General features: G+C 69.5%; 54 protein-coding genes and 2 pseudogenes (1 of these 56 cut by a window edge). 33 read left to right on the plus strand and 23 right to left on the minus strand.

Going from position 1 to position 56,659, the window contains the following annotated elements:
* The first annotated feature begins 1,211 nt into the window (after positions 1-1,211).
* Positions 1,212-1,385 carry a hypothetical protein gene (locus AMK29_RS36760; RefSeq protein WP_198942294.1) on the plus strand — a complete coding sequence of 58 codons (174 nt, stop codon included), beginning with the start codon at positions 1,212-1,214 and terminating at the stop codon, positions 1,383-1,385.
* Between the two features lie 129 nt (positions 1,386-1,514).
* Here AMK29_RS36760 and AMK29_RS36480 read toward each other — a convergent pair whose 3' ends face one another.
* Positions 1,515-1,892 carry a hypothetical protein gene (locus AMK29_RS36480; protein ID WP_073814882.1) on the minus strand — a complete coding sequence of 126 codons (378 nt, stop codon included), beginning with the start codon at positions 1,890-1,892 and terminating at the stop codon, positions 1,515-1,517.
* Positions 1,893-1,934: 42 nt separating this feature from the next.
* Between AMK29_RS36480 and AMK29_RS20310 the strand changes: the two genes are divergently transcribed.
* Complete coding sequence (locus AMK29_RS20310) at positions 1,935-3,497, plus strand: hypothetical protein (RefSeq protein ID WP_143202927.1); 1,563 nt, start codon at positions 1,935-1,937, stop codon at positions 3,495-3,497.
* Between the two features lie 912 nt (positions 3,498-4,409).
* Here AMK29_RS20310 and AMK29_RS20315 read toward each other — a convergent pair.
* Entirely contained in the window at positions 4,410-4,667 is a 258-nt protein-coding gene (locus tag AMK29_RS20315; protein WP_073814888.1) for a hypothetical protein, read from the minus strand.
* Positions 4,668-4,913: 246 nt separating this feature from the next.
* Here AMK29_RS20315 and AMK29_RS35795 point away from each other — a divergent pair, with 246 nt between their 5' ends.
* Together AMK29_RS35795 and AMK29_RS36485 are read left to right on the plus strand one after the other, a co-directional pair.
* Complete coding sequence (locus AMK29_RS35795; RefSeq protein ID WP_073814890.1) at positions 4,914-5,309, plus strand: hypothetical protein; 396 nt, start codon at positions 4,914-4,916, stop codon at positions 5,307-5,309.
* A gap of 19 nt (positions 5,310-5,328) precedes the next feature.
* Positions 5,329-5,691 (plus strand): DUF6233 domain-containing protein, encoded by a 363-nt coding sequence (locus tag AMK29_RS36485; protein WP_073815764.1) that lies wholly within the window; start codon positions 5,329-5,331, stop codon positions 5,689-5,691.
* Between the two features lie 59 nt (positions 5,692-5,750).
* Here the strand turns inward: AMK29_RS36485 and ku are convergent, their stop codons facing one another.
* The 3 genes from ku to AMK29_RS20340 all read right to left on the minus strand — a co-directional run bounded on the left by ku (position 5,751) and on the right by AMK29_RS20340 (position 8,700).
* A complete protein-coding gene (gene ku / locus AMK29_RS20330; protein WP_073814892.1) occupies positions 5,751-6,677 on the minus strand; it encodes a non-homologous end joining protein Ku in 927 nt (308 codons plus the stop codon).
* 723 nt (positions 6,678-7,400) lie between these two features.
* The gene (locus AMK29_RS36490; RefSeq protein ID WP_073814894.1) at positions 7,401-7,796 is read right to left on the minus strand and encodes a hypothetical protein; all 396 of its coding nucleotides are present in this window, start codon (positions 7,794-7,796) and stop codon (positions 7,401-7,403) included.
* Between the two features lie 34 nt (positions 7,797-7,830).
* Positions 7,831-8,700, minus strand: coding sequence for an alpha/beta fold hydrolase (locus tag AMK29_RS20340; RefSeq protein ID WP_073814895.1), 870 nt, complete (start codon positions 8,698-8,700; stop codon positions 7,831-7,833).
* Positions 8,701-8,821: 121 nt separating this feature from the next.
* Here AMK29_RS20340 and AMK29_RS20345 point away from each other — a divergent pair, with 121 nt between their 5' ends.
* Entirely contained in the window at positions 8,822-9,406 is a 585-nt protein-coding gene (locus AMK29_RS20345; protein ID WP_073814897.1) for a TetR/AcrR family transcriptional regulator, read from the plus strand.
* Positions 9,407-9,730: 324 nt separating this feature from the next.
* Positions 9,731-10,180: a hypothetical protein gene (locus AMK29_RS20350; RefSeq protein ID WP_198942295.1), complete on the plus strand. Its 450-nt coding sequence runs from the start codon at positions 9,731-9,733 to the stop codon at positions 10,178-10,180.
* Positions 10,181-10,301: 121 nt separating this feature from the next.
* Here the strand turns inward: AMK29_RS20350 and AMK29_RS20355 are convergent, their stop codons facing one another.
* Positions 10,302-11,000 carry a hypothetical protein gene (locus tag AMK29_RS20355; RefSeq protein ID WP_158071344.1) on the minus strand — a complete coding sequence of 233 codons (699 nt, stop codon included), beginning with the start codon at positions 10,998-11,000 and terminating at the stop codon, positions 10,302-10,304.
* A gap of 317 nt (positions 11,001-11,317) precedes the next feature.
* On the opposite strand from AMK29_RS20355, the gene AMK29_RS20360 reads away from it, so the two are divergent.
* The gene (locus AMK29_RS20360; protein ID WP_241845567.1) at positions 11,318-12,304 is read left to right on the plus strand and encodes an endonuclease/exonuclease/phosphatase family protein; all 987 of its coding nucleotides are present in this window, start codon (positions 11,318-11,320) and stop codon (positions 12,302-12,304) included.
* On the opposite strand, the gene AMK29_RS20365 is transcribed toward AMK29_RS20360, so the two are convergent.
* Positions 12,297-13,367, minus strand: coding sequence for a DUF5954 family protein (locus tag AMK29_RS20365; protein WP_241845568.1), 1,071 nt, complete (start codon positions 13,365-13,367; stop codon positions 12,297-12,299). The two genes, AMK29_RS20360 and AMK29_RS20365, sit on opposite strands and share 8 nt — an antisense overlap.
* 934 nt (positions 13,368-14,301) lie before the next feature.
* Between AMK29_RS20365 and AMK29_RS20375 the strand changes: the two genes are divergently transcribed.
* The 5 genes and pseudogenes from AMK29_RS20375 (at position 14,302) to AMK29_RS20395 (ending at position 21,290) form a co-directional block, all read left to right on the plus strand.
* Positions 14,302-15,510, plus strand: a complete 1,209-nt coding sequence (locus tag AMK29_RS20375; RefSeq protein WP_158071345.1) for a phospholipase D-like domain-containing protein — start codon at positions 14,302-14,304, stop codon at positions 15,508-15,510.
* Between the two features lie 501 nt (positions 15,511-16,011).
* A complete protein-coding gene (locus AMK29_RS36495; protein WP_158071346.1) occupies positions 16,012-16,203 on the plus strand; it encodes a DUF5959 family protein in 192 nt (63 codons plus the stop codon).
* A gap of 28 nt (positions 16,204-16,231) precedes the next feature.
* Positions 16,232-16,462: a hypothetical protein gene (locus AMK29_RS20385; RefSeq protein WP_073814910.1), complete on the plus strand. Its 231-nt coding sequence runs from the start codon at positions 16,232-16,234 to the stop codon at positions 16,460-16,462.
* 382 nt (positions 16,463-16,844) lie between these two features.
* Positions 16,845-20,292: pseudogene (locus tag AMK29_RS20390) on the plus strand (DNA polymerase III subunit alpha).
* Complete coding sequence (locus AMK29_RS20395) at positions 20,289-21,290, plus strand: DNA polymerase Y family protein (RefSeq protein WP_073814913.1); 1,002 nt, start codon at positions 20,289-20,291, stop codon at positions 21,288-21,290. The pseudogene AMK29_RS20390 and the gene AMK29_RS20395 overlap by 4 nt, the downstream one beginning before the upstream one ends.
* A 151-nt stretch (positions 21,291-21,441) precedes the next feature.
* Here the strand turns inward: AMK29_RS20395 and AMK29_RS20400 are convergent, their stop codons facing one another.
* Positions 21,442-22,068 (minus strand): hypothetical protein, encoded by a 627-nt coding sequence (locus AMK29_RS20400; RefSeq protein WP_143202931.1) that lies wholly within the window; start codon positions 22,066-22,068, stop codon positions 21,442-21,444.
* A 287-nt stretch (positions 22,069-22,355) separates the two neighbouring features.
* Here AMK29_RS20400 and AMK29_RS20405 point away from each other — a divergent pair, with 287 nt between their 5' ends.
* Together AMK29_RS20405 and AMK29_RS20410 are read left to right on the plus strand one after the other, a co-directional pair.
* The gene (locus AMK29_RS20405; protein ID WP_073814917.1) at positions 22,356-22,748 is read left to right on the plus strand and encodes a hypothetical protein; all 393 of its coding nucleotides are present in this window, start codon (positions 22,356-22,358) and stop codon (positions 22,746-22,748) included.
* 449 nt (positions 22,749-23,197) lie between these two features.
* Positions 23,198-24,145 carry an FG-GAP repeat domain-containing protein gene (locus AMK29_RS20410; RefSeq protein ID WP_073814919.1) on the plus strand — a complete coding sequence of 316 codons (948 nt, stop codon included), beginning with the start codon at positions 23,198-23,200 and terminating at the stop codon, positions 24,143-24,145.
* Positions 24,146-24,286: 141 nt separating this feature from the next.
* Here AMK29_RS20410 and AMK29_RS36500 read toward each other — a convergent pair whose 3' ends face one another.
* On the minus strand, positions 24,287-24,559 hold the full coding sequence (locus AMK29_RS36500; protein WP_073814922.1) for a hypothetical protein: 273 nt from the start codon (positions 24,557-24,559) through the stop codon (positions 24,287-24,289).
* A gap of 37 nt (positions 24,560-24,596) precedes the next feature.
* A complete protein-coding gene (locus AMK29_RS36505) occupies positions 24,597-25,280 on the minus strand; it encodes a hypothetical protein (protein WP_073814924.1) in 684 nt (227 codons plus the stop codon).
* A 523-nt stretch (positions 25,281-25,803) separates the two neighbouring features.
* On the opposite strand from AMK29_RS36505, the gene AMK29_RS35220 reads away from it, so the two are divergent.
* Positions 25,804-26,678 (plus strand): IS5 family transposase gene (locus AMK29_RS35220; RefSeq protein WP_107422653.1). Its coding sequence is split into 2 segments (ribosomal slippage): positions 25,804-26,392 and positions 26,392-26,678, totalling 876 coding nucleotides; the frame shifts between segments, so codons are not numbered across the junction.
* Between the two features lie 13 nt (positions 26,679-26,691).
* On the opposite strand, the gene AMK29_RS20435 is transcribed toward AMK29_RS35220, so the two are convergent.
* A complete protein-coding gene (locus tag AMK29_RS20435) occupies positions 26,692-27,111 on the minus strand; it encodes a hypothetical protein (RefSeq protein WP_073814927.1) in 420 nt (139 codons plus the stop codon).
* Positions 27,093-27,839: a hypothetical protein gene (locus AMK29_RS20440; protein WP_073814931.1), complete on the minus strand. Its 747-nt coding sequence runs from the start codon at positions 27,837-27,839 to the stop codon at positions 27,093-27,095. Before AMK29_RS20440 ends, AMK29_RS20435 begins: the two co-directional genes overlap by 19 nt.
* Before the next feature lie 336 nt (positions 27,840-28,175).
* On the opposite strand from AMK29_RS20440, the gene AMK29_RS37970 reads away from it, so the two are divergent.
* A protein-coding gene (locus AMK29_RS37970) for an IS630 family transposase (RefSeq protein WP_443334075.1) occupies positions 28,176-29,239 on the plus strand; the annotation gives its coding sequence in 2 pieces (ribosomal slippage) (positions 28,176-28,619 and positions 28,622-29,239; 1,062 coding nt in all).
* Positions 29,240-29,312: 73 nt separating this feature from the next.
* Positions 29,313-29,675: a hypothetical protein gene (locus tag AMK29_RS20455; protein ID WP_073814940.1), complete on the plus strand. Its 363-nt coding sequence runs from the start codon at positions 29,313-29,315 to the stop codon at positions 29,673-29,675.
* 65 nt (positions 29,676-29,740) lie between these two features.
* Here the strand turns inward: AMK29_RS20455 and AMK29_RS20460 are convergent, their stop codons facing one another.
* The 7 genes from AMK29_RS20460 to AMK29_RS20485 form a co-directional block, all read right to left on the minus strand.
* A complete protein-coding gene (locus tag AMK29_RS20460; protein WP_073814943.1) occupies positions 29,741-30,232 on the minus strand; it encodes a hypothetical protein in 492 nt (163 codons plus the stop codon).
* Between the two features lie 9 nt (positions 30,233-30,241).
* Complete coding sequence (locus tag AMK29_RS20465; RefSeq protein ID WP_073814946.1) at positions 30,242-30,571, minus strand: hypothetical protein; 330 nt, start codon at positions 30,569-30,571, stop codon at positions 30,242-30,244.
* A complete protein-coding gene (locus tag AMK29_RS37680; RefSeq protein ID WP_073814949.1) occupies positions 30,526-31,221 on the minus strand; it encodes a hypothetical protein in 696 nt (231 codons plus the stop codon). Before AMK29_RS37680 ends, AMK29_RS20465 begins: the two co-directional genes overlap by 46 nt.
* A 366-nt stretch (positions 31,222-31,587) precedes the next feature.
* The gene (locus tag AMK29_RS20475; RefSeq protein WP_073814951.1) at positions 31,588-32,142 is read right to left on the minus strand and encodes a hypothetical protein; all 555 of its coding nucleotides are present in this window, start codon (positions 32,140-32,142) and stop codon (positions 31,588-31,590) included.
* 244 nt (positions 32,143-32,386) lie between these two features.
* On the minus strand, positions 32,387-32,569 hold the full coding sequence (locus tag AMK29_RS37285; RefSeq protein WP_241845569.1) for a hypothetical protein: 183 nt from the start codon (positions 32,567-32,569) through the stop codon (positions 32,387-32,389).
* Positions 32,570-32,647: 78 nt separating this feature from the next.
* Entirely contained in the window at positions 32,648-32,992 is a 345-nt protein-coding gene (locus AMK29_RS37290; RefSeq protein WP_241845570.1) for a GNAT family N-acetyltransferase, read from the minus strand.
* Positions 32,989-34,179 carry a ThiF family adenylyltransferase gene (locus tag AMK29_RS20485; RefSeq protein WP_241845572.1) on the minus strand — a complete coding sequence of 397 codons (1,191 nt, stop codon included), beginning with the start codon at positions 34,177-34,179 and terminating at the stop codon, positions 32,989-32,991. Before AMK29_RS20485 ends, AMK29_RS37290 begins: the two co-directional genes overlap by 4 nt.
* A gap of 574 nt (positions 34,180-34,753) precedes the next feature.
* Here AMK29_RS20485 and AMK29_RS36225 point away from each other — a divergent pair.
* Positions 34,754-35,008, plus strand: a complete 255-nt coding sequence (locus tag AMK29_RS36225) for a hypothetical protein (protein WP_143202933.1) — start codon at positions 34,754-34,756, stop codon at positions 35,006-35,008.
* A 238-nt stretch (positions 35,009-35,246) separates the two neighbouring features.
* Positions 35,247-36,097 (plus strand): IS5 family transposase gene (locus AMK29_RS20495; protein WP_443334079.1). Its coding sequence is split into 2 segments (ribosomal slippage): positions 35,247-35,567 and positions 35,570-36,097, totalling 849 coding nucleotides; the frame shifts between segments, so codons are not numbered across the junction.
* A 32-nt stretch (positions 36,098-36,129) separates the two neighbouring features.
* On the opposite strand, the gene AMK29_RS20500 is transcribed toward AMK29_RS20495, so the two are convergent.
* Positions 36,130-36,456 carry a hypothetical protein gene (locus tag AMK29_RS20500; protein WP_073815773.1) on the minus strand — a complete coding sequence of 109 codons (327 nt, stop codon included), beginning with the start codon at positions 36,454-36,456 and terminating at the stop codon, positions 36,130-36,132.
* Positions 36,457-36,650: 194 nt separating this feature from the next.
* Here AMK29_RS20500 and AMK29_RS20505 point away from each other — a divergent pair.
* From AMK29_RS20505 to AMK29_RS20520, 3 genes are all read left to right on the plus strand, one after another.
* Positions 36,651-37,468, plus strand: a protein-coding gene (locus AMK29_RS20505; RefSeq protein ID WP_443334076.1) for an IS5 family transposase whose coding sequence is annotated in 2 segments (ribosomal slippage) — positions 36,651-36,980 and positions 36,983-37,468 — 816 coding nt in all. Because the reading frame shifts where the segments join, the coding sequence is not laid out codon by codon here.
* Between the two features lie 494 nt (positions 37,469-37,962).
* Positions 37,963-38,403 (plus strand): GNAT family N-acetyltransferase, encoded by a 441-nt coding sequence (locus AMK29_RS20515; protein WP_073814958.1) that lies wholly within the window; start codon positions 37,963-37,965, stop codon positions 38,401-38,403.
* A gap of 164 nt (positions 38,404-38,567) precedes the next feature.
* Positions 38,568-38,870 carry an SSI family serine proteinase inhibitor gene (locus AMK29_RS20520; RefSeq protein ID WP_198942296.1) on the plus strand — a complete coding sequence of 101 codons (303 nt, stop codon included), beginning with the start codon at positions 38,568-38,570 and terminating at the stop codon, positions 38,868-38,870.
* A gap of 223 nt (positions 38,871-39,093) precedes the next feature.
* Here the strand turns inward: AMK29_RS20520 and AMK29_RS20525 are convergent, their stop codons facing one another.
* Positions 39,094-39,855 (minus strand): metallophosphoesterase family protein, encoded by a 762-nt coding sequence (locus tag AMK29_RS20525; protein WP_073815775.1) that lies wholly within the window; start codon positions 39,853-39,855, stop codon positions 39,094-39,096.
* A 398-nt stretch (positions 39,856-40,253) separates the two neighbouring features.
* On the opposite strand from AMK29_RS20525, the gene AMK29_RS20530 reads away from it, so the two are divergent.
* From AMK29_RS20530 to AMK29_RS20540, 3 genes and pseudogenes are all read left to right on the plus strand, one after another.
* Positions 40,254-40,721, plus strand: a complete 468-nt coding sequence (locus AMK29_RS20530) for an NUDIX domain-containing protein (protein ID WP_241845575.1) — start codon at positions 40,254-40,256, stop codon at positions 40,719-40,721.
* A 776-nt stretch (positions 40,722-41,497) separates the two neighbouring features.
* Positions 41,498-44,899 (plus strand): RHS repeat-associated core domain-containing protein, encoded by a 3,402-nt coding sequence (locus AMK29_RS20535; protein WP_079197014.1) that lies wholly within the window; start codon positions 41,498-41,500, stop codon positions 44,897-44,899.
* A 580-nt stretch (positions 44,900-45,479) separates the two neighbouring features.
* Positions 45,480-45,929 (plus strand): annotated as a pseudogene (locus AMK29_RS20540) (helix-turn-helix domain-containing protein); the annotation flags it as partial.
* A 72-nt stretch (positions 45,930-46,001) separates the two neighbouring features.
* On the opposite strand, the gene AMK29_RS20545 reads toward AMK29_RS20540, so the two are convergent.
* Positions 46,002-47,408 (minus strand): DUF2079 domain-containing protein, encoded by a 1,407-nt coding sequence (locus tag AMK29_RS20545; protein WP_158071347.1) that lies wholly within the window; start codon positions 47,406-47,408, stop codon positions 46,002-46,004.
* A 114-nt stretch (positions 47,409-47,522) separates the two neighbouring features.
* Between AMK29_RS20545 and AMK29_RS20550 the strand changes: the two genes are divergently transcribed.
* Positions 47,523-48,197, plus strand: coding sequence for a response regulator transcription factor (locus AMK29_RS20550; RefSeq protein ID WP_073814966.1), 675 nt, complete (start codon positions 47,523-47,525; stop codon positions 48,195-48,197).
* The gene (locus AMK29_RS20555) at positions 48,190-49,656 is read left to right on the plus strand and encodes a sensor histidine kinase (RefSeq protein WP_073814968.1); all 1,467 of its coding nucleotides are present in this window, start codon (positions 48,190-48,192) and stop codon (positions 49,654-49,656) included. Before AMK29_RS20550 ends, AMK29_RS20555 begins: the two co-directional genes overlap by 8 nt.
* Before the next feature lie 514 nt (positions 49,657-50,170).
* Here AMK29_RS20555 and AMK29_RS20560 read toward each other — a convergent pair.
* Positions 50,171-51,115 (minus strand): helix-turn-helix domain-containing protein, encoded by a 945-nt coding sequence (locus tag AMK29_RS20560; protein ID WP_241845578.1) that lies wholly within the window; start codon positions 51,113-51,115, stop codon positions 50,171-50,173.
* A 307-nt stretch (positions 51,116-51,422) separates the two neighbouring features.
* Between AMK29_RS20560 and AMK29_RS20565 the strand changes: the two genes are divergently transcribed.
* The 6 genes from AMK29_RS20565 to AMK29_RS20590 form a co-directional block, all read left to right on the plus strand.
* Positions 51,423-52,391, plus strand: a complete 969-nt coding sequence (locus tag AMK29_RS20565; RefSeq protein ID WP_073814971.1) for an alpha/beta hydrolase — start codon at positions 51,423-51,425, stop codon at positions 52,389-52,391.
* A 90-nt stretch (positions 52,392-52,481) separates the two neighbouring features.
* Entirely contained in the window at positions 52,482-53,210 is a 729-nt protein-coding gene (locus AMK29_RS20570) for a GPR1/FUN34/YaaH family transporter (protein ID WP_241845580.1), read from the plus strand.
* Positions 53,211-53,292: 82 nt separating this feature from the next.
* The gene (locus AMK29_RS20575; RefSeq protein ID WP_073814974.1) at positions 53,293-55,182 is read left to right on the plus strand and encodes an amidohydrolase; all 1,890 of its coding nucleotides are present in this window, start codon (positions 53,293-53,295) and stop codon (positions 55,180-55,182) included.
* A 78-nt stretch (positions 55,183-55,260) separates the two neighbouring features.
* Complete coding sequence (locus AMK29_RS20580) at positions 55,261-55,935, plus strand: hydrolase (RefSeq protein WP_073814976.1); 675 nt, start codon at positions 55,261-55,263, stop codon at positions 55,933-55,935.
* A gap of 14 nt (positions 55,936-55,949) precedes the next feature.
* Positions 55,950-56,474 carry a DoxX family protein gene (locus AMK29_RS20585; RefSeq protein WP_073815788.1) on the plus strand — a complete coding sequence of 175 codons (525 nt, stop codon included), beginning with the start codon at positions 55,950-55,952 and terminating at the stop codon, positions 56,472-56,474.
* A gap of 58 nt (positions 56,475-56,532) precedes the next feature.
* On the plus strand, positions 56,533-56,659 hold the beginning of the coding sequence (locus AMK29_RS20590) for an alpha/beta fold hydrolase (protein WP_073814978.1). 731 nt of this gene lie beyond the right edge of the window; the window shows 127 of its 858 coding nt (coding positions 1-127); the start codon lies at positions 56,533-56,535; its stop codon lies beyond the right edge, outside the window.

Consider the following 56,659-nt stretch of genomic DNA (forward strand, 5'->3'; position numbering starts at 1 on the left):
CTTCGTCCCTCTTGGGCTTTCGCTGCGCTTCGTCCCTCTTGGGCTTTCGCTGCGCTTCAGCCCTCAAGCAGGTTCACTCCGCTTCCTTGCTTGGGGACCTGTCCGCTGCGCTCCCAGGTCGAGCCCGCTCCGCGGGCTGCTGGCTACGGGGAGGGGGCTCGGGGTTCGCTCCCGACCCTGCCCTTTTTCTCCGGGGCTTGGGTTTTCGCTCGGCCCGGGGTGGCGGGTCCGCTGCCCTCCCTCGCCTTAACGGTCCTTCCGGCTGCGCCTCCAGGACCGTGTGGCCCGCTGCCGCAGGCCCGGCTGGCCGGGGGTGCTACTCCCATGAGCCGGCGTGAATTTCGTGGGCCGCTCTCGCGGTGAAGGTGCTGTCGATGGGGACGCCCCACCGGGTGGCTGCCTGGATAAGAGCTTCTTCCACTTCATGGGAGGGCCGGCCCCAATGTGTCGAGCAGGTCTCCTCCCACACCATCCGGATCTTCATCGCCTGTTCCGCCATGTGCAGGAGGTCTGATGCGGATGCCCTAGGTCTCATGCTGTTCTCCCGACATGCTGGAGCTGGGTGCGCTACGCCAGTTCGAGCATGTCGGGCAAGGGTGGTGAGCGGTAGACGGGGAGAAGTGCCGCTTTGTTCGCCGCGCTCCTGAAGCCTCGCGGCTTGCTCGCTTGCCTTCCCACGTGCATCACAGGGATTCAGCATGTAGGTTTGGCGAAAATGAGGCATACGCTGGGGCGAAAAATGGCGATCGACAAAGATACCCCTGAAGGGCTTACTCGCAGGGCGAAAGGATTTGTCCAGTGTCACGGCCACTGGACCGGCCGTTACGAGGTGGAGCAGTACAGGGCGCGAAGGATTTGTCCAGTGTCACGGCCACTGGACCGGCCGTTACGAGGTGGAGCAGTACAGGGCGCGGTGGATGGACCACGGGATCCCTGCAGCTCAGGTCGACCGGGTGGCCTCCTTCGAGGCGGTCTGGCCCTTCCTCCCTCACCTCGCTATGACGGGGGCCTCGAACGCTCAGCGGGGATGTACCCCAGGGTCCGGATCCTGACTGGTACTTCGGGGCCGGCATGCAGCGTACGGCTCTCCCCTACTCGTTGATGATCGGCCCGAACGGGGAATTCGGTCTTCACTCCGGGAAGTGGGTTCCCCTGCACGCTAGTACCGAGGGCTGGGTGGAAGCCCTGGCCCTGACGGACCACGTCCGCCGGTGGGCTCGCACGACCACAACGCCCTCGCGGACACCTGGTGGCGCGGTACCGACTCACTGATCGCCGTCTACCGCGGCGAAGCCGAAGTCATGGACGCACCCCTATGCCTCACCGCCACGATCTACGCCGGACTCGACGAATGGGGACTCAGAGGCCGCGGCCCCGGGGGCTGAGCTCTCAAATAGCACCCCGTCCGAGCCTCCACCCCAAAAAGGAACCTAGAAATGCAGGGAATCTCACTCAGGGAACACCAGGTCGACCAGAATTCGGCGTTCCATAAATGGGTGGGATTTTCTGCAAGATCATCTGTACCCCCGAGGGGGCGCGGGCCATGGGGGTGTCCGCGACAGGGCCCGGGAAGGCGAGTTGGTGATCGCGGCGCCGATCACGTCGTGGCCGCGCTGGGGCTTGCCGCCGGCCTCCCAGAGGCTGCCCTCCTCGTCGAAGATGTCCAGGTAGGTCTGGAGGCTGGGGGCCTCACCGAAGGCGATCTGCCGCTTCATGAAGGCACAGGCGTTGGGGGTGATCCGTCCTTCGAGGCGGTCCACCTTCTCGCGGACCTCGGCGCACTCGCCGCCCTCGGCGGTCGCGGCGGCGATGGTCGGCGCGCCGATGGTGAGGCCGGCGAGGAGAGTGGCAACCGCGAGCAGTCCGGTGCGTGTATGCCGCCGTATATTCATGTTGTTCCTCGTTCGTGATCGCTTGACTGTTTGATCGCTTCGATGGATCAAGCTTCGTCGGTGGCGCCGGAGAAGACGATTACCTGCCAGGTAATGCCTCCGTTGTGCGACGATCACGACGTGGCCATACCTGCCCCTACACCCTTCGATGCGCCGCGCTCGCCCCTGCGTCCCGCGTCGGCCATGTCCGTCCTGGCGGCGCTGTTGGACCGCTCACTGCATCAGATGACGGAAGCTGCGGCAGACGTCCGCCTCTTCAACCGGGAAGCTATTCGCGCGGCGTCGGATGTGTGGGACAACAATCTGTTTCCGCTGTTTTGGGCCGCAAGCACGTCTAATGCTGCTGAACGCGAGCGGCGGGCGGCGACCGTATTGGAGTGGATGGCCTGTCTCGGCGAGCGGCAGCGCGGATGGATGACCGAGCAGGCCGCGATTGCCGGGTACGACATCGAATCGCTCCTACCACCGGCCAAGCCGCATACGCCAGGTCGCGACTATCGCGGGTACGTCATGGCGCCGCAATGCCGCCTTACGCGCCAGAGCGTGGATGAGCTGGTCCCCGACTACGATCTGACGGTGGCGTCCGTCCGCCACCTGCGGGTAGAGCGTGCGGGTACTCGCCTGACCGCCTTTCTGCAACTAGTCGCTGATCGCAAGTTCGCTGTCGATGAGCCCGCACCGCTCGCCCTGCTGGACGTGTGGCTGGATGACGTCACCGACATCGCCTTCGGCCTTTCGGACACGCGGGGAGTGATCCTGGACGCCGGAGTGCGGGAGATCGGGATTGCCCTGGGCCCGGGCGGCCGACTCCGCGCCGCCGGTGGCGAGTACCGCCTGGACGACCGTTCATGGCACCTGTCGATCGCCGGCCGACGGGCGGACGCGGCCATCCCTCCCCGCACCAGCCAGTCGGGCCGCCCGCAGCGGCCGCCAGGCGGAGACCTGGGCCCCGACGCACACGCTGCCGCCGTTCTTCTGCATCACGTCATGCTGGAACTCCGTTCCGTGCGCTACGCCGCCCGCGCGGATCGCGTCCCCGTACTGAAGCTGTGCCGAGCCTTCTCGGGGGCGGGTGAAGCAATCCTGACCGCCGGGTCGCAACGTGGTACCCGCCGCCGTGAGGCGGCCTTCCAGGAGGTGATCCGAACCTGGGCCGGCCAAGGAGGCCCGGATGTCACCCGCTGGTTTGCCGCCGCCCTCAGAGAACGCGCAGGCCGCCCAGACCTCATCGAGACACCTCGGGCTCCCGAACGAACGCCCCCCTCCCTCGCCGACAGCTCGCCCTCGTCCGGTACACCCTCACAGGCAGCTCTCGTCATGGCCGCCTGGACAGCGCCACACACCGACTACAAGACAGAGCGCCCGGCCGCCGCGCAGCTCCAACTCGCCCTGCCACCGCGCACCCCCGAGAACGCTTCAACGCCCCGGCGACTGCGTACCGTCGGCTGCACCGATCCGAATTCTTTTCATCTCCATACCGACGCGTTCCGGGGACCCGGCCCGTTCGCCCGGACAGGGAAGGCCACTGCCACCTGCAGCCTTGACCTGCACAGGGGTGCCTTGTTCGTCGCGGCCGAGGACGGCTGGAGCGCGTCCGTGAGCTGACCCTCACTTGCCGCCATCTACTGTGCACCGGCCAGGAGAAATGGAAGTGAACTCCGAGGAGGGCCCGTAGGTGTTTGAGCGCGCCTTCGGGCCCTCTTCGCGTTCCGCGCGTACGACGGGAACGCGACGTCCTGCGGCGCCGCTCTCGGGATTCAGCGCCGCCGCCCCGCCCAGAGAGACCCGGACGAGGCAGAAGACCGGGAGACGGCCATGCAGGCGCCCGGGAGTGCATCTGCGCGGCAGGCTCTGGCCCGAGGCGCGCGGCGGGGCGCGTGCGGAGCGCCGGCCCCGCGTGGGGATGCGTTCCTTGGTGGGCTGCGTCGTGTAGGTGAAAGAGCCGTGGGGGCGGTGTCGGGACTCGGCATCGGCAATGGCTGTGGGGGGGAGCATCCACAGCGTGGACCCGGTGGGCGCGGACGCGATCTACCGTGCGTTGGCGGCGTTGGCGGCGTTGGGGGCGGCGCCGGTGCTGGACCCGGAGGTGTGGCCGGGCGGTCCGCGGGACGAGGACCGCGCCCGGCTGCTGGCGTTTCTTGGGGTGGCTGGACGAGGTCGGGCCGGACCGGGAACTCATGCTCGCGCTGCTGGTGCCACGGCTGGAGCGAACGGTGTTCCAGCTCCTCGACCCCGACGACCCGGAGGCCGACAACACGCCATTGACGCAGTTCACGGCCCGGGCGGCGGTGACGACGGCGGCGGCCGCCCTGGGTGTCCACATGCACGGACGGCGCGAGGACACGGACGGGGTCCGCCGGTCTCTGGGCCGCGTGGAGTCCTACCTGATCCAGCTCCTCCAGGCCGTCCCACGACGTCCGCGTCACCATCGGCGACGCAGAACCAGACGAGGACGAGGACGAGGACGACGACGACGAGGGCGAGGACGAGGACGAGGGCTGACCGGAGCGCCGCCAGTCACCAGGTGGGTGGGAAGACGCGATTGTGCCACTCGTGCGGGGGCTCGATGCCGTCCCAGCCGATGACGGCACGGCTGGGCACGATCTCGACCGCGTCGTCGGGTGCGCCGGGGTGGGCGTGGGTGAGGTGCTCGCGTGCGGCGGCGTGCAGCAAGTCCGCGGGGGTGTCCAGGGCGGCGGCCGGGCCGGTGCGCCAGCACAGGGAGCAGCGGGGCTGGACGAACGCGGCGTGGTCGAGAGCGGAGAGGGAAGTCACCTGGGTTCATCAGCTCTGGGCGGGCTCTTGCGGCGTTCTGGGGCGGTGCGCGCCGTGCCTTGGCCCCCCTTGGGCGTGAAGGTGCGGGAGGCCGGGTGACGGCCGTGCGTCGCCCGTCTGGGGGCGAGGGGGGCCGGTGGGCGGAGTGTCGCCGGGGGGGGCTGGTTCCGGGTCGCTGGAGGGTGGTCACGGTCTGTTGCGTGTGGTGGCTGGCTTCCAGAAATCGAACAGAGGTACGTTTCTGAGGTGAGCGACAACGGCACCGCGAAGAAGGACCCCTACGGCTTCCCCGACGACCTGAAAAGCCTCCAGGCCCGGCTCCATCAGGCCCGCGCCGAGTACCAGGCCTTGTGCCGTGCCCTGCCCTGGTCGGTGGAGCCCCTGCCCGGCTGGCCCGGCACCGTGCACCCGCATACCGGCGAGGTGGCCGGCGGGCGTGAGCCGTCCCCCGGCTACACCCCGGAGCAGGCCGCCGAGGAAAAGCGGCTGTGGGACCTCGTGCGGGAGTTGTCGGTCGCGGTCTCCACACACGCGTACTGGAGCAAGCCGGAACGCGGCCCCGAGCTGATCGCGGCCAGGATGGCGCTGAAGAGCCACGAGGACGTCGCGGCCGCCGTCACGGGTGTGGCCGAGGCGGCGTGAGCGGGTGCCTGTCGTGGAGATGCCGATAGCCGACCGGCTGGAGAAGCAGCGGACGCTGCGGGACTGGCTGCGGTGGCAGCTGGACCAGGCCGAGCGGACGATCCGGGAGCTCGAGGCCCAGCAGGAGCAGGAGCGCCGGCGCCGGGAGGTCGCCCGGCGGGAGATGTCCTGGAAGGTGCTGCCCTCCCGCGCGGTCGAGGGTCATCCGGTGCTGCACCGCGGGAACTGCTCGACCGCCAAGAACATGCCATCCCTGCTCAGCAAGGAGGAGGTGCGGATGACGTTCGAGGAGTTCCCCGAGCTGGAGATGTGCGACCTGTGCGCCCCCTGGGGGAGCCTCGGAATCGACAAGCCTCCGGCACATCAAGGGCGGCGGCCCTGACGTGGAAACCATGGTTTCCATTTCAGGGCTGGCCCGCAGAGGCGCTCGGGCGGGAAGCCTTAGGACGCGCGCTTTCGGGTGGTCTTCTTCGCCGTGGTCTTCTTCGCGGCCGTCTTCTTCGCGGGCGTCTTCCTGGCGGGCGTCTTCTTCTTCGGCGTGGGCATCTCGTGCACGGTCGCCTCGCCCGTGGACGTCTCGCCGCGGCGTTCGCGGGCGTCGGCCACCGATGCCTCCAGCGCGGCCATCAGGTCGACCACCTGCCCGGCCGGCGCCGCCTCCTCCTCGACCGGCTTCGGTGCCCGGTGCTCGGCCTTCGCGGCGATCACCTCGTGGAACGCCTCGGTGTAGTGGTCGGTGACGTCCAGCTCGGTGATCGAGCCGACGGTCATCGTGTCCATCAGCGCGAGCGCGCCCTCGATCTCCTCCTCGGTGAGTTCGGTCTCGGGCGGGGTGAGCTCGCCGGAGGAGCGGATCTCGTCGCCCCAGTGCAGCCCGGACAGCAGCAGCGCGTCGCCCATGGGGCGGAGCAGGCCCAGGCGCTCGCGGCCCCGCAACGCGTACTTCGCGACCGCCACCTTCTCGTTGCGCTCCAGCGCCTTCCGCAGCAGGACGTACGGCTTCGCAGCGACCTGACCGTCGGCGGACAGATAGTAGGAGCCGGCGCCGAACTGCACCGGATCGACCGAGGACCGGTCGACGAACGCCACGATCTCGATCGCCTTCGCGGTGGGCAGCGGCATGTCCGCCAGGTCCTGGTCCGTGATCGGGATGACGTGGTCCTTGCTGACCTCGTATCCCTTGCCGATCTCGTCCTCGCGCAGCTCGCGATCGTCGATCGAGCACGTCTTGCGGTACCGGACACGGCCCCCGTCCTCCACGTGGACCTGCCGCAGCGACACGTCATGCCGCTCGACGGCAGCCTCCAACTTGCACGGGACCGTGACCAGCCCGAACGACACCGCTCCGGACCACAGTGGACGGGGCATCCACACTCCTCCAGGACCCCCCTGGACGTGCACCCAGGCTAGGCAGACCCGCCCCGTGATCGCACCCACTCCCCAGCACCAGGGTGCTCACGCGAGAGGGCGAGAGGGGGGCGGCCCGGCGGTACTGCCCCCAGACACTGGGCACCGGGCCTCACCCGCGCACACCATATCGGCACGGGCCAGAGCCGCCCCTACGGCAGCGGCACGGCCGCGGTCCGGGATCGGCCGGACCGTCGCCGAGGCGCCGCCGGGAGGGCCAGGGCTGAAGGGGCGCGGAGGCGGCGGGTTCGGCAGTCCAGTCGCCGGCGGCGGCGCGCTCGGCGGCGGCGCGGGCGCGCGGGTCCCGGGCGGTCGGCGCGGAGGTCTCAGGGCCGGGGCCGAGGTACCGGAGCGCGCGAGCGGGCGGGGTTGATGCGGCGGGGCGCGAGGAGCAGTCCGCTTCCCGGCTTCGGCTCGGGCGTGGTGTGGTCGGGCATGCATTCCTCCTGCTGCTGTGGGGCGGGCCGGTTGCCTGTCTCTGGTGTGCGCGGGACTTGGGGGCGCCCTGCGCGGTTCCGCCCGGGAGGGGCGGACGTGGTGACTGCCCGGCGCGGGGAGATCGCGGGACGGAGACTCGTGTGGGCTGGGCTGGGCTGAGGCGGCGAAGGAGGTACGTCACTCGAGCCGCATATGTGCGTGCAGGCACTGACCAGCAGGGATGGAGGCTTTCGCCGCCCGGGCAGGTCAGGGGTTCGCCTTCCGGATGTCTCTTATGAGGGCTTGCCGTTCACGGCCGGATAGGAGGCGTACCCACACGTATGCCTGCGCGGCATCAATGCCGTCCCACCCCGAGCCCGCCACTTGCACGATGCGGCCGCTGAACTCCTCCGGCTGTACCGCGACCACGGCGGCGTGGACATCGTCGTCGTTCTGGGACGGCGACGGGCTCCTCCCCCGCACCGACACACTGCAGGCGTACGCGAAGCGTTTACGGTCGGCGGCAAGACCGTCGCTGCCGCCCTGATGGTGCTGATCGCTTCCCTCCGCGCCCTGCTGCCGCTCGGCGTCGGCCTCGCCAGCGCCAAGCTGCCGATGCGTGAGGTCCCTGCTCGCCTCGGAGCAAGTCGACCATCGGGCCATCGGCTGATGGCCGACCTGCGCCGCGATGGCGTGTTCAGCGGGTCAGGAAGGCGAGGATTCGCTGGTTGACTTCCTGCGGCTTCTCGGCGAGGAGATGGTGGCCGGCGCCTTCGATCATTGCGGCGTCCGATCCGGGGGGCAGTACGGCGAGAATGTCGGCGAGTGTCGCCTCGTCGACCACGGGGTCCTCGGTTCCGTGGAGGTACAGGGTGGGCTGAGAGGGCAACTTGTCCAGCACGCGGGCCATCTCCCAACGCGGGGTGCCGAAGGTTGCGGCGGGGAAGTTCTGTCGGTAGAGCTCCAGGCCTAGGTGGAGCCTTTCAGGCGTGTTGAGTCCTTCCTTCATGGCCTTGCGGTCCTCGGTGGAGTCGTAGCCGGGGACGTTGCCCGTCCAGTGGTCCCAGAGCCAGTCGAGGTAGGCAAGGTCGTTGGCGGCGACGAGCTGGTCGGCTACGGCCATCTGGAAGAAGTAGAAGTGGACGTACCGCTCGATCCTGTCGGGATCCGCGCTGTTGCGCTCGTAGAACGGCAGGGGCGGGACGTCGTTGACGACCACTTTGGCCCACCGCTCGGGTGCGGCCGCGGCGGCTCCCCAGGTGGTGAAGCCGCCCCAGTCGTGCCCGATCAGGACCGCGTCGGATCCGCCGCCGAGCGCCTCGTGCAGGGCGTTGGCGTCGGCGATCAGGTCGGGAAGGCGCATGCTGCCGTCCGGCGGAATCTGGGAGGGGGCGAAACCCCGCATGGTGGGGACTACGGCGTGGTATCCGGCCTCGGCCAGCGCGGGCATGAGGTACCGGTAGAGCCTGGGTGTGTCGAAGCCGTGCAGCATCAGGGCGAGCGGGCCCTCCCCTGCTTCGACGTAGGCAAGGTCCAGGCCGTTGACGGTGATCCGCTTGTGGTCCATCTCAAACTCCTCGTCTCCAGAACTCACCATAACGAACGTTCTATCTAGTCCCCGGAAGCTAGCACGGTGTTCACGCGGTCCACAAGCTAGAGCGAACGTTTTATCTAGTAGGCTCGGCCACATGGCGACCACACCACAGCTGGGCACCCGGGAGCGCATCGTTCGTGCGGCTTCCCTGCTGATGCAGCGGCAGGGGTATGAGGGGACCGGCATCAAACAGGTCGCCCAGGAGGCCCAGGCCACGCTCGGCTCGGTCTACCACTTCTTCCCCGGCGGCAAGCAGGCCGTGGGCGTGGCCGCAGTCCAGCATGCCGACCAGGAGTTCGCCGACCTGCTGTCGGCGTCACTGTCCGAAGAGGCCGACCCGGCGAAGGCCATCGCCGCCTGCGCCCGCACGCTCGCCCGCCACCTGCGCGACTCCGCATGGGTGGACGGATGCCCGATCAGCGCGACCGCACTGGAAACCACCGGACGAGTCCCCGCTATCGAGCACGCCGTCACTCAAGCCTTCCAGCACTGGCGGGACATCGTGGCAGACACGCTTCGCGGAGCCGGATTCCCGGAGGGCGACGCAAACGACCTGGCCACCACCGTCATCAGCACCCTCGAAGGCGCCGAACTCACCGCACAGGTCTACAAGAGCGAGACGCCTCTGACGGTCGCCGGCGAGCACATGGCCCGGCTCATCAACTCCTACAAGGGGTAGAGCTCCATCCCACTCGTGCGTGTCGTCGGTACACACGCACAAAACCATATGATCACCCGGTTCGCGGCGCCTGTTCAGGGCACTCGGAGGGCCTGCAAAGAGGGCGGGCAAGTGGACGAGTCGGATGTTTCGCAGCGGGGGCCGGTCCGGATGGTAGCGGCGAACGTCGTGAGAGCACCGGCGACGAGTACCGCGCTAGGGAGTCCCACGGGGACGAAGAACGCCCCGGACTACTGAGGTTGAACTCGTGGTGTCGTTGCCTGTCGCGTGAAGGCGGACCGTTCTCGCCGAAGATTGACTGCTGCGGTGCGGTCACAACGAAGCTTGATCGAGATGTCCGGCTGGGAGTCTGGTGCCGTGGAAGACTTCACAGAGCAAGAGCTTCGCCACTCGATTGCTGAAGCCGACTCTCCGGCCTGGCGCGTCAGGGCAGCTGCAGGGCGACGGCTGGCGGCGGCGCCTCGGATCGAGAGCGTCGCCGGTGTCCTGCACCGCCTCCTCCTGGATGCTCAGGACACCGGGGTGACCTCCGAGACTGCTGCTGCTCTGCTGGCTCGGAGGGATCTGGCCGGCCTGCGTGCCGTGCTCGCGGCCCGTGCGGTGGCGTCTGACGAAGGGACGGCTGATCAGCTCGCTGCGGAACTCGACTGTGACCCACGCTGGGCGACCGGAGAGGGCGGCGTCGAGCTGATCACGCAACTGCGAACGTTGACGTCTGATTCAGACCCAGAGGTCCGCAACGAGGCCCTGTTGCGACTTTCGCGCCTGCGCTGATCAGGCGGGTGGCCAGTGGCCCATCTTGGTCGTTCAGTGGGACAGGACCGTCGTGTCGTTGCTCATTTGGGTCGGATGGTCAGGCCTGTCTCTGCGAGGCAGCCGTCTGCTCGGTCTGCGGTCAGTAGCAGGTGACGTACAGGTCGACGCCGTGCGGCGTGCTGTTGCCGGTCGCCTGGACCTGCCAGCCGTCGCGGGCGCCGCTCTCCGCAGCGGTCAGGGGCCTGCTGGTCACCAGAGTGTCGTCGTACCCGGTGACAGCCGCTCCGCCGCCGACGACCTTCTTGTCAGTGGCGCACTGCAAGACGCCGCCGGCGACGTCGTCGGAGGTCGTGTGGGTGTAGCGGGTCGTCGTCAGACCGGCGATGGGATCGGCGCAGATCGCGTAGCCGTCGACCCGCAACTGCTCCGCATGGACGTCGTAGCCGGAGACGATCCACTGGTTGGGACTGGCGCTCCCGGCCGGGCCGGGGTACGACTGGTTCAGGTTCCGGGTTCCGCCGTAGACCGTTCCGCCGCCGCCGAACGCAACCTTGCCGGTGGGGCAGGTGGTGACGAGCGGGGCGTTGCGGTCGATGGTGAAGTGGTACTGCTCGGCCACTTCGTAGCCGGCCGGGGCGTAGATGCACACCGCGTGGACCGTCACGGTCAGCGGCTTCGGCCCGCTGCGGGCCGCCGCGGTCCAGCCGTAGGCCCCCTGCGTGTTCTGGGCGGGCATGCTCTCGACGAGGGCCACCATGTTGGAGTACAGCGGCTGGCCGACCGTCGCATAGGCGCCACCGGAGATGGGGACCTGCCCCGGGGGGCAGCTGACTGTCACCGCCAGGTCGTCGCCCACCGAGGCCTGGCGCCGACCCCACGATGGACCCCCCTCCCAGGCCGGCGCGTCAGCGAGATCATCGAACCCCTCGGCACCTGACCCTCCCCCGACGCCCCGGCCCTCTCCGCCCTCGTCCCCGCCGCCAGCGGTGCCCGCCTTCACATCACCCTGTAGCCGCGCTCGCCGTCCGCGTACGACGGCCACCTCCTTGGACGCACCACACCGGCCGCCTGCCCCCAGCAACCTGGCGCCCGGATGCGACACGTCCGTCGTTAAGATCACCTGCGCATGTACGGACGCATCAGCCTCGGGACGGCATGATGCGCAAGAAGGGGAGGGATCTTATGGCACGGTTCGGTCGAGTTACGAGTGCTCTGGCGGTTGCACTGTGCGCCGCACTGCTTCCTGCGGCGGCGGCGCAGGCAGAAACGACGAGCGCGAAGACCTACAACATCTGGCAGTGGAACGTGGGCGGCAGCACCATCCACGGCGGGAAGTCCGACACAGGCATGGTGGACGGGGCCGTGGCCTCGATCGTGAACCGCAACGCCGATTTCGTAGCCTTCAACGAACTCTGCAAGGGGCAGTGGGACACCCTTGTCACCAAGCTGCGCGCGGCCGGCTGGCCCGCCGATTCCACGAACTTCGCCCGCTTCGAGCCCAGCATCGCTTCCGGCACAGGCGTCTGCGGCGGCGCCGCATTCGGTAACGCGATCTTCAGCAAGCGCCCGCTGGGCACCGCGGACCGGATCGCGCTGCCTGATGACCCCTCTTCGGAGCAGCGCAACATGCTGTGCGCCCCGCTTCGCGATGATTCCACCACCCGGTTCTGCACCACCCACATCGCGGCGATCAACACGGACAAGGGCGTGACCAACGAGCACAAGCTGCAGCAGTTGGCGGCAGTGCAGGTCCAGCTGGACAGCTGGGTCGGACAGGGCCAGACCGTCATGATCGCCGGCGACTTCAACGCTCAGCCCCACTACTCCTCGCTCGACACGTACTACTCGTCCAGCCTGAACGTCGCGAACCTCAACACGTCTAACCGGGGATCGTTCAGGGAGCTGGACGACAACGACAGCAGCAACTGTCTCGGGTACGGGGAGTGGACGGCCGACAATCCCAAAGCGCTGGCCCCGGCCGCGTGCGGCGGAATGCAGAAGATCGATCTGATCTTCGTTTCCGAGGCTTCCCTGGCGGGCCCTGGAAGCTACAGTGCCGACTCGCTGGCGATTGCCGAAAACTGCGACTCTGGTAAGTGCTCGGACCACCGGATCCTCACCGGCACCGTCAATCTCAAGTAGTTGCGAAGCCGTCCGGGCCGTTCAGGAAGTTTCTGGACGGCCCCGACGGACCCGATTGGCGTGCAGCGATGGCGGACGTGGCAGCCAGACTCGCCAGGCCCACCGCGAAGCACGCCCACAGGGAAGACGGCGCACATCCGGGCCTCCAGCCCTGCTGCCTCCCTGCCCCCCTCTCCGGTCTGCCGAGGTCGGAGGCTGTCCGCAGCGGGCTCACCCCTGAGACCGCCCTGACGGTGGGGACGGCGTGGGTGCGGCGGGCTCGGTCCCGCCGAAGCAACAGCCGTGGATGATGGTCCGTGTCAGAGGGCGGGGTCGCTCTCGGCGTTGTTGTAGTGGACGGTGCCGTCCTCGCCGAGGCGCGGGTGAAGGGCTTCAGGGGTGTGCGTGCTGATGTCGGACGGGGGCGTGGGCCTTCGGGTCCGTCGGGGCCCGGGCGCAGCAGGCGGCGGGAGCGTGCGATCCGGTAGAGGGTGCCGGCGGCTTGGACCTGGTTGACGTGGCCGGTGCGTAGTCGGTCTGCGGCGTCGACGGGGAGGGCGAGTTCAGGCGCCGGCCGGTCGGTACGGGCCACCAGGGTGCGTGCGTCGGTGTCCATCGCTGCGTCGTAGGGGATCAGGCCCTTGTGGCGCGGTCTCCACCAGGTCAGTGTGAAGTCGAGTATTTGCCGGGCGTCGTGGCCGCTGGCCAGCAGGCCACTGGCCGGCGTCCACGCCTCATCGGCGCCGGACCATTCAACGACGAGGAACGCGGTGGGCATCAGCAGGACATCGGGGTGGGTCTCCACTGCCCGGGCGGAGTCGGCCAGGACCATGTCGGGGAACCGGGTCCCGGAGTAGGCCAGTGAACGCAGGGACAGCCGCTCGGCGGCCTGGCTCGAGGACAGCGGTGCGCCGGGGTCCAGGAGGAGGCCGTCATCGATCCTCGGGCTGTTCGCGCCGGCGCCGCGGTTCCAGACGGGAGTGAGGGATTCGGGATCGGTGGGCCTGGGCATCTCGACGTCGCCCGCCGGATCGAGGGCCGCGTACTCCTCAGCCCGTACGACCCGGTAGCGGGTGGCGAGCACGGTGAGTTCGTCGACGGGCTCGGTCTCTAACCGGGCGACGGCCCGCCGAACAGCGGGCCCCGCACAGCAAGAGCAGGATGGGACAGCGCCGCCTCGACCGCGTCGGCCTCCCTCGCAGCCTCCACCGGCTCTACCGGAACCCTCACCACCACCGGCCACTCCCCCAACCCAGCGCCCTCATCACTCATTGCCTGGAGAAGGACCGAGCCGTTGTCCCGACGACCCGGGAGGTGGAAGCTGAGGGCGCCTCAGCCGCGCCGGTCAGGTAGAGGTCGTCCGGGCGGTGCCATCCCGCCGACTCCGGGTGAGGTCGCCGACGGCCTCGGTCGCGCAGCAGCCCATCCACGTGAGGGCCGGCCTGTGGCGTCAGCTGCTGACCACTGACGACCACGTTCTGGTGGTCCCTGAAGCACTGCACGTATAGGCCAGAGAGGGTGAAGGTGCTGAGTACGACGGCGGGCTGGCCGGTATTGTCGGCGAAGGGCGCGGGGCGGGACCATCCCGAGCGCGCCCTGGGTGGCGTCGTCGTCCTCGCCCCCGACGGTGGACCGCCGCACCGCGCCGGAGACGATGCAGAGCCTTCGCGCTGGGCGTGGCGCCGCTGCTGTGTTCCGGGGATGTGCGGGGCGAGGACGTACTCGGCGGCGGCGAGGCGGTGCCCGGTACGGCTGCCGCGTTCGAGGATGCGCGTGCGCGTGGCGCCCAGGCCGATCGTCTCGACGCCGCTTCTCGCCGAACTCGACGAGCACGACTGGGTCGTCCCGGCCTTCGAGCACATCGAGGAGCGCCACCCCGCCTTCACGCCCGGCCCACCGGGGCCAGCTTCCGGCCCGACCACAGACTGGGCGGGGCGTTGTGCGGGCACGACGCCGAGGACGTGAGAATGACCTCCGCCATGACATGCCACCGTAAAAGAACAGGAGATCGGGTAACCATGCGGAGAACCACCATGAGGCTGCTGCTGGTCGGGGCGCTGATCGGGGGACTGTACGGACAGCTTCTCGCCGGGGCGCCCACCGCAGCGGCCGCCCCGCCGCTGCCCACCACCGGAGCGGTGTTCAACGACCCGACCGGTACGCCTGAGCAGCAGAACGCCGTCAAGCAGCACATCATCGACGCCATCGACCAGACGGAGGGCGGCCGGACGCTCCGCGCCTCGATGTACGCCCTGACGGACACCGACTATTCCGGCGCACTGCAGCGCGCACACGCCAGGAAGGTCCAGGTACGGGTCGTCCTCGACCACTCCGAGTCGGACTCGCCCGCCGCCGTGGCGCTGACCGAGGCCTTGGGCACAGACATGACACAACCCTCCTGGGTACACATCTGTCCCGCCGGCCGCGCCTGCATCGCCGACACCGACGCGTCATGGAACGACGGCACCCCGCCCGTCAACCCCATCAACCACAACAAGTTCTTCACCTTCTCCCGCGTCGGCGCCGCCGGTCTCGCCGAGGACGTCGTCATCCAGACCTCGGCCAACCAGACCCCCGGCAACACCACCAGGTTCTGGAACAACGCCTACACCTCAGTCGGCAACACCGAGCTGTACACGGCATACGTGAACTACTTCAACGACCTGGCCGCCGAGCGCAGGAACACGAACTACTTCCGGCAGGCCAGCACCGCAGGCGCGGAGAAGTACTACTTCTTCCCCCAGTCCTCCGGTGACCTCGTCGTCGACATCCTCGACAACGTCACCTGCACGGGGAACACGACGGTGGGCTCCGACTCCCACAAGACGGTCGTGCGCATCGCCGCCTGGGCGCTCCACCGCTCTGCCGTCGCCCAGAAGCTCCGCACCCTGGCCGACCAGAACTGCTGGATCGAGATCGTCTACCGCGAGACCAACCAGCTCCCCACCCTCACCCACCCCCGCATCCGTCCGTACAAGCTGCTTCTCGACAAGGGCACCACGACCACCGGCGACGACATGTTCGTCCATTCCAAGTACCTGCTCGTAGAAGGCAACTACGCGGGTCACCCGGACACCAAGTGGACCTTCACCGGCTCCCACAACCTCGATCTGTCCTCGCTGCGCGAGAACGACGAGGCGCTGCTGCGCATAGCCGGCGACACCGTCCACGACGCGTACCGCGCCAACTACTACGCCATGCGGAACCACGCCACCCTGACAGGCTGAACGGATCGGCCCTCGCCGCGGCTGGCCGGGAGGACACCGCGGCAGGACCGGCCGGCCCACCGGCCTCGGCGATGAGGCCCGCACCCGCGTGAGCATCGGGGGCGCGGGCCTTCGTGGTGACGGTGCGGTCAACGGGCCCGGCTCCGAGGACTACACCCTTACCGGTGGCTTCGTCCCCCGGCGTCGAGGGGCTCGCCCTGCGGCGCCGCTGCGACGGCGTGGAGGCAGCACGAGCCAGACGAATGCGACAAAGTCGGCAACGGCGCCGTCCGCCAGAGCGAAGATCCCGTCAGCGTCGTTGCGCAGGGTCTCCTCGGCGGCGGCGAGGGAGGCCAGGGCTTCATCGCCCTCAGCAGGGTGGAGGCGACACGCATCCGGTCTGGGTCCGGGTTGAGGGCGTCGAACTCGCCGGGCCGGGGCTCGAAGGGGCGGGTCAAGAAGATCCACCCCTCGCTCTCGCGGCCGGCAGAGGCCCTTGAGGAGCTCGCCGCAGTTCGGTCCGTGACATGGCTGAACTCGGGTCGGACGGTCCAGTTCAAGATCAAGCCGTTGAGCCCTGGTGTGACCGGGGTGTCGCTCTATGACGGCCCGTCGTCGCAGGTGACGGTCAGCCTTCCTCTCTTCCCTGCGACCGGCTGGATCGATGATCAGCGTGCTCGCCTCGAAAAGGTGCGCCGAGCGTTCACCAGCTGATCGTCCAGACGTCGCTGATGCTCGGCTCGTGGTCAGCCAGCGGCTTGTGGTTCGGCGCGCGTCGTGGCGAGGCGAAACTCACCAGCAGAGCCAGACCCTGCACCGCGAGCCGACCGGGGTCGCGGTCGTGATCGGGCACGCCGCCCGGATCGCCACTGCCCTCGCCACTGGCGACGTCGACATGGAGGACGGCCAAAGTCAGGTACTGGCCGCGCTCAGCATCGCCGAGACCCTCGACGCCGCCTCCTGGAGCGCGTAGCGCGTGTCAGGTCGCCCCCTGGAACCCGGCGCCGTTGTCCTGGTACGTGTCCAGCCCTATCGCGGCCGACTCGGGCAGTTCATCCCTGCCGCGCGGGGGCCGCACCCCATCTGTCCGGCCGCGCCCCCGCCCGCACGGCTTGCCATGGCCGGGGCAGCCACCCAGCTCCACCTGGGCCGGCGGCTCGTCGCCGGCTAGGTAGAGCTGCGCAGAACCTCCGCTGTGTCCGCCCATAGGTATCCGTCGCCATCGGCAATCACACGCTGCCCCGGTGGCGGGATTGTGCGCCCCAGAGGTCGCATGTTCGATTTATGTTCGACTACTGTGAGGGTGTGGTCAGGGCTCTTTTATCTGGTTTGTGGGGGTTTATCCGGAGGTTGTCATGGGTGGCGGGGTGCCGCATCTGCATGTGGCGAGTGGGTTTTCGGCCCGCTTCGGTGCTTCCCATCCGAGCGCTCTGGCCGCCCGGGCCGCGGAGCGCGGGATCGGGACGCTGGCGCTGTCCGACCGGGACAACGTCACCGGAGCAATGCGTTTCGCGAAGGCCGCCGCGGCCGCCGGGGTCCGGCCTGTCTTCGGCGTCGACCTCGCCGTCGCCCCGCACCAGCCCGCCGCCATGACGGCGCCGCGGCGGCGGACCCCGGTCCGTGGCGGCGCGCACGTCGTCGAGGCGGCGCTGCGGGTGACGCTCCTGGCGAAGAACGTCGCCGGGTGGGGCCGGTTGTGCCGGATCGTGTCCGCCGCCCACCTGGCCGAGGGGGTGCCGATCGCTTCGTGGGACACCCTGGAGGCGTTCGCGGGCGAGGACCTGGTGGTGCTGCTCGGGCCGGCCTCGGAGCCGGTGCGCGCCCTGGCCGGGGGCAGGCCGGATGTGGCCGAGCGGCTCCTGGAGCCGTGGCGGGAGCTGGCCGGTGCGGATCTCCGGCTGGAAGCGGTGTCGTGGGGGCTCGCGGGCATGGGGCAGGGGTCGGGCCGGCTCGCCGCGCACACGGTCGGCCTGGCGGACCGGCTCGGGATCCCTGTCGTGCTCGCGAACGCCGTCCGCTACGCCGACCCCGAGCAGCACCGCCTGGCCGACGTGCTGGACGCGGCCCGGCTGCTGCGGCCGGTCGACCGGCGGCGCCTGGACTGCGGCGAGCGGTGGCTCAAGGGCCCCGGCGAGATGGCGGCGGTCGCGGAGCGCATCGCCGGGGACTGCGGCGCCGGTCCGGGCCGGGCGGCCGCGCTGCTCGCCGAGACCGTCCGTACCGCGGAGGCGTGCGTGGTCGATCCGGTCTCCGACCTCGGGCTGGGCACCCGGCACTTCCCCGAGCCGACGGTCGTCGGGGCGGAGCCGGGTGCGGGTGGGGCGATGCGGCTGCTGAGGCAGCGGTGCGAGGCCGGGATGACCGCCCGCGGGCTCGATGGCGACCGGCGGTCGGTGGAGCAGCTGGACTACGAGCTGGGGATCATCGGGCGGCTCGGGTACGAGCCGTACTTCCTCGCGGTCGCGCAGGTCGTCGCCGACATCCGGGACATGGGAATCAGGGTCGCGGCCCGTGGCTCGGGTGCCGGGTCGATGGTCAACCACAGCCTCTTCATCGGCCACCGCGAACCCGCTGGAGCACCACCTGCTCTTCGAGCGGTTCCTGTCCGAGCGGCGGGCCTCGCTCCCGGACATCGACATCGATGTGGAGTCCGCCCGCCGCCTGGAGGTCTATGACCGGATCTTCGAGCGGTTCGGTGCCGAGCGGGTCGCGGTGACGGGGATGCCGGAGACCTACCGGGCCCGGCACGCGCTGCGCGACACCGGCCTCGCGCTCGGCCTGCCCCCGCACGTCGTCGACCGCGTCGCCAAGTCCTTCCCGCACATCCGGGCCTGTGACATCCGCTCCGCGCTCGCCGAGCTCCCCGAGCTGCGCCGTCTGAACGCCGACGCGGGCTCGTACGGGCGGCTGTGGGAGCTGGCCGAGGGGCTGGACAAGCTGCCGCGCGGGATGGCGATGCACCCGTGCGGAGTGATCCTGTCGAACTCATCACTGCTGAACCGTCTGCCGGTGCAGCCCACCGCGCAGGGCAGGTATCCGATGGTCCAGGCCGACAAGGACGACGTCGAGGACCTCGGCCTGCTCAAGCTCGACGTCCTGGGGGTGCGGATGCAGTCCGCGATGGCCCACGCCGTCGCCGAGATCCGCCGCACCACCGGCCGCCAGATCGACCTCGACAACGCCGACCACGTTCCCCTCGACGACGTCTTCGCGTTCAAGATGATCCAGGACTCCGACACGGTGGGGATGTTCCAGCTGGAGTCACCGGGTCAGCAGGACCTCGTCGGCCGGCTCCAGCCGCGCGATCCGCAGGACGTCATCGCCGACATCTCCCTGTTCCGGCCCGGGCCGGTGCAGGGCGGGATGCCGGCGATGTACATCGCGGCCCGCCACGGCGCCGCACCCGTCTATCCCCACCCCGACCTCGAGCCCGTCCTCGCCGACACCTACGGGGTGACGATCTGGCACGAGCAGATCATCGACATCTTCGCCGTCATGACTGGCTGCGACCGCGCGCTCGCCGAGGTCGCCCGCCGCATCCTCGCCGACGAGAAGCGGCTCCCGAAACTGGAGAAGTGGTTCCGGGCGAAGGCCGGCGCCCTCGGCTACACCCCGAAGGTCCTCGACGAGGTCTGGCACATCGTGTCGTCGTTCGGGGCGTACGGGTTCTGCCGGGCGCATGCCGTCGCCTTCGCCGTCCCCGCTCTGCAGTCCGCGTGGCTCAAGGCCCATCACCCCGCCGCCCTGTATGCCGGGCTCCTGGAGCACGACCCGGGCATGTGGCCGCTGCGTGTGATCGTCTCCGACGCCCGCCGCCACAATGTGCCCGTCCTGCCCGTCGACATCAACGCCTCGAAGCCTGCCTACACCGTCGAGGCCACCGGCACCGGCTTCGGCGTCCGGCTCTCCCTGTCATCGGTCAAGGGCATCAGCGCAGAGCAGGTCACCCGGATCGCCGCCGGCCAGCCCTACAACTCCCTCCAGGACTTTCTCCAGCGGGCGCACCCCGCGCTGCCGATCGCCGAACGCCTCATCCAGATCGGCGCCCTCGACGCCCTCAAGGGCGAGCAGACCCGGCGGGACCTGCTGCTCCAGGCCACCGAGCTCCACCGCCATACCCGCACCCGTCCCGGCCCGGGACAGCTCCCCATCGACGACTCCCTCCTGACAGCCGGCCCCTCGGGGCTGCGGGAGATGACCAGCCGTGAGCGTCTGGACGCCGAGCTCGGCGTACTGAAGATCGACGTGAGCCAGCACCTGATGGAACACCACCACCGCCTGCTGCGGGAGATCGGAGCCGTCGACGCCACACACCTGCGCGCCCTGCACCCGGGGCAGCCAGTCCTCGTCGCCGGCGTCCGCGCCTCCACCCAGACCCCGCCCATCCCCTCGGGCAAGCGGGTCATCTTCGTCACCCTCGAAGACGGCTCCGGCCTCGTCGACATCGCATTCTTCGAAGACTCCCACGAAGACTGCGCCCACACGATCTTCCACAACGGCCTCCTCCTCGTCAGGGGAACGGTCGAAGCCCGCGGCCCGCGCCGCACCGTCGTCGGGCAGAAGGTGTGGGACCTCGAAAAGCTCGCCGCCGCCCGCCGCGATCACGGCCCCCAGGCCGTCCTCGACCTCCTCGACCACGCCTCCCCCGCACCCACCCCCGCCCAGCCGACCGCGCCACGCAGGCCCCTCGTCGACGGGACCACGGGCGCGCGCCTTCACCCGTACGCGGACCTCCAGCCCGCGGGCACCCGGTCGGCAGATCTCAACCGCCTTGGTCACTCCAGTTCCGGGAGCGCCGGATGAGCACGAGTCCCCGCACCCTGATGCGGATCCACTTCCACCTGCCCGAGCCAGACCCCGACCTCTACGAGCAGCTCCTGGCCGTCATCACCGACGTCACCCCGCAGGTGGAGGCGCACCCCGCCGACTTCTCCGCCGACGCCGACCTCACCGGCGCCCTGAGGTACTGGGGCCAGGACGCTGCCGGTCTCGTCGACGTCATCCGGCTCCGCGCGCTCGCGCTCCACGGCGTCCCCACCAGCGCGGGCGCCGGCCCCAGCCGGATGATCGCCGCCATGGCCGCCGCCCTCGCCCCCACGGGCAGCGCCACCATCGTCGCCAACACCCCCTACGACATTTCCGCGTTCCTCCGGCCCCGGCCGGCCACCGCGCTCCCCGGCATCGGCCCCGCCGCCGCCCGCACGCTCGGCCGGCTCGGCATCACATCCGTCGGTGACATCGCCGACACCTCGCTCGCCACCCTCCAGCGAATCCTCGGCGTCGCCGCCGGCCGCCAGGCCCACGACCGCGCCCTCGGCATCGACGACCGCCCGATCGTCCCCGCCGCCGCACCCAGATCCCTCAGCCTCAGCCACCGGTTCGACCACGACGAGCTCGACCCCGACCAGCACCACCGGGCCGTCCTCGGCCTCACCGAACAGATCGGGGCGGCGCTGCGGGACGATCGCCAGGTCGCCCAGGGGCTCACCCTGACCGTCACCTACGCCGACCGCAGCCAAACCACTCGGACGCGTTCCCTGGCCGAAGCCACCGCCCATACTCCCGCCCTCGCCGCAACAGCCCGCGAACTGCTCACCTCCCTCGGCCTCCAGCGCGCCCGCGTCCGATCGCTGTCGCTTCGCGCGGAGCGTCTCCAGCCCGCCGAGACGGCGGTCCACCAGCTCACCCTGGGGACCGAGGACGACCGGGCCCGGGACCTTGAGGCGGCTCTTGACCGTGCTCGCTCGCGCTACAGATCCGGGATCGTCGGCAGCGCCGCCGCGTACCGACACGCCAGCTGACCACACGCCTGACGTCGCCCGGGCGCCGAGCGGCCAGCAGCACGGCCGGCGGCCTTCACGATCGGGTCGCCGAGCCGCGGCCCCAGCCGCGGCCTTCGCCGCCACCCAGGCCAGATCCGGCAGGCCGGTCTGACGCAAACGCTGACAGGGCTCACTGTCCCGAAAGCGAAAGATCGCAGTCGCCTGTGTAGCCGTTGGCGATGAGGTCGGCGGCGGCCTGGCGGCGCTGTCCGGCAACGGTGTGGGAGACGCGAAGCGCGTCCTGGACCGTCTCCAGGGAGACGGCGTACATGTCCGGCGCCTGGGGCTTCCGGCTGGCCGGGATCGTGTGGTGGGCGGCGAGGATGAGGCGGGCGACCTTGCGGACGGCACGCTCAACGGGAGTGAGGCGGGCAGTGTCCTCGGCCTCCAGGGCGGCGACCTCGGCCCGGGCGACCTCGGCTCGGGCATGGACGGTGGCGACCTGGCTCTCCGCGGCGGCGCTCTCAGCGGCGGCCTTGCGGGCGGCGGCCTCGGCGCGGTCGGCGTCGGCCTGGTCGGCGTCGGCTCGTGCTTTTAGGGCGAGGGCACGCTGCTGCTCGACGGCGGCCTCGGCAGCGACGCTCTCGACTTCCTCGGCACGGGCCTCGGCTTCGGCAAGGCAGATGTGGGCGTGTGCGAGATCGAGCAGTGCTCGGGCCGTGTCACAGTCGCCTCGGTTCAGGACGCTTAGGGCGCGCTGGATGAAATCGACATTTCGTGGCTGATGTGGCCGGAGTTGGAAAGCATGACCCCACAACGAGCCCGAAGGGGTATGGGACACCAAAGCGGGCCGGGCTGGGGTGCGATCCTCCTACGTGGGCGGAGGTCGGCGGCGGTGCAAGCCCAGTCCAGGGATGGGTCCGCCCTGAAAGCGGCCAGGGCACCGCCCTGTACTGCGCTTCACGCCAGACCTGCAGGGCAACCAACTCAACTGCCACCTGGGAGAAGAGGGAACGGTTCCCCTGGTGAACCTGTTCACCCACCCGGCTGATCCACCACCGGCCACCGGCATGTCACCAGCTCACGGCCGCTATCCCTACGGGCGTGATCAAGAACATGCTGCGCGGCCTGGCCGCGCTTTCCCTGTCCCTCACCCCCCTCATCGCACCGGCGCCCGCGCAGGCCGACGAAGTCCTCCAGCTCGCCGCCGCGCTCGACCAGGTCCGAGTCTCCGACGAGTCCCGCGCCGGCTACACCCGCGACAAGTTCAAGCAGTGGAACTCGGGTCTCGACCTCGGGGACGGTTGTAACACCCGCGCCGAATCCTCCTGGCCGAAGCCGTCGAAGCGCCGACCGTGCTGGATTCCCGAGTACCTGGACTTCGACGAGAACCGGGCGCTCGCGGTGAAGGCGATCTGGGCTCTCGGCGCCATTCCCGGAACGGAGGCCCGGGAAGCCCTCGAGGACTTACGCGACGACGAGAACGAGATCATCTGAGAGAACGCGGTGAACCAGCTCGCACACCGCGGCGAGCTCTGACCGCGGAGCTGGAGCAGCTCGTCCGGGACGCCCGGCATAGTTCCTCCGCCGGTCGTTCCGCAGCATCCGGAGCAAGAGGCGGGTACATCACCCCGCCCCCAACGGCCCCGCGCCGCCTCCGCCTCCGCTTCTTGGGAAGGAAGTACCGGGTCCCCCCTGACCAGTGAAAGCGGATGGGCTCGCCTCACACCCCCGTCCGGGTCTTCGGGGTCGGTCGGGCGGCCGGGGGTGGGCGGGCTTTCGCGACAGGGGATGAACTTCCGTGAATCCCGTGCAACCATCCGCTGCGGTTCTGTGTCTGACTGTGTGGCACCTCGAGTGATCTTGCTTCGTGGGCCGTACGTTTTGGATTTCCGGGTGCCGCGCTCATCGCGCCGTGCACCCACTTCGGGGGAGGAACGTTTCTCTTGCGTCACATCACCGCGCCGCGCCGTCGCATCGCCACGGCCGTCACCGCCGTCCTCGCCGCCACGCTCGGCGCGGCCACGCTGTCCGCGCCCGCCGCTACGGCCGCCACGGCTCCGGCCACCCCGGTGACCTGGCACGACTTCAACGGCAACGGCATGCCCGACATCATCATCGACGACTACCGCTGGGTGGATGCCACGCGGGTCGACACGAAGTACGACCCCGCCACGGGCAAGATCACAGCCGGGGACTGGGACACGATCGACATCGCCGTCGAGACCCTGCACGCGTCCCTGAACGTCGCCACCGGCAACCTCGGCGGCTCCGCCGTCGGCGACTTCGTGTCCCGGGACACGGCAGGCGTGCTCCAGCTCCGCAAGGGCCGTGGTGACGGCACCTTCACCGCGCCCATCCGTGTCGGTACCGGGTGGAACACGTATAAGGAACTCGTCGGCGGCAGCGACGTCACCGGGGACGGCAAGCCGGATCTGCTCGGCGTCTCCAAGGCCACCGGCGAGCTGTTCCTCCACACCGGCACCGGCAAGGACACCGCCCCCTTCCTCGCCGCCCGCAAGAACCTCGGCAAGGGCTGGGGCGTCTACCGCTCCGTCGCCGGTGTCGGCGACCTCGCGGGCGGGCCCGCCGGCGATGTCGTCGCCGTCGACGCGTACGGGACCGCCTGGCTCCACCTCGGCAAGGGCGACGGGACCTTCGCGCCCCGCACCAAGATCTCTACGGGCTGGGGGGACTACAGAGGCGTCTTCGGTGTCGGCGACATCAACCGCGACGGGCGCCCCGACCTGGTCGGCCGGAGTACCCTCAACGGCGACGACGTCACTCTGACGGCCCACCTGGGCACTGGCGACTGGCGGGCTCCGTTCAACACTGCCGCGCAGGAGTTCGGCCTCTGGGGCGACGCCGCCCCCTACCTCCCCCGCCCGTTCTGACCGCCCACCGCCCGTCCCGACCGCCGGCCGGTACCGCTGGCAATCGGCTTTCTGAAGCCTGCGGCGATGCGTGGGGTGGACCAGGCTGCGAGGCAATCTTTGCCCCTACGTGCCCTATCGGTCGGGGAGCAACGGGGGACACTAGGCGATCACCATCGTTAAGACATGGCCACGGCCCCTGATTTGCTGGTCAGGGGCCGTGCCGTCGGTGTAGTGATGCTCCGCCGCATGAAATTCCTCGACGCCGCCTTCACCACCGCGGCAGTCGGCCTCCCCCTTGCTACGCACGACCCCGTGGCCGCCACCCTCAAGGCGGCCGAGACCGGCGGCAGCGTCGGCCCCGAGGAAGTCGCGATCGTGCGTCAACTCACCGAGATGTTCAGGAACGCGGACGAGAAACTCGGCGGCGGCCACGGGCTGACCACGGTCACCGCCTACCTGACCGACACCGTCACTCCGACGCTCGCGGCCCCCGCCCTCGGCTCCGTCGGCTCCGTCGTCCTGGTCCTGGTCGTATCGGCTGAGGAAGCGGGCGCAGCCGCGTGTTGCGCGGGCGAGCAGGGCCGGGGAGGGGATGCCGCAGGCGGGAGCCGGCGACCTGCTCGGTCATACCCAGGACTTGGGCGACCTGAGCGAGAGGGAGTTGTTCGCTGCTGGTGACGATCCGGGTGGCGAGGGGACCGAAGAACGCGACGGTCGCCTCCAGCTCACCGGCCGCCTTCACCACGGCGAGCGGATCGTCGTCGACGAGCTCGTCCAGGCGCTCGCGCAACCGCCGCAGCAGGCCGACCAGGTTCTCGGGGAGCGGCACCGCTCTTGCGGCGACCTCATCCAGGTGGCTCTCCCAGTCCCGCTCGGGCCCGGAGGTGTCGTAGGCGTCGAGGTCGTCGCGGTCGACGTGCTGCCAGTCGATCGGGAAGATTCGCTCGCCGCGCCATCCGCATACGCACCTACCCCGCATCGTCGTCGCCAGCGGCCTGCGCACCGCCCCGTCGTACACCCACCAGTCGGTGAAGCTAGGGACATGGCCGCCGCTGCCCATGTCGACGTAGACCGGGCCCGGCTCGCTGCCATCGGCCAGCAGCACCCCGACCTCGCCCACGTGTGAGTCGAACCCATCGCCTTGCCAGGACATCCCGGTCCGCCTCCTCGTCCACACAGGACGCCCCGAACGGCCACCCTGCATCCACGGTGAAGCACCACGGCGTTGCCGCGCAGCGAGTTGGCATATCCCAAAGGCACATCAGTTGCGCGCGTCCTGCTGCGCGCCCCCGGCCCGCTTGGATGCCAGCACTCGGCAACGCCGTCGCAGGGACCTTTGATGGTGTCGGACCACACAACGCAGGTAGAACGTGGCGACTGAGCATTGAACGGCCCACCCCCAGCGGTCGAGAGCCAGGGTGTGGGCCTTCGGAGACGTATCCCTGGTGACAACCTTCGACGCAGGGCTCGAAGTTGGGCCCCTGAGCGAGGGGCCCCCGGCCCCGCCGCAGTACTACTGGGCCGGAGTGCCGAGCGGACATCCCTCTGGACGTCGTCCCGCCTCGTCACCGCTCTGAGATCTCGCCCTCTATGTTGTATCGAAGGTGGTCGCGGCAGTTGGGGCGTCCTAGGCCGTGTATCGAAAGTGGATCTTGAGCGATGGATGATCACGGTTCATGGGGCGGGGAGATCTCACGGACGAGCAGTGGGCGGTGCTGGAGCCGTTGTTGCCGAAGGGGACGAAGGTGGGGCGGCCGCCGGTCTGGCCTCGGCGGCGGTTGATCGATGGCATACGGTTCCGAGTCCGGACCGGTGTTCCGTGGCGGGACGTGCCCGTCGAGTACGGGCCGTGGGGCCGGGTCTACGACCTGTTCCGCCGGTGGCAGCGGGCCGGCCTCTGGCAGCGGATCCTCACCCGTCTTCAGTCCCTGGCCGATGCGGAAGGTGCTATCACGTGGGAGCTGAGCGTCGACTCCACGGTGTGCCGCGCTCATCAGCATGCGGCCGGGGCCCGGACGCGTGGTGACCTGCAGAAGGAACCGCCGGGCGGCGTGTTCACCGAGCCTCTTGATCACGGGCTGGGCCGCTCGCGCGGCGGGTTCACCACCAAGCTGCACCTGGCGGTCGAGCAGGGCCAGAAGCCCATGTCGATAGTGGTGACCGCAGGGCAGCGCGGGGACTCGCCGCAGTTCGAACCCGTGCTCGAAAAGATCCGCGTGCCCCGCATCGGGCCGGGCCGGCCACGCGTCCGCCCCGATCGCGTGCGGCTGACAAGACGTACGCCTCCCGCAAGAACCGCGCCTACCTGCGCCGCCGCGGGATCCGCTGCACCATCCCAGACAAGGCCGACCAAGCACGCAACCGCGAGAAGAGAGGCTCCCACGGTGGCCGGCCACCGCATTTCGACCCGGTCGACTACCGCGAGCGTCACGCGGTCGAGTGCGGAATCAACCGCCTCAAGCGCCACCGGGCGGTGGCCACCCGCTACGACAAGCTCGCGGTCCGCTTTGAAGCCACGGTCCTCGTCGCAGCCATCAACGAGTGGTTGTGATCAGTACACGTCGCTACAGCTCGTAGTCCTGGGCCAGCTCCTCCCAGCGAATGCTGCGAAGCGTAAGGTCAGCATCCTCACCCGCCGGTACCTCCGGTGCCGGCTGGAACCAGGCGACGACGAGGGTCGAGCCGTCCATTGCTGGGTCGAGCGCCGTGGAGCCGAAGACACCGATGCAAGCCACGGAAGGCAGCACCTCAACGGGACCGAAGGCGCCGGCGGTCTCGTCCGGGTACTCACGGGAGGGCGGAACGAGATGGACCGGCGTGGAGGGAAACGCGCGTTCGGCCTGCCCCTGGAGCCAACTGACCTTCAGGTCGTTGATGCGCTTGCACGGGTAGCCCTCCAGCATCCCGCCGTAGGTCGAAGACATCCGTAGCTCGGTGAGCCGGATCGAACGACCGGACGAGAGGACTATGTGACCCAGTGACATGCCGACACCCTATGCGCACGATTCACTTCCGATACACGGCCTAGCAGCGGTGGCAGCCCCGCGGCCACGCCTGCGTGCCAGATCGCCTCGACCATGATCCCGGCCGCCCCCATCCACTCCTCATCGCCGGAGAATCGAACGGCGGCGGCGCGGGCCATCGCCCGGGCGGCCTTCCTCGCCGCCACGGCGGTCGCAGTGTCAGGGCCGGTGAGCTCCGCAGCGGTTTCGTAGGTGAACGGGTCGCCCGGGAAGCGAACAACGTCGGAGCACCACTCGGGATCGTCGGCGAACACGTCGAGTGCGGCGCGTGCGAGAGCACGCCCGTCTGGCATCGTCCCGGCCTTCGACAGGGCGAGGAAGGCCGCGTGGTACACCTCCGCATTCGTGTCCCACGACAGCCGCTCGAAACCAGCACGGCCGAGGACGGCTTCGGCGGCATCGGAGCAGGCCCGGGACACTTCCTGCACCCGGTCGTTGTCGGTGTAGTAGTAGCGCTGCTCGAACTCCCCACCAGCCTCGAACCAGGTGGACGCCTCGGTGGCGACGGCCTCGACGGCCAGGAGGTGGTCGGCGGCCTCGGTGAGGCCGACCGCCCGGAGTTCGCGCGCGAGCCCGGCGCTGCTGTCCTCATAGGGCTCGCAGAGTTTGAGGCACAAGGTGTACGGCAAGCCGGTCACGGCCTGGATCTGGCGGGCGAGCCCCTGGGCGCGAGTTTGCTTCTTCGGCATCGGTCTCTCGGATTCCGGCGGGCGCCTGCCCACGCCCTGCCCGCCCCGGTTGCTCGATGCGTCGATGACTACGGGGAACGCGGGCCTGATGAGACCTTCACCCGTGGATCGCCTGCTGCGTGGGAGCCGACGGCGGGGGGCTGTACGCGCCTTGCCGTCCGGCAGCGTAGCAGCCCCGGCTCCGTGGGTCTGAGCGGAGCCGCCATCTGTCGCTCGGTCGAGGGGCGTCCTCCCAGAGGGGGGACGCCCCTGGACTTGGGACGCTACTGAACTTGATTGGGTGATGTCGGCGCCGTTCGCCTGACGGCGGCCGCTCAGCTCCAGTAGCTCTGGACCGTGAGATACGCGCAGGGCGGCGGGTTGACCGACGCTGGGAGGGCCGCGCGGGAGCGGATCCGGCTGCAGGCCGTTGAACGCTTCGAGTGCGGGGAGAAGAACCGGGAGATCGCTGCCGCGCTGCGAGTCAGCGAGCGAGCGGTGGAACGGTGGCGCCACCAGTGGCGCGAGCGCGGCGAGGCTGGAGTCCTGTCGAAGGGCTCACCCGGGCGGCCAAGGCTCAGCGAGAATCAGGTCGCCAAGCTGGAGCGGGAGTTGGAGCGCGGCCCCCTGGTCCACGGTTGGGCCGACCAGCGGTGGACCCTGGCCCGGGTGAAGACGCTGATCGGCCGGCTGTTCCACGTGAGCTACACAGTCGAGGGGACGTGGCGGCTGCTGAAGCGGCACGGTTGGTCGTGGCAGCAACCGGCCCGCCGCGCGATCGAGCGTGACGACGACGCGGTCGACCTGTGGAAGAAGGAGGTCTGGCCGTGGGTAAGAGCATCGCGGCGGCCTGCGACGGATGGATCGTCTTCGAGGACGAGGCCGGTCAGTCGCTGACGCCGCCGCGAGCCAGGTCCTGGGGCCGTCGGGGCTGCACCCCGGTGGTCCGCGTGCGCGGCCGGGGCTCGGGCCGGGTGTCGATGGCAGGTATGACCTGCTATAAGCCTGGCGAGCGGTCCCGGCTCTTCTACTCCATCCGCGAGTACACCGGACGCAAGAACCAGCCCAAGGGCTTCGGCTGGCGCGACTTCCGCGACCTGCTGATCCGTGCCCGCATCCAGCTCGGCGGCCCGATCGTCCTGGTCTGGGACAACGTCCGCCTCCACCTGACCAAGTCCTTACGGGCGTTCATCGAAGCAAACTCGGACTGGCTCACGGTTTTCCAACTGCCCACCTACGCACCCGACCTGAACCCGCAAGAAGGCATCTGGTCGCTGGTCAAACGCGACATCGGAAATCTCGCCGCAGCTGACCTCAGCCAGATCACCCGTGCCGTGAAGCGCAAGCTCAAGATGCTGCAGTACCGACCGGAGGTGATCGACGGCTGCCTCGCTGGTACCGGCCTGGCCCTTGGCGCGTGAACACGCTGGCCGACCGACGGCGATAGGGCGAGCATGCCGGAGTCCAAAGTTGCTGGTCAGATACGGTAACGGGATGGACGAGAGCCTGCCTGCCGACGTAGCCGACGTGCTTGCGGCAGTCCTGAACGCGGACGACCCGGTTCATGATGCGCTCCGAAGGCAGGTTCTGCACCTCAGCGTGCGAGCGCGCTGCACATGCGGGTGCGGCACCGCCTACTTTGAACTCGACACCAGCAAGGTGGAACCTGCGCCAACCAGCCCCAGCACGGTCGTGGCGGCCGAAGCGCAGCTCGTCACCGAAGCCGGCGAGTGCCCAGGTGAGGTCCTGGTCTTCACCCAGGGCGGCTACCTGTCGTGGCTGGAAGTCTGTTCATGGAGCGACGACATCGAAGTAACACTGGCCGCCGCACGTCACTGGCTGCAGACACGCTCTTGATCCCCAACGACCAGCGCCCCGCGGGCTCCGCGACACCGCCGACATCACGAGTTCAAGTTCAGTATCTACACCGTGGCATTGGACTGCCGGTTCTCCGGGCTCGTCGTTGTGGCGGTGGTGATCAGGGCTTCCAGAGCGGGGTCTACCCAAGGGCGGTCTGTGGTGATGTTCCGGCGGCGGCCGGCGGAGATGTCGGCGTACAGCTCGGTGTGGGCTCCGGCGGGGTCGCCGCGGTAGTCGGTGATCCGTACACCGGTCCAGGCCCAGTAGAGGGAGGCGCCGAGCGCGTACACCTCGGCGGCGGGGGTGAGGGGGACGTGGTCGTCGTCGCCGGTGGCGAGGAGCTGTGCGGCGATCTCGGGGGCGATGACGTGGATGAGGCCGCCCCGGTATGGCGTGGCCGGGGGCGTGAGGTCGGGGCGGCGGGCGCGGTCGTAGTCGATGAACGCGGGACCCCGGCTGATGATCACGTTCTCGGCCTGCATGTCGCCGTGGATCCATCCGGCCGCGTGCAGTTCGGTGAGGGCGGCGAACGCGGCACGGGCGGCGTCGCGCACGTGGGTGCGCTAGGTGTCGATGGCGTGGCCCTCGCGGGCGGGGGCGAACACCTGCCACAGCGATGGGCCGTCGAGGCGGGGCAGGGCGAGCCACCGGCCGAGGTTGCCGTGTCCGTGGCGGGTGCCGGGGTGGCGGCCCTGGTCGTGGAGGAGGGCGCAGGCGGCGGTCTCGTGTGCGAGGTCTCCGCGGGCGCCGGGGACGGCGGTCTTGATGATCTGGTCTGCGGCCTGCCAGACGTCGGAGCCCTTCCGGCCGATCAGGTGCTTGGGCGGGCCGGGCAGTCCGAGGGTGGTCATGGCTGTGTCGACGAGCGCGCGGGCGGGGGCGGTGGGTTCCACGGGGTGTCCTTCGGGGAGCGCGGGGAGGGGGCGGGGTCGGCGAGGCCGTCGAGGGTATCGAGGCCGGTGGCCCTGGCGAACGCGGTGAGCGCTGCGCGCAGGGCGGGGCCTGTCCAGGTGATGCCGTGGCGGGCGGCGGCCGCGCGGTAGAGCGCGAGTACCTCGCGGCCGGGGAGTGGGCGGCCGGCTTGGCGGAGGACGGCCGGGAGGGTGACCAGGTCGACCAGGCCGGTGATGTCCGGCCTGAGGGTCTCGAGGTCGACGAGGACCAGGCCGCGGCCGTGGCGGCGGCGGGCGTGTTCGGGCTTGAGGTCGAGGTGCCCGAGGGGGATGGCGCTGTCGCCGTGTGCGGCCCGGACGTGTGTGCGAGGACGTCGGGCCAGGCCTGGGCGTCGCGCAGCCAGGCCGGGGGCGGGGGCGGGGGCGGCGGTGAGACGGTCGAGCCGGTACGCGTCGAAGGCGGGGGCGAGTTCGGCGGGGAGGGAAGCGGGTGTCGCGTGGATGGCGGCGACGGCGCCGATGAGGCGGCGCGGAGCGGTGGGGCATGTCCAGCTGTTCGGGCGGGGGATGTGCTCGATCAGCAGGGAGCGTGAGGTGTCGTCGACGCTGAGGAGGCGGGGCAGGGCGGGGCTGTGTCCGGCGCCCCGCACGTCGCTCTGCGCGGAACCCGGAGGAGACAGGTCCGGCAGGCGCGTGGTCCTTCTCCTGCTCGTGGTCCCGGCGACAGAGGCGGGCTCGACCCGTGTGTGACCTGGGGGGGCGGCCGTCTGGACAGCGGCCGCGGCGACCGTAGGGACCGGAGCGGGCGTCTACTGTTTTCGCTGACAGCCGTCTGACGGAGCAGGCGAATAAGGCTGTCCGCCCTCTGCGGTGACGCCCCGGCGCTGCATTAGGTTCGAGTGAGCGCCAGATGGGCAATCCAGGAACCGTGTCTCGGCCTTCCCGCCGGGCAGCCTCTCCCGCCTCCCCGCATTCCTCATTCGTGCCGTTCAACGAGCGAGAGCAGACTGCCCGACCTACTCGCCGGCGAGGCAGTGCCTGACATTGAGTGTCTTCAAGTCCTCGTTTACCTGGTCTACGAGCTCTGCGCGCCGGGCTTCGGAGTCTGTGACGAACAGACTCTCGCCTGTGATGACCTCCTTTCGAAGCTCCACAGCCAACGCGTGATCCTCATCGCTGATGTCGTTCATGGCTTCGAAGAGCCGGTCGATTTCTTCGACCTGCGAGTTGGGTGTTTCGATCTTCCCCATCTCGCTGGTGAGCTTCCGCTCGGTGCTGGCCAGCTCGTCCCAGCTCGCCGCTGCCGCCTGGTAGTACGCGGACTGATAGCCACTGCCTGCGAGCCTGTCGAGGGAGGTGTTTGCTTCGCTGTTCTGGCGGACGAGATCACCATGCAGGGAGTCGCAAGCCGCACTGGCCTCCCTCGCCCACTCTTTAACGGTGAACTCGTCTCTGGTGATGATCGCGAAAATGAGTCCACCGATGCCAGCCAGTCCTGCGAGTGCCGCGATCCACCAACCGACATGCTTCCTGATCCGGCCGCTTGTATCTCTTTCTTGATCTTCGTCCATACGTCAGAGGTTCCCGGCTGATGAGGGGACGGGTGCGAGGCAAGGCGCAATCACTCGTCTGGCAGTACCGAGCCTCAAAGCGTCGGAGTTGCTCACGCGCAACGGGCGTTCAGAGGCACGTGCCCTCGTAATTTAGGGATGCCGTGCGATGTGCCACCTACATGACAGTTGGCCGCCTGGGGCAGATTCCACTATTCACGTCACCACCACGAGCGGGGCCCACGGCGCAGGCCGGGGAGGAGTTTCAGACTCGTTCGAGACGGGGTGCGCCGTCGAGGATGGCCAGTTCTCTGTCGGTGGCCTGGCGTTTCCAGTCGGGCGCGACGGTTGCGTAAGTGGTGACGTCGTGCCAGCAGCCCTGGGTGTGGAAGAGCTGGCGGAGGGTGGCTTCGGGGCGCAGGCCGGCGGCGTGCATGACTTTCGGCATGTGGTGGTGGTCGCTACGGTGGCCGGCCCAGATGCGGTGCAGGCCCAGGTGTCCGAAGGCGTAGGCCATCAGCAGGCGTCAGCTTTCGTGGCCGTGGCCGCGCGTGGGGGCGCCGGGCAGCAGGGCAAGGCTGGTGAGCATGGCGTTGCTGCCGTAGTCCTCGACGAGGAGTCCCATGGTGCCGACGAGGGTGTCGTCGTCGGGGGCGCAGACGGCGAGGGTGTATTTGCGGCGCGGGTGGGTGTGGGGCTGGGCGAGGCTCTGGGCGAAGGCGGCGTGGGCCTGGGTGGGGTCCATGCGGTCGATGCCCAGGTAGCGGGTCAGGACGCGGTGAGTGAGGATCCGCGCGAACGCGTCGTGGTCGCCCGCGTGCAGCTCCCGCAGCCACAGGTGGTCGCCTCGCAGGTCGGGTACGAGGTTCACCGGCCAGCTCCGTGCAGGGCGGCCTCAGATGCCGGGACCGGGACGAGGGCGCGGAGGGGGATGAGCGTTTCGAGGTCGATGGAGTGGCGGCCGGAGGGGATGGGTTCGCCGAGCAGGATGCGGCGGGCGGTGTCGGTGACGAGGGCCGCGCCGAGCATGACGCCGCTGGCGAGCTGCGGCCAGCTGGAGAGCGTATGGCCGACGCGGGTGAGTGCGTCGGTCATGGCCGGGCTCAGCCGCTGCTCGTCGACTACGTCGAGGAGGAAACGCAGAGCCGCTTCCCGGTCGAGGCCATGGATGTCGGCGGCGGTCGTATCGCCGGTTCGGCCGTGGAAGAGCGGGCGTCCTGGCTCGAGGTCGAAGCGTTCGATGTCCAGTACGCCGCGGTCGTTGGTGTCCATGAGGACAGGGATCCGCCGGCTGCGCGCGTGCTCGCGGGCGGCTACTTTCACCCAGGGGGTGTCGCACTCCTCGATGAGCAGGTCCAGGCCCCTGCCGTCCCGGCCGGCGCCGAAGAAGTCGTCGATGGTGTCCTCGGTGACTCCACCCCGGTGGATCTCGATGTCCAGGTAGGGGTCGAGCTCGTACATGCGCCGCGCGCACAGCACGCTCTTCTCCAGGCCGAGTTCGTGGACGCCGCCGCGGAGCCGGTTGAGGTTCGACAGGCCGAGCCGATCGAAGTCCGCCAGCCTGAAGGCCCCGCCGACGCCCTCCATGGCGCAGGTCAGCGCGGCGCTGCTGCCGACCGACAGCCCGATGACGCCGATCCGCCGGTTCAGGAGGCCCTGCTGCTGCTCGCGGGTGATCTTGTCGCGGTTGCGGTCGGTACGGACTAGGCGGAACTCGGACTCGGGCAGAACGTGGACCAGGCGCCCGGACCACGGGTACCAGGCCCACCTTCCGTACTCCTCGGGCCGCGTGCCCAGAGTGTCGACGACGGCGCGGGACCGGGAGCGGCCGCCGAAGGGATCCTGCGGAGCACGGCAGCGCAGGAGTTCCTCGATCTGGTCCTCGATCCGGTCGTGGAACTCACGCAGCAGGCCCGAGGCTCGCAGCCCGGCCAGGGCCGCTGCGTCGGACGACTGCGAAAGGTCCAGCAGGACCGGCCGAAACGATTCGTCCCGGAAGCGGGGCGAGGGCAGGACGAGGTGGTCCGGCTCCAGGCCGGAAGGCAGGGGGTGCGTCACGGGAGGGACGCTAACAATCCGGCGATCATGAAACGGGGGCCGTCACCCGCGGGGGCGCACTCGAATTGATCTTCTACTCGAATGCGCCCCCACGCGCCGAGTGCACCCCTGCACTCCCCCACCTTGCCGGCAGCCCCCGGTCGATCAAGTCCAGGAGCGTCCAGGGATGCCTTAGCAGTCGTCGGGGCCCAGACGGGCCGGGTGCGAGAACGGCCCAGGCGGCCCGCCCCGCCTGAGCGGCACCGACAGACCCCGACACCCTGAGCGGCCCGTATCCAGCACGCTCGGAGCACCGGGCACGGGGCGTACATCCCCGTCCTCCTGCCGCCGAGACGATGACGGAACGGTTCGCCACCAGAAGTTCCACACAGGAGTGCAGAATCGTTTTTGTTCCGCGTCGTTGAAGGAATCGAGCGCCCCTCGGAATGCACGTGCGGGGCGCCTCCACCCTGGGCGCCCCCAGCGTCCTGGGAAGCTCACGGCACCGAGGGCGCGGTGACAGGAACGCGACCGCGATGCCGTCCACCCGGCATCCCACCCCCTCCCCGGGCTGCCGGGTGCCCCACAGCCGGACGTGGAGCGCAGAGCCGCCGCCCCGCACTGGGCCGCCCCGCCCAAGCCCGCCACGAAGGCCACGACCACAGGCCAGGCCAAGACGAAGCCCGGTGCCCGTACCCGTACACCCGCACCGCGCCGTCCCGGCCACCCCACTCCCGGAGTGCGGGCCGGGGACATGGCCGCGCTGTGCCGCTCCGCGCACGGTTTGGACAGCCCGACCCTCACCGCGCTGTGCCGTCACGCCTACGGCCGCTGTGGCTGGCCGAGGTAGCTGTCACCGGATGCCTCGGCCTGCGCGTTCACTCCGCGTTGTTCGCGCACCTGTCGCCGACTGGTCGAGATAGGTGTCACCTGCCTCGGTTGGTCACGGTGGTCGTCACCGTCAGCGGAAGCGAACCCCCTGGTCCGGTCTTGGCGTGCATCGGTACAGCGGCTCACTAACTGATCGTTTCAGAATGAGTCGAGCTGCGGGTCTTGTGTTCGACGATCTTGGTCGGCAGGGTGTCCGGGTGCGTGCTGATCTTGTTCCTGACGACCTGTGGGAGCGGGTGGCCCCGCTCTTACCGCCCGCTCCCGAACGGCGCCGTCGGCATCCTGGACGGCTTCGCGTTCCGGACAGGGCGGCTCTCACCGGCATCATGTATGTCCTGCGGACCGGTGTCGCCTGGCGGGACGTCCCGGCCGAGACCGTGGGCTGTTCCGGTGTGACGGCCTGGCGTCGGCTGCGGGACTGGACCGAGGCCGGCGTCTTGCCTCGCCTGCACGCCGTCCTGTTGACCGAGCTGCGCCGTGCGGGCCTGCTGGACCTGGACGACTGCTCCGTGGACGGGTCGCACGTCCGGGCTCTCAAAGGGGGGATCACGTCGGCCCCTCGCCCGTCGACCGCGCCCGCCCCGGTTCCAAGCACCACCTGATCGTCGACCGCCACGGAACCCCACTCGCCGTCACCCTGACCAGCGGCAACCGGCACGACGTCACCCAGCTCCTGCCCCTGCTCCACGCCGTCCCGCCAATCCGAGGTCTGCGAGGACGTCCCCGCCGCAAGCCCCGGCGCCTGTACGCCGACCGGGGTTACGACTTCGACAAGTACCGCCGTCTGCTGTGGAAGCGCGGCATCAAGCCGATGATCGCCCGATGCGGCGTCGCGCACGGCTCCGGACTGGGCAAGGTGCGGTGGGTGGTCGAGCGCGCCTTCGCCTGGCTGCACCAGTTCAAGCGGCTCCGCATCAGCTACGAACGACGCGCGGATCTCCATCAGGGCCTGCTCGAACTGGCCTACAGCCTCATATGCCTGCGCCGCCTCCGAACTCATTCTGAAAGATCAGTAAGGGGTGACATGCCGGAGTCGGTGACAGGATAGCGAAGACGGTCTCCCGCCCTTACGAGCTGCCCTCAGGTGAGGTCGAAGGTGACGTTCCCAGAGCCGTCCCAGTCCGGCGCCTCCGTGAGCGTGAAGGTTCCATCCCCTGCCTCGACGACTCGCACCATGATCCCTGCGCGGTCCTCACCGGGAAGCGCAATGGAGAAGTGGGGATCCATCTCCATGAGGAAGTCCCAGCCCTCGCGCTGGATCGTGTCAAGGGTGTTGGCATGCCGACCGGTTGCCCGCCACTGGCCGACCGCGTCGACAGCGACGGTGATGTCGATGTCGTACATCTCAAGGCAAGTCGACTGGTTAGCCCACCATTCGAGGCGGCCCTGACCCACGAATCGCTCCATGAGCACACTATGCAACTGTGCAGGCCGACCAGGCGAGCGAGCACGGCTGCTGGCCGTCGTGGGCCAGGCCCCGAGATAGAACTCCCCCACATGCCTTCGCCGCCTCGCGACCTCATTCTGAAACGATCAGTAAGAGGTCCTAACAGAAGCTGTTGATCATGTGACTGTCGGCTGGGCTGCTCGTTGGTCCGTTCGTGGCGAAGAGGAACTCCCGGCCGTGGATCGTGTCGGACGAACTATGGTCGTTGGTCGAGCCATTGCTCCCGGTTCCGGCGCCGAAGCTGGTGGCGGGGCGGCCGCGGGTGCCGGACCGGCAGGCTCTGTGCGGGATCTTGTTCGTGCTGCACACCGGGATCCAGTGGGAGTACCTGCCCCAGGAGCTCGGCTTCGGCTCCGGCATGACGTGCTGGCGACGCCTGGCCGCATGGAACGAGGCCGGCGTGTGGGACCAGCTGCACCTGGTCATGCTCAAGAAGCTGCGTTCGGCCAAGCAGCTGGACTGGTCGCGGGCGGTGATCGACTCCAGCCACATCCGGGCCGCTCGACGGGGCCCAAAAGCGGACCCAGCCCGGTCGACCGAGCACGGCCGGGCAGCAAGCACCACGCCCTCGTCGACGGACAGGGCATCCCACTCGCCGTGTCGCTGACCGGCGGAAACCGCAACGACGTCACCCAGCTGATGCCCCTGCTCGCCAAGGTCCCGTCCGTCGCCGGCCTGGTCGGCCGGCCCAGGCGACGACCGGACACGCTGCTGGCCGACCGGGGCTACGACCACGACAAATACCGCCGCCTCGTCTGGGCGCAGGGCATCAAACCGATGATCGCCCGCCGCGGCATCCCGCACGGCTCCGGCCTCGGCGTCCACCGCTGGGTCGCCGAGCGGACCATCGCCTGGCTGCACGGCTTCCGCCGTCTCCGCGTCCGCTGGGAACGACGCGACGACATCCACGAAGCCTTCCTCGGCCTCGCCACCTGCCTCATCACCCACCGACACGTCCAACGCCTTTATTAGGACTTCTAAGCCAGCTGCCTTGCTCGCCTACAGACGGTGCATGAGCGGGGTGCGCAGGTGAGGGCGGATGCGTACGTCGCCGAGGAATGCGGTGAGTCGTTCGGCTTCGGCCCCAGCGGTTCGGGACGTCGTCCGACGAGCTCAGCGTGCAGCTGCTCCGACAGGCCGGTGGCGCGCCACTTGGGGCGCACCATCAGCTCTGACAGGTTGAAGGTCTCCTCTGCGGCGGGGGCGGGGGAGAGGTACTCGCGCCACCACTCCCGTTCATGGACAGGATGCGCTCGCATCGCCGTTTCACCGGATTCCGCCTGGGCCGTCTGCCAGCGGGGCCCTCGCGGGCATCGCCACCGCCCGGCGCGAAGACCGGATCGCGGTCACCCCGGGGCCACCAGCTCCTACAACGCCGGAGTCAAACGAGTTCCGGATCAACGAGGTTGAGCTCCGGAGCGCCCAACAGAGTTGACGTACGAGGTGTCCTCGGGTGTCCTGCTGCAATGTCTGATCTTCGCATCCAGCCGCCGGACGGCGACGCCACACTCAAGGACTGGCAGTACGTCCACAACGTGATCATTCCTACCCACTCCCTCTCTCTGGACGAGGTACGGGAACGCGCCCGACGCAACCACTTGGAGGTCGCCTATCTCGATGACGTTCTTGTGGGTTGCAGCACGGTGCGCCCGCCCACGGATGAAACGCCTGCGGCCACAGTTATCGCCCGCGTGCTCGCTGCTCACCGCAGGCGGGGGTTCGGGGAGGAGCTCTACGCCCGCGGGCTCGACCGGGCCCGGCAACTGGGGGCCGAGGTGATCGAAACCGTCGTCTTGTCCTCCAACGAGGACGGGCTGCGGTTCGCGCTCAAGCACGGCTTCGTCGAGACCGAGCGATACCTGCTGCCCGGAGACACCACCCCCTGGATCGACTTGCGCCTCTCCTGACCGGTACAGGCCTTGCCCCGGCCTGAGCTCACCCGGACGTCATCGGCTTCGAGCAGGAGGACCCGCGCCTCGCCGGGACGGTCGAGGTGGCCCTGCGGTGGCGTGGCTCCACACGGAGCGGCCGGTCCGAGTTCCCGCGTTCCACACGCGGCATGCTGGGCGGCGTGGCAGTGCGCGCCAGCGTCGCCGAGGCCGTACGGGACACCTCGGCGCATGGTTGGAGAGGCACCGAGAACAGGCCCGGAAAGGACCACCCCCACACTGCCGAGGCCTGCGCCGACCTCCACGCCGCCAACGGGAACTTCTACCGCCTGCCCGGCCAGGACACGGCGGTCTGCGCCAACGAGACCGGCCCCGTCACCGTGACCGCGGACGGCACCTACAAGGGGCGCCCGGTCCACTGGGAGCGAACGTTCGACAACGACTGCGAGCGCCAGCTCGCGACCGGCCTCGTCTACGAATTCTGAACCACCCGCCCGTTCACAGCGGAGAGAACCGGCGCCCAGCCCGCCGTAGCTCCCCTACCCTGAGCCGCGAGGCGGGCCCGAGCCGACTGGTCAAATCGCGCTCCCCTGGACCCCGGCCTCGGGGCACAGCGGTACAGCGGTACAGCAGTACAGCGATTGGTAGGCGTCGTTGATCGTGTAGTCGGTGTTCGGCTGCCCGCTGTCGTGGAATGGAGAGCGGGTGTCACGGGCTGTGGTCGCGTCCGTCCCGTGGTGCGAAGGCTGTGAGGGCGTCGGCGTCGGTCGCGCGAGCGCGCAGGAAGTAGTCGGCCCACTCGGTGATGTCGGGGTAGGACGAGTCCTGGCTGAGCTGGGTGGCTGCGGCCTCGATGTCGAAGTGCGTGGTGCGGAGTTCGATGCCCGGGCCCAGGAGGGCCCAGTGCGCTCCGGTTCGTCCGTAGGGCATGCCGATGCTGCCGGGGTTGACCACGAGTCGGCCGTGGGCGACGCGGACGAACGGCATATGGGTGTGACCGCAGACCACGGTGCGAATGTCGGCGTCGAGTCCGTCGAAGACTTCCTCCCAGCGGTCGAGGCGGGAGTCGACCAAGACGACCTCCTCGTCGCCGCGAGGGGTGGCATGGCAGAACAGCACCTTTCCCAGGCCATTAACGGACAGGGAGAGTGATAGCGGAAGTGAACTGAGAAGGTCGAGATGGTCCTCGCGGAGCTGTTCGGCTGCCCAGGGGGCGATCGGATCGGGGATCGTCTCGCGTTGTCCCCGGCGGTATTCGAGGAGTTCGCGGTCGGCGTTGCCGCTGATCCAGATGACGCGGTCGCCGAGGCTGGTCAGCAGGTCGAGGACCTGGGTCGGTTGCGGGCCGGCGCTGATGTCGCCGGTGAGCACGATGTGATCGGCGTTGCTGACGTCTGGTTCGGCAAGTACTGCCTCCAGGGCCGGCAGGACTCCGTGAATGTCGGACAGGACGGCTACTCGGTTCAGCATGGTCACCACTGTGGGGCGAAGGCAGCCGAGCGGTGTGATCTTTCGCCGGGCGCATAGTTCGAGTTCAGCGTGTGTGGTCGCCGGGTGCGTAGTTCTTCCAGGGGGCTCCGGCTTCGGTGCCGATGCGAGTGGTGCTCTTGTCGTGGTAGCCGAGTGCCTGGGCGATGACGGACGCCGGGGCTTGGAGGACAAGTTGGCGGATGGCCGAGGTGCGGCCCTTCTCGGCCGGAACGCCGAGTTTGCCGGAGGGCGTCGCGCAAAGTGCCGGGGTTCATCGGCTGGCTCGGGTGGCGGCCGGAGAAGAGCCAGGGTGAATCCTGGTTGATGGCAGGGGTGTTGTCGGGCAGGGCCTGGAGGTAGTCGAGCAGGAGGGCGGTCCGCCGGGCAGCGACCCGCCCGTGGCTCCTCCGGTGTGGGACGGGGGCAGCCGGGTGGTGCTGAACGGCGTCGGCGTCCATCTCCACCTCGAAGACGCCGAAGGCCGGGTGCTTCTCGGCCTGCGTCACCCCAAGTCGAAGTACGCGGGCGACACCTGGCACTACCTCGCCGGGCGGTGCGAGCAGGAGTCCGCCCTCGCATGCCTGGTCCGCAAGGCGTGGGAGGAAGCAGGGCTGGTCATCGACCCCGCGGACGTGGAGCTCGCCCACGTCGTCCACGTCGTCGACACTCCGGGCAGCCTGCCCCTGATGCAGCTCATGTTCCGGGCTCGCCGGTGGGAGGGCACCCCCGAAGTTCGCGAGCCCGACAAGTGTCTGACCTGGCAGTGGTGGCCGCGGCACGAGCTCCCGGACCGGATCGTCTCGTACACCCGCACGGCCATCACCGCGATCTCCGAAGGCCACCTCTATTCCCAGCTGGGCTGGTGAGCAGGGTGAGCACACCCGCCAGTAGCGAACCCGGCCGGCGGGCCCAGATCGAGCCCCCGCACGTTGATCGGCGTGCGGCCCGACCTGACCGTCGGGACCCTCCTGCTGCTCGTCCCGCTCATCGCCCTCCCCCGCTCGAAGAGACCTGTCCGGCCGCCGACCAGGGCGCCGACGAGCCGGAGGCGAGCAGCATCATGCCCATCTTCGCCGGGAATTCCGTCAAGGTCGCCCGCCAGTCCCTCGACACCCCCGCACCGACTGGCTCCTCGCGAGCACGCGTGTCTCCCCCACTTCTCCTGCCTGCGGGCATGAGAGTGCCGCGGGCGGGGCGACCCGCACCATCCGCCCGGGCGACCAGGACAGGGTTCGTGGGAACGGGCACGTGCCTGAGAGGGGGCGGGGCAGGCCGGCGACCGCCCGCCCGCCACACCTCGCCGCATGCGTTGAGCGCTTCCCAGAACGCGGAAAGGCCGTGGCGCACGGGTCGGTTTTTCGCCGTCTTCCGGCACGCCCGCGCTGAGGTCGAGTGCGGCAACTGTTGTCACTCGGCATGGATGCGGGGCGGTAAGCAGGTGCGAATCTTCGGCTTATTCTCGCCCGTGTGTGCGACTGAATGGCGGGCAGCCCCCGGCCGGCCGTGAAGCGGCTGTGGCAGCGTGTGCGGCTCCAGTGGCCGATGGGTCCACTGTGACGACTCTTCTCGTGGGGGGAAGTGCATGACTTCGCGTGTTTCCGGCACGCCTTCTCGGCGTGCCCGTCTGACGGCAAGACATTCCATGACCGCGGCGATAGCGGTCCTCGCGCTGGGCGCGTCGTCGCTGCCGGCGTTCGCCGCCTCACCCGCGGCCGGTCCGGGGCCCAGCTCGGTGTGGGGCAAGAAGGCTGAGCCGCTGGAAGTTCCGCCTGTGAAGGTGGGATCGACCAAACCGGTTGCCTCTCAAGCTGAGGCGGCTCCCTCGAAGGAGGAGGCCGCCTGGCGTGCGGCACAAAGGGAGCGCGCCCGCACCACGGCGAAAGCGCCGTCCAAGGAGCAGCGCGCCCCAGTGGCCCCTTCGGCGGAAACCGGGGCTCTCTCGTGGGTGCCCGAGGGGCAGGGATCGGTGCCCTGGCATCAGATCTCGGAGTTCCGTGTCACTGACTCCCTCGTCGCACGGATCAACCTGTCCAACGGCAACCTGATGCTGGCCGCGACCGACTTCGAGGTCGCCGGAGTGGGCCAGAAGCTGCGCCTGGCACGTACCTACAACTCACTGCAAGGGCCCTACGGCAAGATGTCGGACCGCTGGTGGCAGGAGTACGAGCGCTACCTGCATGTCTTCGCGAACTCGGTCGTGCTCTACGACGCAACGGGTGACTCCGTGAGCTTCACCCTCAACTCGGACGGGGCGTTCACGACCCCGAAGGGTTACTCCAAGGACCTGAAGAAGAACGCGGACGGCACGTACACGCTGACCGACCGCAAGTCAGGCCTGAAGGACGCCTACGACGCGAACGGGACGCTCACGAAGGTCACCGACCGCAACAAGGGCACGATCACGGTCGACCAGCACGACGAGACCGGCGAGCACAAGGGCTTCAAGCTCACAGAGACCCGCTCGGGCCGCTGGATCGACCTGCTCAAGACCTATCCGAACCAGTGGCAGGCCAAAGACAACACCGGCCGGACCGCAGTGTTCGATCTCGACGCCAGCGGCAACCTCTCGCGTACGACCGACACGGAGGGCAAGAGCACCTCGTACGCCTTCGACGCGGACGGACGGATCACTAAGATCATTACGCCCGAAGGGCGCGTCACCACGTTCACGTACGACGCCCAGAACCGGGTCACGTCGATGCTGCGGGCCACCCAGACCGGCGCCTCCGGACACACCGGACCCACCTACACCTACTCCTACACCGGCGTCTATCCCTCAGACGCGGGGACGACGACCGTTGCCGACCCCGAGCAGCACGCCACGAAGTACGAGCACGACGGCGAGGGCAAGGTCACCAAGGTGACCGACGCACTTGGCCGCTCCCGTTCCAAGAGCTTCGACGCGAACAACAACGTGCAGACCGCGACGGACGCGATGGGTGTCGGCGGCGTCGGTGGGAATGTCACCACCTACGGCTGGGACACACGCAACAACCTCACCTCGGCGAAGCTGCCCACCGGAGCCACGTCGGCCCTGAGCGGCTACCAGACCCTGTCGGGGGCAGACCTTCCCGGCAGCATGACCACAGCCGACGGAGAGAAGACGGACTACACCTACGACACGGCCGGCAACACCAAGTCGGTCGCCGTGACCGGCACCGGCGGCGGAACACAGTCCTTCGACTACAACCCCGCCACCGCCACCTGCGGCGGGTTCGAGGGCCAGCGCTGCAAGGTCACGACGAAGATGTCGTCGACCAAATCGGTCTCCACGTCCTTCACGTACGACGCCAAGGGCAATCTGACCAAGGTCACACCACCCGCTCCCCTCGGCGTCACCACCTACACGTACGACGAACTGGGCCGCCCCGCCACCGTCAAGGACGGCCGCGGTGTCACCACCCTTTACACCTACGACCATCGCGACCGGATCACCAAGGTCGACACCTCCGGCTACGCCACCGTCACCTATTCCTACGACGGAGACGGAAACCTCACCCAGCGCTCGGACGGCACCGGCGTCACCACTTACGCGTTCGACCCCTTGTCCCGCGAAACCGTGCGCACCTTGCAAAACGGCTCGCAGACACGCCTGACTTACACCCCCGCAGGCAATGTGGACACCTACGAGGACCCGGCCGGCCTCACCGACTACACCTGGAACGAGGTGAACAGCCTCAAGCAGTTCAAGGACCCGACCGGCAAGGTCACCACGTACACGTACGACAACAATGACGTCCGCACGAAGACGACGTATCCCGGCGGCACCGCCCAGGAGATCACCCTCGACAAGTCGAGCCGTCCGGAGAAGATCCGGGCGACGTCCCCCAAGGGCACGCTGGTCGAACTCGCCTACACCTACGGCTACGACCACGACGCCAACGCCACCACTCCCCTCAAGGACGGTGGCAAGATCCGTACCCGCACGGACGTGCTCGCGGGGATGAAGACGACCTACACCTACGACGGTGCGGGCCGGTTCTCCTACGCCAAGGAGGAGAAGGGCACCACCCTCAACTCATCCTGGCAGTACTGCTACGACCTGGCCGGCAACCTGACCTCTCAGGGCGTCGACCCCGGTTGCCCCCGCGGCACCACCTACACGATCAACGACGCCCAGCAGATCACCGCGAAGAACGGCGTCGCGACGAACTGGTCGTACGACAAGGTGGGCAACGAGACCGCCGGGGCCTCCACACCTGAGGGCACCCGCACCGGGGCGACGTGGTCCGACTACTCCCAGATGACTTCGGTCACCGTGGGTGGCAAGATCTACGCCGGTCAGTACGGATCGACGGACCAGAGCGAGCGGATCAAGCTCGGCGACACGTTCTTCCACAACGGGCCGCTCGGCCTGTCCGCAAAGAGCGTCGGCGGCGTGGACATGGGATTCAACCGGGAACCCGGGGGCACCCTGAACTCCATGACCACCGGGGGCAAGTCCTACTACTACCTCACCGACGCGCTCGGCTCGGTCGTGGCGCTCGCCGATGAGGCCGGGGCAAAGGTCAACACGTACTCCTACAGCCCCCGCGGTGTCCAGCGTGCCGGGACCTCGGAGCAGGTCCCGCAGCCGTACCAGTTCGCCGGCGGTTACCACGACGCCACCGGCCTCTACCACTTCGCCGCCCGCTACTACGATCCCAACATCGGCCGCTTCACCAGCACCGATCCCTCCGGCCAGGAGAAGAATCCCTATCTCTACGCCGAAGGCGACCCCGTCAACCGCATCGACCCCACCGGCCTGTTCAGTCTCGGTGACGGTCTGGGACTCGCCGGTACCGCCTTGGGCCTCGCCTCTGTCTTCATCCCCGGCGGTGCACTTGTCGCCGGTGGCCTCGCGGTTGCCTCCGCAGGACTGGAGATGGCCGGAGCAGCCGCCAACGGGGAAAGCGGGTCGAAGATCGCGATGTCCGGAGTCGTCGGCTTCGTCGGCGGCAAGGTCGGCGTCGCAAGCAAGTTGCTCGGCGCTGGCAAGACCCTCGACCGCTCCATCGGGTTGGGCTACTGGGGTATGGGCGCGGCAGCCGGCATCGTCGCCTAGTCATCTAGTCAGAAGTCGGTAGTCGGTAGTCGGTAGTCACGGGAGGATACAGAACATGCATCTCGCTCGATCAGGATTTGCAAGCCTGCCCACGGGGCTTGCCATTGCGGTACTGGTCATAGGTCTCGCGATCGGCCTTCTGATCATCATGCGAGGCAAACGGAAGTAGCCCGCGACAAGGCGGCCCGTTGAAGCCCTCGTGACAGGCTTCAACGGGCCCCAGGCACGCCTTGACGCGCATGGGGCCCTGCGAGCCGTTCTCATCCTGAACAGCCGCAGCTCAACAGTGAGCCTTTTCCAACCTGAAGCACCTGCCAGTCGGAGCGCCCCGCAACGGCTCCCCGGAGGCGCCGGTCAACTGGTGAAGACCTGGCCGGGAGCCCATGCTGGACTCGGGTAGCCGATCAACGACAGTGCGCTGACCAGTGCGGATGCCAGGTTGGAAAAGGCTCAGCGTGATACCTCTGGTGGGCACGCAGTGCGGCCACTGGACCGACAGGGGGCTGGACCGCGCTACGGGCCACGATGACATCACACTAAAGGGTGTTGCAGAAGGCTCAGTTTCGGTCATTTTCCCGGTATGGGTGGGGTGTTGCGGGCTGAGCCGGTGTGGGTCGAGACGTTCACGGGCTTGCGGATCGACCGGTTCGCGAAGCTGGTGAAGGTAGTGAAGGAGCGGGGCGGGAACGGTCCCGGTGGTGGCCGGCCGTGGTACCTGCCGCTGGCCGACCGGGTCCTGCTGGTGGCCGTCTACTACCGGACGAACCTCACCATGCGGCAGCTCGCCCCACTCTTCGGGATCTCCCCGGCCACCGTCTGCCGGGTCATCCACCACCTGCGTCCGTTGCTGGCCCTGGAGCCCGCCGCGCGGCCGGTCGCCGACGTGGACCGGCTGTGGATCGTGGACGGAACGTTGATCCCGGTCCGCGACCGGACCGTGGGAGCCTCCTCCCGCAATTGCCGGTTCTCGGCGAACGTGCAGGTCATCATCGACGCGGACAGCCGCCTGGTCGTCGCCTCGGCCCGGCCGACGCAGCCAACGCTTCTCCCGGCTGCCGTGGACGGCCCGCCCTCAGCGCCTATGGCCTCGCAGTTGACGAGATCACCAGGTAAGACACCGTCTGAGGAGGACGATCCCGGCCTCGTCGCGCACCACCCGCCACGTCGGGTCGCCAGCCGCCTTTTGTAGGGTGTCGGCCGCCGCGCCCGCCGGGAAGCCGTCCGTCCGATCAACCACCAGCCACTCCACCATCGGATCCTGGTCCAGCAGACCTGGTACCGCGAGCCACACCACATTCCGATCGGTCAGGTGCGGGGCGAGCGTGTTGCTCGCCGCCACCCGCACCCCGTTCGGTACCAGCTCCACCGCCGCCCGCGCCGCTGCCTCGCGCGGGCTTTCCCGCCAGAAGCCCGGCGTTGCGAGCTGGGCGGTGGGCTGGAGCGGCAGGAGTAGGAGCGCCGCCCCCACCGGGACGAGCAGCGAAGCCCGGAACCCGCGCAGCCCCGGCACCGGCAGACGTGCCCCGCGCCGTATCGCGTCCACCAGCGCCGCGAACGCCACCGGCACCAGCACCGCCGAGTAGTGCAGCCCCGGCTCCCAGTGCGACGGCACCGACGAGGTGAACCGCCAGGCCAGCGTGGGCAGCAGAAGCCACGCCAGCGGACTGCGCACCACCAGGCCGCCCGTGACGGCCAGCAGCGCGAGGACCGTCAGCACCTTCACGGACCAGCCGTCGAGGAACCCGTTCGCACCCCGGACCTGCTCCGCGTACAGATACCGCCCGTCCGGCGCGAAGCCCGGAATCACCACCTTGAGGACGAGCAGCGCCGCCAGCACCGACCCGCCGGCCAGCAGCCACCCCGCCCGCCGCTCCCGCCCGTCCCGCACCCGATGCGCGATGAGCAGCCCGAAGACCGCCGCCGTCGCCCCGAGGTCCTCCTTCACGAGCAGCAGCGCGGCCGCCCACCATGCCGCCGTCCGCAGCCGCCCGTCCAGATACGCCCGGCAGGCCAGCGCCAGCGGCGGCAGCGCGAACGCCACCTCGTGGAAATCAAAGCCGATCAGCGTCTGCGTGCCCCAGGCCAGCCCGCACGCCACCCCGACCAGCGGACCCGCAGACGGCTGCCCTGGCAGGTGCCGCTGAGCCGTGCGCCCGGTCACGTACACCGCCGCCGCGACCAGCGCCGCCTGCGCCACTAGCAGCACCTCCACGTGCGGCACCAGCCGGTAGACCGGCCCCAGCAGCGCCAGTGCGGGATGGAAGTGGTCCCCGAGCAGCGGCAGGGCCTCGCCCTCGAACCCAGCTGGGGCCGTCGCCGTCCGGATCTCCGACGCGGGCAGCCGCCCCTCCGCCCAGGAGCGCACCGCCTGCCCGAAGATCCCCAGGTCGTAGCCGGTCGTCCGGAAGCGGGCATGGTTGCGCAGCGCGAACACGGTGTGCAGGGCGAAGAGGACGGCGGCGACCAGTGCGGGGCCGGTCCGGGACCGGTCGTGTACGTGCGTCGGCATGGGCGGGATGATCATGAGCATGGGGGCAGCTTCGGCAATGCGGTCTGAAGGGCCCCTGAAGCTGCCTGAGGATTTCCTCAGGGCCGCTGTGACCACGCAGGCGATACTCAGGCCATGCGCATCCTGGTGATCGAGGACGAGGAACGGATAGCCGCCTCGCTGCGGCGTGGTCTTGCAGCGGTCGGCTACGCCGTCGACGTCGCTCACGACGGCGTCACCGGACTCCACCTGGCCCGCGAGTACCGGTACGCCGCCGTCCTGTTGGACTTGATGCTGCCGCGCCTCAGCGGCTACCAGGTGTGCGCCCGGCTGCGGGCCGAGGGCAACGACGTGCCGGTGCTGATGCTGACCGCGAAGAACGGTGAGTACGACGAGGCCGAGGGCCTCGACACCGGCGCCGACGACTACCTCGCGAAGCCGTTCTCGTACGTCGTCCTGGAGGCCCGTCTGCGAGCCCTGATCCGCCGCGGCGGCGCCCGCGTCCCCACCCTCCTGGAAGCCGGCGACCTGTGGCTCGACCCGGCTCGCCGCACCTGCGGACGGGGCAGCGGGCAGATCGCGCTCACCCCGAAGGAGTTCGCCGTCCTGCACTGCCTGCTGGGCCGGCTGGACGAGGTGGTGCCCGTGGTCGACGTCCTCGACGAGGTGTGGTCCGCGGACTTCACCGGCGACCCGAACATCGTGCACGTCTACATCAGCGCCGTACGCAAGAAGATCGATGCCCCCTTCGGGCGGGAGACGATCGAGACAGTCAGGGGTGCCGGCTACCGGGTGAGCGGCCGTGGCTAGGCTTCCGGTCCCGCGTCAGGTTTGGGCGTCCGGGCTCGCGGCGCTGCTGGTCGTCGTCGTGGTGGTCTGCTGGCTGGCATACGCGGACCTGCTGGCCGGGCCCTTGCAGCCGCCGGTGCCCGATGTCCCTGAGGTCGACCGCATCGGCCCCCAGGTAGACCTGATCTCCCGGTGGGGTGCGGAGACCGGGGCGGCGGCCGTCGCACTCGTCTGCTGGTGGACTGGGCGCGGAAGCGGCCCGTGGACCCGGGTCGGTACGACGGCGATGGCCGGAGCCATCTCATATTTCCTTTATGACGCCGCTTGTGAATGGCTGGCCCGTGAGAATCTGGTCGTGCCCGGAAGTGTTGCCCGGGAAGCCCTGCGTTATGGGCTCGGTTTCACCGGTCCGGCGGCAGCCGTGCTCACGGCAGTGCCCGTATGGGCGGCCGTAGCCTTCAGAATGCGTGGCCTGTCCCTGGGGGCGCGCCTGGCACTCGCCGCCTCCGGTGCTGCGGGAGTGCTCTCCTTCTTCATGGTCGCGCTGCTCGACACCACCCGGCACAGCATGCTCAACGCCGACAGCGTCTTCGGCATCGCCCGCACCACCGGAGTGCCTCTTGTCACGATCCTGACCGGCGGTCTCGTGTACGTCACGGTGGCCCGGGCCCTTCGCCCCGTCGAAGCGATCCGCCGCGAACTAGCCGACATCACCGCCCAGTCGCTCGATCGCCGCGTCCCCGTCCCGCCAACCGCAGGCATCATCGCAGACCTGGCCCGCACAACGAACGCGACTCTGGACCGCGTAGAAGCCGCAGCCACTCGTCAACGCGAGTTCACCGCCGACGCGGCGCACGAACTCCGCAGCCCCCTCGCCGCGCTGCGTGCCCAGCTCGAATCGGCCCTGCGCCACCCGGAGACGGTGGCCGACTGGCATGAGGTGGTCACAGAGGCGGTGGATGACGTCATCCGTCTCCAGCGCCTGGCTGACGACCTGCTCCTGCTGGCCAGCCACGGCTCCGTGACCCCGGTACGCGAACCGGTCGACCTCTCGGCCCTCGCGCAAGACCTGGTCCGCGAACACCAGCACCTCCCCGATGCGGCCACCCTCCAACTACAGTGCGAGGCGCTGTCACCAGCGGTCCTCCTGGGCAATCCCGGCCACCTGGACCGCCTCCTGCGCAACCTGCTCACGAACGCCTGCCGCCACGCAAAGACAGAGGTCACGGTCACAGTGATCCGGTCAGGGACGGATCTGGTCCTGTCGGTTCAAGACGACGGCCCCGGCATCCCACCCGCCGACCGCAGCCGCGTCTTCGACCGCTTCACCCGCCTCGACGAAGCTCGCACCCGCGCCACCGGCGGTGCAGGCCTTGGCCTCCCCATTGCCAAAGACCTCGCCATAGCCCACTGCGGCACTCTGACCATCGAGAACTCCGCCTCAGGCGCCCTCCTCGTAGCCCGCTTCCCAGCACAATGACTCTGTCAGGGACCTTAGGGACGTGGTTCATTCGGCCCTGCCGCCACCAGCGTCAACCTGAACCGGCCGACTGCGACGGCTCGAAGCCGTGGTGGCGTCCGGTCGACACCATGAACTGCAGCCCCCGGCCGGTGTCCCTGCCTCGCCCTCCAGGGAAATCCTGCTCGCCGGCCGGTACGGCGCTTCGGGACATGCGCGTGTCCACCGGGTTCCCCGGCAACGTCGACATGGGTTAGGCGTACCGCAGGACGTGGCGGGTGGGCGGCGATCCTCGACGACACCCGCACGGCGCCTGACCCGCCTGCCGGCCAGACCTGATGTTCTGGAGGCGCCGTCGGTACAAGGTCAGTCGGATGACAGCAGGCCGAACGTCTCAGCTGTGTGCAGGTCTTCTGAACTGGGCCTTTTGCGAGCACCGCAGGCTCTCCAACGAGCGTGAGACCGTCCGGCCCTGTGAGGGGCCGGACGGTCGTCCTGGCCAGGCAGGCGCCCCGGAGCAAGCTAGTCCGGAGCTCTAGGCCCTGGCCTGGCGATCAGAGATCGCCAGGACGGGGCGAACAGGTGGGGCAGTTCGGTGGCGCCGCCACTCGCTCGGGGTGGTCCCGTAGGCGTCGCGGAAGCGTCGGGTGAAGTGGCTCGGGCTGGTGAAGCCGCAACGGGCCGCCACGGCGGCGACCGGTAGTGCGGCGTGGCGGGGTGAGGTGAGGAGCCGGCATGCCATTTCCAGTCGCTCGGCGATGAGCCACTGTTCGAGTCGGATACCCGCGCGTCCCAGCACGACGTACAACTGCCTTCTGGAGATGGCGTGTTCCGCGGCGATGCGCTCCGGCCCGAGGTCGGGGTCGGTGAGGTGGCGGCGTGCGTAGGCCGTGATCCGGGTCGCCAGGGCTGTGTCCATGGCCTCTCTGGCCCGTCGGTCCCGCTCGTCGTGCGCCGCGGAGGTCAGCAGGGCGCGTACGAGGTCCGTGGTGGCGTTGGCGAGGGCACCGGCTCCGGGGTCCGTTTCGAGACGGTCCGGATCCCGGAACAGTGACTGCACGTGTCCTAGCAGGAGGTCGTGCACCGGGCTGGCGCGAAGCCGTGCGGAGGCACGGACCACGGTGTCGACCGGTAGGCCGAGATGCTCCATGTCGACGGTGAGTGCCTGCGAGGCGCCGTACCCGGACCAGCCGTAGGTGCGTGGTGCGAGTTCGTGGAAGACGCAGATGTCCTGCGGCCCGAGGGTGAACCGGGTGCCCGCCTGTTCGGCTCGATGGGTGCCCTGGGTCTGGAGCGATACCGACACCACGGGGCGGTCCCGGTGCTGGCGCACGTGTCTGGCTGTGCGCCGGATCTCCAGCCCTGAGCTCCACATGTCGAAGAGGTCCAGGCCGCCCACTCGCCAGCCTTGGATGCGCGCGCTCATCCCTGTCCCGCATTCCTCGTGGACGATGTCGTTCGGCACGGAGGTGTCCGTCATCGCGTGATGGAACGCATCAGCCCTCTCTCGCGGCGCGTAGTCCTCCAGGTCCAACAGCAGCACGAACCAGCCCTCCAGCACGGTCTCCGGGTGTGGCGGCGCCCATCTTCCCGGGAGCACCGGGCACCCGGTTGCTCTGCCGTGCACGGGTCTGTTCTTCCCGTGCCCTCGCGCCGAAGAGCCCTGCGCTGAGGGGCAGCAGGCCAGCACGTACAGGCAACCGGGTCCCTCGCCCGGCCTCTAGCTTCGGACGTGCGCCGCCTGACCCGCGCGGCGTGCACCCTCGATCCGCAGAGAGGTCCGATCCATGACTGACCACGAATGTGTCGCGCCGGTTCTGGAACCGCAGGCCGCCGCCTTCGCCGAAGCGACCGGGGCGCCGCCGTTCCTGTTCCAGCTGCCACCGGCCGAGGGCCGCAGGGCCGTCGATGACGTGCAGTCCGGCGACGTGGAGCTGCCCGCGGTCGACGAGGAGTGGGTGACCGTCAGGGGCGGCCCGACCGGCGAGGTCCGGACCAGGATCGTGCGGCCCGCCGGTGCGCAGGGTGACCTGCCCGTCGTCGTCTTCGTGCACGGCGCCGGCTGGGTCTTCGGCAGCGCCCACTCCCACGACCGGCTGGTGCGTGAACTGGCCGTCGGCACCGGTGCCGCGGTGGTCTTCCCCGAGTACGACCTCTCCCCGGAGCACCGCTACCCGGTCGCCGTCGAGCAGGTCTGGACCGTCGCCCGCTGGGTCGTGACCGACGGCGCCGCTCACGGCCTGGACGCCACCAGAATGGCGGTGGCCGGCGACTCCGTCGGCGGCAACATGAGCACCGTGCTGACCCTGCTCGCCAAGGAACGCGGCGGCTTGACGCTCGCCCATCAGGTGCTCTTCTACCCGGTCACCGACGCCAGCTTCGACACCGGCTCCTACCACCGGTTCGCCGAGGGCTACTTCCTGCGACGCGACGGCATGCAGTGGTTCTGGGACCAGTACACCACCGACGAGAACCAGCGCGCCGAGATCACTGCCTCCCCGCTGCGGGCCACCGTCGAGCAGCTCACCGGTCTCCCCCCGGCGCTGGTGATCACCGCCGAGGCGGATGTGCTGCGCGACGAGGGCGAGGCGTACGCCGCCAAGCTGCGGCAGGCCGGTGTCGAGGTGACCGCCGTCCGCGTCCAGGGCGTCATCCACGACTTCGTCCTGCTCAACGCGCTGCGCGGCACCCAGGGCGCCGAGGTGGCCATTGCACTGGCCATCGCCACCTTGCGCAAGGCTCTCACCGCTCACTGACCCCGAACGGCAGCGGGCGGGGACCAGAGAGTTACCACGGGGGGTCTCGGCCTCCAGCCGCGCCTGTCCCCACCCCCGAGGAGAGACCCCATGGCCACCGGCGACACCACTCCCGAGGGGCCCGCGGCCCCGATGCGGCCTACCGGAGGCCGCCACCACGAGCCCGACCTGCGCGACATGACCCGCATCACCCTGCGGCCCATCGCCTCGCCGATGCCGCTCGGCTTCTACACCGTGGCGATCGCCTCCACCCTCGTCGGCTGCCTCCAGCTCGGCATGTTCGAGGATGGCGCCGAGCGCGCCGTCGCCCTCACGATCCTTCCCGCGTTCATCCTGCAACTCCTGGTGGGATGCCTGGCCTTCGGCGCACGGGATGTCCTGGCGGCGACCCTGATGGCCTGCTTCTCTGGGATGTGGCTGGCCAGTTCGCTGATCCTGGCCACCCAGCCGCCTGGAGGTGCCCGGGTGCTGGGCGTGCTGAACCTCTGCTTCGCCCTCTTCGCTCTGTCGATGGCGAGCGTAGCCAAGCCCAAGCGGGCGCTGTGGCTGGTGCTGTGCACCGCCGTGCCGCGCTTCTCGGCGGCCGCCGCTGCCAACCTGACCGGCGTGCACTGGCTCGCCGGTATCTCCGGCGCGCTGGGCCTGCTGCTGGCCGCGGTCGCGATGTACGCCGCCTTCGCCCTGATGCTGGAGGACATGCGAGGCCAGGAAGTACTGCCGATCGGCCGCACCGGTCCCGCCCACCAGGCCGTCAACGGCGACCTGACAGTCCAACTGCGCAACCTCGAACGCCATGCGGGCGTCCGCCGCACCCTCTGAGCCGGTCACACCAGCGGACCGAGCGGCGCAGCCGGTGTCCGTGCCCACCCCCTTGCCGTGCCACGACAGAGAGCGAGACCCCATGCCCACGATGCCGGTGAGCGGCGTCACCCCCGCACCGGGGACCGGTGACAGCGCCGATGTCGTCCTGCGCAACGCCAGGATCCACACCGGCGACCCGCTACGCCCTGCCGCCACCGCGCTCGCCGTCCGCGCGGGCCGCATCACCGCTCTCGGCGACGACGCCGAGGTGGCCGCCCGCGTAGGGGCTCGCACCAGGGTCGTCGACGCCCTCGGCCGCCGAGTGGTCCCCGGCCTGAACGACTCGCACCTGCACGTCATCCGCGGTGGCCTCAATTACGTGCTGGAGCTGCGCTGGGACGGCGTGACCTCGCTGCGCCAGGCGTTGGCGCTGCTGCGCGAGCAGGCCGGGCGTACCCCGAGAGGCCAGTGGATCCGGGTGGTCGGCGGCTGGTCGGCCGAGCAGTTCGCCGAGCGGCGGATGCCCACGCCCGCCGAGCTGAACCTGTCCGCCCCCGACACCCCGGTGTTCGTGCTGCACCTCTATCAGTCGGCGATCCTCAACCGGGCCGCCGTCCGAGCGGCCGGCTTCACTCGGGACACCCCTGACCCGCGCGGCGGCCAGATCGTCCGTGACCGCAACGGCCGGCCCAACGGGGTGCTGCTGGCGGCGCCGAGCGCGCTGCTCCTGTACTCCACCCTCGCCGCCGCGCCGACCCTGGAAGAGGCCGACCGCAAGGTCTCCACCCGGCATTTCCTACGCGAACTCAACCGCTTCGGCCTCACCTCCGCCGTGGACGCCGCCGGCGGGTTCCAGAGCTTCCCCGACAACTACGGCACCGTCATCGAACTGGCCCGCGCGGGAGAGCTGACCGTGCGGATCGGCTATCACCTCTTCCCGCAGACCGCCGGGCAGGAGCTGGCCGACCTCACCCGCTGGGTGGAGACCGTGCGGCCCGGGGACGGCGACGAGTGGCTGCGGCTCAACGGCGCCGGTGAGAACCTGACGTGGGCCGCGGCCGACTTCGAGAACTTCTCCGAACCCCGGCCTGAGCTGTCGCTTTACGAAGGCGAGTTCGAGCAGGCCGTCCGGCTGCTGCTGGAGCACGGCTGGGGGTTCCGGTTGCACGCCACCTACGACCAGACCATCCGCCGTGACCTCGCCGTCTTCGACAAAATCGCTGCTGAGGGCCTGTTTCCCGGCGGCAGCCGCTGGCTTTTCGACCACGCCGAGACCGTCACCCCCGACAGCCTGGAGCGGATCGCCGCACTGGGCGGTGCGATCAGCGTCCAGAACCGGATGTCCTTCCAGGGCAAAGCCTTCACCGACCGCTACGGCCCGGAGGCCGCCGCGCGCACCCCGCCGCTGAAGGAGATGCTCGCCTCCGGCATCCCGCTGGCGGCCGACACCGACGCCACCCGGGTCTCCTCCTACAACCCCTGGGTCGCCCTGCACTGGCTGGTCACCGGCCGCACCGTCGGCGACCTGGCGCTCTACCCGCCGGACCGCTTGGTCTCCCGCGAGCGGGCCCTTGAGCTGTACACCCGCGGCGGCGCTCGGATCACCGGCGAGGACGACGTCAAGGGCGTCCTCAAGGAGGGCTGGTACGCCGATTTCGCCGTCCTCAGCCACGACTTCTTCACCGTGGACCCGGACGACATCGCGCACATCGAGGCCGTCCTGACCGTCGTCGGCGGCCGGATCGTCTACGCCGCAGCCGAGTTCGAGGGCCTCGACGAAGCCCTTCCGCCGCTCAGCCCGGCCTGGAGCCCGGTCGCCCGCTTCGGCGGCTATCAGGCCACCCCGCCGCCATCAGGCGGCGCCCGCCAGGCCGACCTGCTGGCGCAAGCCGTCGCGGAAGGCGAGCAGCACCGGCAGTGGCGGGCTGTCCGCGGCCCCGTCGTACCCCAGGAGCCGCCGGGCGCCCTCGACCCGTGTTTCGGCGCCTGACCCAACCCTCGGCGGCGACTCGCCGCCCACCCCTCCCGTACCACCTCACCCACCGTTCACCCCAGGAAGGGACCCCTCGTGTCGGACTTCAATTTCGACCTCGACGCCGTCAGCGCTGCTCCCAGCCGTGACCTGCTCACGCCCGACAACGCGATGATGCTGTTCGTCGACCACCAGCCGCAGATGTTCTTCGGCGCCGCCAGCGCCGACCGTGTCGCCGTCATCAACGCCACCGTCGGCCTGGCCAAGGCCGCCCGGGCGTTCGACGTCCCCGTCGTCCTGTCCACCGTGGCCGCCGCCTCCTTCTCCGGGCCGATCCTGCCGCAGCTGCGCGAGGTCTTCCCCAAGCACGACATAGTCGACCGGACCTCCATGAACGCCTGGGAGGACGAGGCCCTGGTGGAAGCCGTCAAGGCGACCGGCCGCCACAAGATCGTGCTCAGCGGCCTGTGGACCGAGGTCTGCCTGGTCCTGCCCGCCCTGTCCGCGCTCAGCCAGGGCTACGAGGTGTACGTCGTCGCCGACGCCTCCGCCGGCGTCACCCCGGCGGCCCACGAACACGCCCTCCAGCGGATGACCGCCGCCGGAGCCGTCCCCGTCACCTGGTTGCAGGTGCTCCTGGAGCTCCAGCGCGACTGGGCGCGCACCGAGACCTACACCGCCACCACCGACGTGGTGAAGGAGCACGGCGGCGCCTACGGCCTGGGCATCGTCTACGCCCACTCCATGATCGACCCGCACGCCGCAGGGTGACCGGCAACCCGACCATGGACACCGATTCCGGGCTGCTCCTGCTGCGCCTCCTTTCGGGTCTGCTGATCGCCGCGCACGGCGTGCAGAAGGTCAGCTTCCTGCTGGGCGGCAGGGGACTGGCCGGCGGCACCGAGGAGTTCCGGCACGACGGCTTCCGCGGCGGGGCGCTCACCGCCCTCGCCGCGGGAGCGAGCCAGATCGGTTCCGGCCTGCTGCTCGCAGCCGGAGCCCTCACCCCGCTCGCCGCCGCCGGAGCCATCGGCGTGATGACCGTCGCGCTCACCGTCAAGTGGCCCAACGGCCTGTGGGTGCAGCACGACGGCTACGAGTACCCCCTCGTCCTCATCGGCATCGCCACCGCGCTCGCCCTCACCGGCCCCGGTCGCCTCTCCGCCGACCGCGCCCTGGGCCTGCCGTACTGGCCCTCCTGGTCCGCCGCTGCCGCGCCGGCTCTCGGCGTGGCGGGCGGCCTCGCCGTACGCGCCCTCCTGCACCGCCCGCCCTCACCCTCGCCGCAGGCACCGCCAAGGTCCCCGTGATCGCACCCGCGCACCTCACATCGATGCCCGTGCCCCCGTACCCGGAAGGACCCCGATCATGACCGGCCGTCCGATCAGCCGACGCCGCACCCTCAAGAGCGCCGTCGGCGCCGCAGCAGCACTCACCGCCGCCGCAACCGCCGGTGCCCCATCAGCCGCCGCTTCCACCGCCGCCGGTGCCGGCT

It is taken from the genome of Streptomyces sp. CB02261 (assembly GCF_001905665.1).
In the GTDB taxonomy this organism is placed as follows: Bacteria; Actinomycetota; Actinomycetes; order Streptomycetales; family Streptomycetaceae; genus Streptomyces.

Excerpts from the sequence above, each read along its gene's own strand:
- AMK29_RS36480 (WP_073814882.1), bottom strand. The coding sequence starts at position 1,892 with ATGAATATACGGCGGCATACACGCACCGGACTGCTCGCGGTTGCCACT.
- AMK29_RS20310 (WP_143202927.1), top strand. The coding sequence starts at position 1,935 with ATGGATCAAGCTTCGTCGGTGGCGCCGGAGAAGACGATTACCTGCCAG.
- AMK29_RS36485 (WP_073815764.1), top strand. The coding sequence starts at position 5,329 with ATGCCGATAGCCGACCGGCTGGAGAAGCAGCGGACGCTGCGGGACTGG.
- ku (WP_073814892.1), bottom strand. The coding sequence starts at position 6,677 with ATGCCCCGTCCACTGTGGTCCGGAGCGGTGTCGTTCGGGCTGGTCACG.
- AMK29_RS36490 (WP_073814894.1), bottom strand. The coding sequence starts at position 7,796 with ATGGCCCGATGGTCGACTTGCTCCGAGGCGAGCAGGGACCTCACGCAT.
- AMK29_RS20340 (WP_073814895.1), bottom strand. The coding sequence starts at position 8,700 with ATGGACCACAAGCGGATCACCGTCAACGGCCTGGACCTTGCCTACGTC.
- AMK29_RS20345 (WP_073814897.1), top strand. The coding sequence starts at position 8,822 with ATGGCGACCACACCACAGCTGGGCACCCGGGAGCGCATCGTTCGTGCG.
- AMK29_RS20360 (WP_241845567.1), top strand. The coding sequence starts at position 11,318 with ATGATGCGCAAGAAGGGGAGGGATCTTATGGCACGGTTCGGTCGAGTT.
- AMK29_RS20375 (WP_158071345.1), top strand. The coding sequence starts at position 14,302 with ATGCGGAGAACCACCATGAGGCTGCTGCTGGTCGGGGCGCTGATCGGG.
- AMK29_RS20395 (WP_073814913.1), top strand. The coding sequence starts at position 20,289 with ATGAGCACGAGTCCCCGCACCCTGATGCGGATCCACTTCCACCTGCCC.
- AMK29_RS36505 (WP_073814924.1), bottom strand. The coding sequence starts at position 25,280 with ATGTCCTGGCAAGGCGATGGGTTCGACTCACACGTGGGCGAGGTCGGG.
- AMK29_RS20435 (WP_073814927.1), bottom strand. The coding sequence starts at position 27,111 with ATGTCACTGGGTCACATAGTCCTCTCGTCCGGTCGTTCGATCCGGCTC.
- AMK29_RS20440 (WP_073814931.1), bottom strand. The coding sequence starts at position 27,839 with ATGCCGAAGAAGCAAACTCGCGCCCAGGGGCTCGCCCGCCAGATCCAG.
- AMK29_RS20455 (WP_073814940.1), top strand. The coding sequence starts at position 29,313 with ATGGACGAGAGCCTGCCTGCCGACGTAGCCGACGTGCTTGCGGCAGTC.
- AMK29_RS20475 (WP_073814951.1), bottom strand. The coding sequence starts at position 32,142 with ATGGACGAAGATCAAGAAAGAGATACAAGCGGCCGGATCAGGAAGCAT.
- AMK29_RS37285 (WP_241845569.1), bottom strand. The coding sequence starts at position 32,569 with ATGCCGAAAGTCATGCACGCCGCCGGCCTGCGCCCCGAAGCCACCCTC.
- AMK29_RS20500 (WP_073815773.1), bottom strand. The coding sequence starts at position 36,456 with ATGGAGCGATTCGTGGGTCAGGGCCGCCTCGAATGGTGGGCTAACCAG.
- AMK29_RS20515 (WP_073814958.1), top strand. The coding sequence starts at position 37,963 with ATGTCTGATCTTCGCATCCAGCCGCCGGACGGCGACGCCACACTCAAG.
- AMK29_RS20525 (WP_073815775.1), bottom strand. The coding sequence starts at position 39,855 with ATGCTGAACCGAGTAGCCGTCCTGTCCGACATTCACGGAGTCCTGCCG.
- AMK29_RS20535 (WP_079197014.1), top strand. The coding sequence starts at position 41,498 with ATGACCGCGGCGATAGCGGTCCTCGCGCTGGGCGCGTCGTCGCTGCCG.
- AMK29_RS20545 (WP_158071347.1), bottom strand. The coding sequence starts at position 47,408 with ATGCCGACGCACGTACACGACCGGTCCCGGACCGGCCCCGCACTGGTC.
- AMK29_RS20550 (WP_073814966.1), top strand. The coding sequence starts at position 47,523 with ATGCGCATCCTGGTGATCGAGGACGAGGAACGGATAGCCGCCTCGCTG.
- AMK29_RS20560 (WP_241845578.1), bottom strand. The coding sequence starts at position 51,115 with ATGACGGACACCTCCGTGCCGAACGACATCGTCCACGAGGAATGCGGG.
- AMK29_RS20565 (WP_073814971.1), top strand. The coding sequence starts at position 51,423 with ATGACTGACCACGAATGTGTCGCGCCGGTTCTGGAACCGCAGGCCGCC.
- AMK29_RS20570 (WP_241845580.1), top strand. The coding sequence starts at position 52,482 with ATGGCCACCGGCGACACCACTCCCGAGGGGCCCGCGGCCCCGATGCGG.
- AMK29_RS20575 (WP_073814974.1), top strand. The coding sequence starts at position 53,293 with ATGCCCACGATGCCGGTGAGCGGCGTCACCCCCGCACCGGGGACCGGT.
- AMK29_RS20585 (WP_073815788.1), top strand. The coding sequence starts at position 55,950 with ATGGACACCGATTCCGGGCTGCTCCTGCTGCGCCTCCTTTCGGGTCTG.